60 protein-coding genes and 1 riboswitch (2 of these 61 only partly in view) are annotated in these 55929 nt (G+C 54.7%); of the genes, 26 read left to right on the forward strand and 34 right to left on the reverse strand.

Annotated elements, in window-relative coordinates; translation table 11 throughout:
• Window positions 1-1179, forward strand: the 3' portion of a protein-coding gene (locus ACTUJZ_RS05875) for a hypothetical protein (protein ID WP_463635357.1). The gene continues 108 nt to the left of window position 1, outside the view; 1179 of the gene's 1287 nt are visible here — the last part of the coding sequence; its start codon lies off the left edge, out of view; its stop codon occupies window positions 1177-1179.
• Between the two features lie 4 nt (window positions 1180-1183).
• Here the strand turns inward: ACTUJZ_RS05875 and ACTUJZ_RS05880 are convergent, their stop codons facing one another.
• The gene (locus ACTUJZ_RS05880) at window positions 1184-1492 is read right to left on the reverse strand and encodes a hypothetical protein (protein WP_463635358.1); all 309 of its coding nucleotides are present in this window, start codon (window positions 1490-1492) and stop codon (window positions 1184-1186) included.
• A 103-nt stretch (window positions 1493-1595) separates the two neighbouring features.
• Here ACTUJZ_RS05880 and ACTUJZ_RS05885 point away from each other — a divergent pair, with 103 nt between their 5' ends.
• Window positions 1596-1793, forward strand: coding sequence for a hypothetical protein (locus ACTUJZ_RS05885; RefSeq protein WP_463635359.1), 198 nt, complete (start codon window positions 1596-1598; stop codon window positions 1791-1793).
• Here the strand turns inward: ACTUJZ_RS05885 and epmB are convergent.
• Window positions 1784-2821, reverse strand: a complete 1038-nt coding sequence (gene epmB, locus ACTUJZ_RS05890) for an EF-P beta-lysylation protein EpmB (protein WP_463635360.1) — start codon at window positions 2819-2821, stop codon at window positions 1784-1786. The genes ACTUJZ_RS05885 and epmB overlap by 10 nt on opposite strands.
• 36 nt (window positions 2822-2857) lie before the next feature.
• Here epmB and efp point away from each other — a divergent pair, with 36 nt between their 5' ends.
• Both efp and epmA read left to right on the forward strand, forming a co-directional pair.
• A complete protein-coding gene (gene efp / locus ACTUJZ_RS05895; RefSeq protein ID WP_463635361.1) occupies window positions 2858-3427 on the forward strand; it encodes an elongation factor P in 570 nt (189 codons plus the stop codon).
• Window positions 3428-3507: 80 nt separating this feature from the next.
• Window positions 3508-4482 carry an elongation factor P--(R)-beta-lysine ligase gene (gene epmA, locus ACTUJZ_RS05900; RefSeq protein ID WP_463635362.1) on the forward strand — a complete coding sequence of 325 codons (975 nt, stop codon included), beginning with the start codon at window positions 3508-3510 and terminating at the stop codon, window positions 4480-4482.
• Between the two features lie 16 nt (window positions 4483-4498).
• Here the strand turns inward: epmA and ACTUJZ_RS05905 are convergent, their stop codons facing one another.
• Window positions 4499-5191: a GGDEF domain-containing protein gene (locus ACTUJZ_RS05905; protein ID WP_463635363.1), complete on the reverse strand. Its 693-nt coding sequence runs from the start codon at window positions 5189-5191 to the stop codon at window positions 4499-4501.
• A 230-nt stretch (window positions 5192-5421) separates the two neighbouring features.
• On the opposite strand from ACTUJZ_RS05905, the gene ACTUJZ_RS05910 reads away from it, so the two are divergent.
• The 3 genes from ACTUJZ_RS05910 to ACTUJZ_RS05920 all read left to right on the forward strand — a co-directional run bounded on the left by ACTUJZ_RS05910 (window position 5422) and on the right by ACTUJZ_RS05920 (window position 9182).
• Window positions 5422-7944: a TonB-dependent receptor gene (locus ACTUJZ_RS05910; protein ID WP_463635364.1), complete on the forward strand. Its 2523-nt coding sequence runs from the start codon at window positions 5422-5424 to the stop codon at window positions 7942-7944.
• A gap of 91 nt (window positions 7945-8035) precedes the next feature.
• On the forward strand, window positions 8036-8671 hold the full coding sequence (locus ACTUJZ_RS05915) for a gamma-glutamylcyclotransferase (protein ID WP_463635365.1): 636 nt from the start codon (window positions 8036-8038) through the stop codon (window positions 8669-8671).
• Complete coding sequence (locus tag ACTUJZ_RS05920; RefSeq protein WP_463635366.1) at window positions 8664-9182, forward strand: GNAT family N-acetyltransferase; 519 nt, start codon at window positions 8664-8666, stop codon at window positions 9180-9182. Before ACTUJZ_RS05915 ends, ACTUJZ_RS05920 begins: the two co-directional genes overlap by 8 nt.
• Here ACTUJZ_RS05920 and ACTUJZ_RS05925 read toward each other — a convergent pair.
• Window positions 9179-9793 carry a peptidylprolyl isomerase gene (locus tag ACTUJZ_RS05925; RefSeq protein ID WP_463635367.1) on the reverse strand — a complete coding sequence of 205 codons (615 nt, stop codon included), beginning with the start codon at window positions 9791-9793 and terminating at the stop codon, window positions 9179-9181. The two genes, ACTUJZ_RS05920 and ACTUJZ_RS05925, sit on opposite strands and share 4 nt — an antisense overlap.
• 9 nt (window positions 9794-9802) lie before the next feature.
• Window positions 9803-11011, reverse strand: a complete 1209-nt coding sequence (locus ACTUJZ_RS05930) for a methyltransferase (RefSeq protein ID WP_463635368.1) — start codon at window positions 11009-11011, stop codon at window positions 9803-9805.
• A gap of 32 nt (window positions 11012-11043) precedes the next feature.
• Between ACTUJZ_RS05930 and ACTUJZ_RS05935 the strand changes: the two genes are divergently transcribed.
• Together ACTUJZ_RS05935 and ACTUJZ_RS05940 are read left to right on the forward strand one after the other, a co-directional pair.
• Window positions 11044-11688, forward strand: coding sequence for an alpha-ketoglutarate-dependent dioxygenase AlkB family protein (locus ACTUJZ_RS05935; RefSeq protein ID WP_463635369.1), 645 nt, complete (start codon window positions 11044-11046; stop codon window positions 11686-11688).
• Window positions 11689-11697: 9 nt separating this feature from the next.
• A complete protein-coding gene (locus ACTUJZ_RS05940) occupies window positions 11698-12015 on the forward strand; it encodes a BolA family protein (RefSeq protein WP_463635371.1) in 318 nt (105 codons plus the stop codon).
• Between the two features lie 6 nt (window positions 12016-12021).
• On the opposite strand, the gene ACTUJZ_RS05945 is transcribed toward ACTUJZ_RS05940, so the two are convergent.
• Entirely contained in the window at window positions 12022-12954 is a 933-nt protein-coding gene (locus ACTUJZ_RS05945) for an AEC family transporter (protein WP_463635372.1), read from the reverse strand.
• Between the two features lie 116 nt (window positions 12955-13070).
• Here ACTUJZ_RS05945 and ACTUJZ_RS05950 point away from each other — a divergent pair, with 116 nt between their 5' ends.
• Complete coding sequence (locus ACTUJZ_RS05950) at window positions 13071-13742, forward strand: phosphatase PAP2 family protein (RefSeq protein WP_463635373.1); 672 nt, start codon at window positions 13071-13073, stop codon at window positions 13740-13742.
• 8 nt (window positions 13743-13750) lie between these two features.
• On the opposite strand, the gene ACTUJZ_RS05955 is transcribed toward ACTUJZ_RS05950, so the two are convergent.
• Window positions 13751-14044: a hypothetical protein gene (locus ACTUJZ_RS05955; protein ID WP_463635374.1), complete on the reverse strand. Its 294-nt coding sequence runs from the start codon at window positions 14042-14044 to the stop codon at window positions 13751-13753.
• 201 nt (window positions 14045-14245) lie between these two features.
• Between ACTUJZ_RS05955 and ACTUJZ_RS05960 the strand changes: the two genes are divergently transcribed.
• From ACTUJZ_RS05960 to ACTUJZ_RS05970, 3 genes are all read left to right on the forward strand, one after another.
• Window positions 14246-15811, forward strand: a complete 1566-nt coding sequence (locus ACTUJZ_RS05960; protein WP_463635375.1) for a SulP family inorganic anion transporter — start codon at window positions 14246-14248, stop codon at window positions 15809-15811.
• A gap of 110 nt (window positions 15812-15921) precedes the next feature.
• Window positions 15922-16929 carry a glycosyl transferase family protein gene (locus ACTUJZ_RS05965; protein ID WP_463635376.1) on the forward strand — a complete coding sequence of 336 codons (1008 nt, stop codon included), beginning with the start codon at window positions 15922-15924 and terminating at the stop codon, window positions 16927-16929.
• 89 nt (window positions 16930-17018) lie between these two features.
• Window positions 17019-17900 carry an aldo/keto reductase gene (locus tag ACTUJZ_RS05970; RefSeq protein ID WP_463635377.1) on the forward strand — a complete coding sequence of 294 codons (882 nt, stop codon included), beginning with the start codon at window positions 17019-17021 and terminating at the stop codon, window positions 17898-17900.
• 51 nt (window positions 17901-17951) lie between these two features.
• Here the strand turns inward: ACTUJZ_RS05970 and ACTUJZ_RS05975 are convergent, their stop codons facing one another.
• From ACTUJZ_RS05975 to ccoG, 9 genes are all read right to left on the reverse strand, one after another.
• Window positions 17952-18548 carry an HD domain-containing protein gene (locus ACTUJZ_RS05975; RefSeq protein WP_463635378.1) on the reverse strand — a complete coding sequence of 199 codons (597 nt, stop codon included), beginning with the start codon at window positions 18546-18548 and terminating at the stop codon, window positions 17952-17954.
• A gap of 64 nt (window positions 18549-18612) precedes the next feature.
• Window positions 18613-19239, reverse strand: a complete 627-nt coding sequence (locus tag ACTUJZ_RS05980) for a thiol:disulfide interchange protein DsbA/DsbL (protein WP_463635379.1) — start codon at window positions 19237-19239, stop codon at window positions 18613-18615.
• 154 nt (window positions 19240-19393) lie between these two features.
• Window positions 19394-20407 (reverse strand): LLM class flavin-dependent oxidoreductase, encoded by a 1014-nt coding sequence (locus ACTUJZ_RS05985; RefSeq protein ID WP_463635380.1) that lies wholly within the window; start codon window positions 20405-20407, stop codon window positions 19394-19396.
• Window positions 20408-20517: 110 nt separating this feature from the next.
• Entirely contained in the window at window positions 20518-20895 is a 378-nt protein-coding gene (locus tag ACTUJZ_RS05990; protein ID WP_463635381.1) for a hypothetical protein, read from the reverse strand.
• A gap of 276 nt (window positions 20896-21171) precedes the next feature.
• Window positions 21172-22668: a sensor domain-containing diguanylate cyclase gene (locus ACTUJZ_RS05995; RefSeq protein ID WP_463635382.1), complete on the reverse strand. Its 1497-nt coding sequence runs from the start codon at window positions 22666-22668 to the stop codon at window positions 21172-21174.
• Window positions 22669-22777: 109 nt separating this feature from the next.
• Window positions 22778-24682 carry a TonB-dependent receptor plug domain-containing protein gene (locus ACTUJZ_RS06000; protein WP_463635383.1) on the reverse strand — a complete coding sequence of 635 codons (1905 nt, stop codon included), beginning with the start codon at window positions 24680-24682 and terminating at the stop codon, window positions 22778-22780.
• Window positions 24683-24736: 54 nt separating this feature from the next.
• A riboswitch (cobalamin riboswitch) is annotated at window positions 24737-24954 on the reverse strand.
• Window positions 24955-24983: 29 nt separating this feature from the next.
• A complete protein-coding gene (locus tag ACTUJZ_RS06005; protein ID WP_463635384.1) occupies window positions 24984-25412 on the reverse strand; it encodes a YqaA family protein in 429 nt (142 codons plus the stop codon).
• Window positions 25412-26383: a serine/threonine protein kinase gene (locus tag ACTUJZ_RS06010; RefSeq protein ID WP_463635385.1), complete on the reverse strand. Its 972-nt coding sequence runs from the start codon at window positions 26381-26383 to the stop codon at window positions 25412-25414. Before ACTUJZ_RS06010 ends, ACTUJZ_RS06005 begins: the two co-directional genes overlap by 1 nt.
• A gap of 8 nt (window positions 26384-26391) precedes the next feature.
• Window positions 26392-27822: a cytochrome c oxidase accessory protein CcoG gene (gene ccoG / locus ACTUJZ_RS06015; protein ID WP_463635386.1), complete on the reverse strand. Its 1431-nt coding sequence runs from the start codon at window positions 27820-27822 to the stop codon at window positions 26392-26394.
• Window positions 27823-27964: 142 nt separating this feature from the next.
• Here ccoG and ACTUJZ_RS06020 point away from each other — a divergent pair, with 142 nt between their 5' ends.
• The 3 genes from ACTUJZ_RS06020 to ACTUJZ_RS06030 all read left to right on the forward strand — a co-directional run bounded on the left by ACTUJZ_RS06020 (window position 27965) and on the right by ACTUJZ_RS06030 (window position 31190).
• On the forward strand, window positions 27965-28330 hold the full coding sequence (locus ACTUJZ_RS06020; protein ID WP_463635387.1) for a hypothetical protein: 366 nt from the start codon (window positions 27965-27967) through the stop codon (window positions 28328-28330).
• A gap of 119 nt (window positions 28331-28449) precedes the next feature.
• Window positions 28450-28989 carry a DUF3016 domain-containing protein gene (locus ACTUJZ_RS06025; RefSeq protein ID WP_463635388.1) on the forward strand — a complete coding sequence of 180 codons (540 nt, stop codon included), beginning with the start codon at window positions 28450-28452 and terminating at the stop codon, window positions 28987-28989.
• Window positions 28990-29132: 143 nt separating this feature from the next.
• Complete coding sequence (locus ACTUJZ_RS06030; RefSeq protein ID WP_463635389.1) at window positions 29133-31190, forward strand: glycoside hydrolase family 97 protein; 2058 nt, start codon at window positions 29133-29135, stop codon at window positions 31188-31190.
• Window positions 31191-31255: 65 nt separating this feature from the next.
• Here the strand turns inward: ACTUJZ_RS06030 and ACTUJZ_RS06035 are convergent, their stop codons facing one another.
• Window positions 31256-33016 (reverse strand): acyl-CoA dehydrogenase family protein, encoded by a 1761-nt coding sequence (locus ACTUJZ_RS06035; protein WP_463635390.1) that lies wholly within the window; start codon window positions 33014-33016, stop codon window positions 31256-31258.
• Window positions 33017-33218: 202 nt separating this feature from the next.
• On the opposite strand from ACTUJZ_RS06035, the gene ACTUJZ_RS06040 reads away from it, so the two are divergent.
• From ACTUJZ_RS06040 to ACTUJZ_RS06050, 3 genes are all read left to right on the forward strand, one after another.
• The gene (locus ACTUJZ_RS06040) at window positions 33219-33968 is read left to right on the forward strand and encodes an SDR family NAD(P)-dependent oxidoreductase (protein ID WP_463635391.1); all 750 of its coding nucleotides are present in this window, start codon (window positions 33219-33221) and stop codon (window positions 33966-33968) included.
• Entirely contained in the window at window positions 33968-34831 is an 864-nt protein-coding gene (locus ACTUJZ_RS06045) for an amidohydrolase family protein (protein WP_463635392.1), read from the forward strand. The genes ACTUJZ_RS06040 and ACTUJZ_RS06045 overlap by 1 nt, the downstream gene beginning before the upstream one ends.
• Before the next feature lie 81 nt (window positions 34832-34912).
• A complete protein-coding gene (locus tag ACTUJZ_RS06050) occupies window positions 34913-35446 on the forward strand; it encodes a DUF3750 domain-containing protein (protein ID WP_463635393.1) in 534 nt (177 codons plus the stop codon).
• A gap of 13 nt (window positions 35447-35459) precedes the next feature.
• Here the strand turns inward: ACTUJZ_RS06050 and ACTUJZ_RS06055 are convergent, their stop codons facing one another.
• The 8 genes from ACTUJZ_RS06055 to ACTUJZ_RS06090 form a co-directional block, all read right to left on the reverse strand.
• Window positions 35460-36644: a mandelate racemase/muconate lactonizing enzyme family protein gene (locus ACTUJZ_RS06055; RefSeq protein WP_463635394.1), complete on the reverse strand. Its 1185-nt coding sequence runs from the start codon at window positions 36642-36644 to the stop codon at window positions 35460-35462.
• A gap of 18 nt (window positions 36645-36662) precedes the next feature.
• A complete protein-coding gene (locus tag ACTUJZ_RS06060; protein ID WP_463635395.1) occupies window positions 36663-37430 on the reverse strand; it encodes a class II aldolase/adducin family protein in 768 nt (255 codons plus the stop codon).
• Window positions 37431-37533: 103 nt separating this feature from the next.
• Window positions 37534-37989, reverse strand: a complete 456-nt coding sequence (locus ACTUJZ_RS06065) for an NUDIX hydrolase (RefSeq protein ID WP_463635396.1) — start codon at window positions 37987-37989, stop codon at window positions 37534-37536.
• 43 nt (window positions 37990-38032) lie between these two features.
• A complete protein-coding gene (locus ACTUJZ_RS06070) occupies window positions 38033-38614 on the reverse strand; it encodes a YceI family protein (RefSeq protein WP_463635397.1) in 582 nt (193 codons plus the stop codon).
• 110 nt (window positions 38615-38724) lie between these two features.
• Window positions 38725-39378 (reverse strand): thiopurine S-methyltransferase, encoded by a 654-nt coding sequence (gene tmpT, locus ACTUJZ_RS06075; RefSeq protein ID WP_463635398.1) that lies wholly within the window; start codon window positions 39376-39378, stop codon window positions 38725-38727.
• 59 nt (window positions 39379-39437) lie between these two features.
• A complete protein-coding gene (locus ACTUJZ_RS06080) occupies window positions 39438-40019 on the reverse strand; it encodes a DUF1989 domain-containing protein (protein ID WP_463635399.1) in 582 nt (193 codons plus the stop codon).
• A 3-nt stretch (window positions 40020-40022) separates the two neighbouring features.
• A complete protein-coding gene (gene gntA, locus ACTUJZ_RS06085) occupies window positions 40023-40691 on the reverse strand; it encodes a guanitoxin biosynthesis heme-dependent pre-guanitoxin N-hydroxylase GntA (protein ID WP_463635400.1) in 669 nt (222 codons plus the stop codon).
• Window positions 40691-41533 carry a glycosyltransferase family 2 protein gene (locus ACTUJZ_RS06090; protein ID WP_463635401.1) on the reverse strand — a complete coding sequence of 281 codons (843 nt, stop codon included), beginning with the start codon at window positions 41531-41533 and terminating at the stop codon, window positions 40691-40693. Before ACTUJZ_RS06090 ends, gntA begins: the two co-directional genes overlap by 1 nt.
• A 553-nt stretch (window positions 41534-42086) precedes the next feature.
• On the opposite strand from ACTUJZ_RS06090, the gene ACTUJZ_RS06095 reads away from it, so the two are divergent.
• The gene (locus tag ACTUJZ_RS06095) at window positions 42087-43043 is read left to right on the forward strand and encodes a PEP-CTERM sorting domain-containing protein (protein ID WP_463635402.1); all 957 of its coding nucleotides are present in this window, start codon (window positions 42087-42089) and stop codon (window positions 43041-43043) included.
• A 216-nt stretch (window positions 43044-43259) separates the two neighbouring features.
• A complete protein-coding gene (locus ACTUJZ_RS06100; RefSeq protein WP_463635403.1) occupies window positions 43260-43592 on the forward strand; it encodes a DUF6488 family protein in 333 nt (110 codons plus the stop codon).
• Between the two features lie 45 nt (window positions 43593-43637).
• Here the strand turns inward: ACTUJZ_RS06100 and dgcA are convergent, their stop codons facing one another.
• The 7 genes from dgcA to rpsU form a co-directional block, all read right to left on the reverse strand.
• A complete protein-coding gene (dgcA, locus tag ACTUJZ_RS06105; protein ID WP_463635405.1) occupies window positions 43638-44636 on the reverse strand; it encodes an N-acetyl-D-Glu racemase DgcA in 999 nt (332 codons plus the stop codon).
• On the reverse strand, window positions 44627-45628 hold the full coding sequence (gene dgcN, locus ACTUJZ_RS06110; protein WP_463635932.1) for an N-acetyltransferase DgcN: 1002 nt from the start codon (window positions 45626-45628) through the stop codon (window positions 44627-44629). The genes dgcA and dgcN overlap by 10 nt, the downstream gene beginning before the upstream one ends.
• Before the next feature lie 90 nt (window positions 45629-45718).
• On the reverse strand, window positions 45719-46162 hold the full coding sequence (locus ACTUJZ_RS06115; protein WP_463635406.1) for a GNAT family N-acetyltransferase: 444 nt from the start codon (window positions 46160-46162) through the stop codon (window positions 45719-45721).
• Window positions 46163-46294: 132 nt separating this feature from the next.
• Window positions 46295-48133, reverse strand: a complete 1839-nt coding sequence (gene rpoD, locus ACTUJZ_RS06120) for an RNA polymerase sigma factor RpoD (RefSeq protein ID WP_463635407.1) — start codon at window positions 48131-48133, stop codon at window positions 46295-46297.
• Between the two features lie 247 nt (window positions 48134-48380).
• On the reverse strand, window positions 48381-50171 hold the full coding sequence (gene dnaG, locus ACTUJZ_RS06125; protein ID WP_463635408.1) for a DNA primase: 1791 nt from the start codon (window positions 50169-50171) through the stop codon (window positions 48381-48383).
• Window positions 50172-50267: 96 nt separating this feature from the next.
• A complete protein-coding gene (locus ACTUJZ_RS06130) occupies window positions 50268-50714 on the reverse strand; it encodes a GatB/YqeY domain-containing protein (protein WP_463635409.1) in 447 nt (148 codons plus the stop codon).
• 78 nt (window positions 50715-50792) lie between these two features.
• Window positions 50793-51008, reverse strand: a complete 216-nt coding sequence (gene rpsU / locus ACTUJZ_RS06135; protein WP_012517258.1) for a 30S ribosomal protein S21 — start codon at window positions 51006-51008, stop codon at window positions 50793-50795.
• 225 nt (window positions 51009-51233) lie between these two features.
• On the opposite strand from rpsU, the gene tsaD reads away from it, so the two are divergent.
• Window positions 51234-52247, forward strand: coding sequence for a tRNA (adenosine(37)-N6)-threonylcarbamoyltransferase complex transferase subunit TsaD (tsaD, locus tag ACTUJZ_RS06140; RefSeq protein WP_463635410.1), 1014 nt, complete (start codon window positions 51234-51236; stop codon window positions 52245-52247).
• Window positions 52248-52265: 18 nt separating this feature from the next.
• On the opposite strand, the gene plsY is transcribed toward tsaD, so the two are convergent.
• Window positions 52266-52877, reverse strand: coding sequence for a glycerol-3-phosphate 1-O-acyltransferase PlsY (plsY, locus tag ACTUJZ_RS06145; protein ID WP_463635411.1), 612 nt, complete (start codon window positions 52875-52877; stop codon window positions 52266-52268).
• Window positions 52878-53002: 125 nt separating this feature from the next.
• Between plsY and folB the strand changes: the two genes are divergently transcribed.
• Genes folB through ACTUJZ_RS06165 form a run of 4 tightly spaced genes read left to right on the forward strand, consistent with a single transcriptional unit; the run spans window position 53003 to window position 55054 of the window.
• Complete coding sequence (gene folB, locus ACTUJZ_RS06150; protein WP_463635412.1) at window positions 53003-53365, forward strand: dihydroneopterin aldolase; 363 nt, start codon at window positions 53003-53005, stop codon at window positions 53363-53365.
• On the forward strand, window positions 53358-53852 hold the full coding sequence (gene folK, locus ACTUJZ_RS06155; protein WP_463635413.1) for a 2-amino-4-hydroxy-6-hydroxymethyldihydropteridine diphosphokinase: 495 nt from the start codon (window positions 53358-53360) through the stop codon (window positions 53850-53852). Before folB ends, folK begins: the two co-directional genes overlap by 8 nt.
• 2 nt (window positions 53853-53854) lie before the next feature.
• On the forward strand, window positions 53855-54655 hold the full coding sequence (locus ACTUJZ_RS06160; protein WP_463635414.1) for an undecaprenyl-diphosphate phosphatase: 801 nt from the start codon (window positions 53855-53857) through the stop codon (window positions 54653-54655).
• Window positions 54656-54685: 30 nt separating this feature from the next.
• Window positions 54686-55054: a histidine triad nucleotide-binding protein gene (locus tag ACTUJZ_RS06165; RefSeq protein ID WP_463635415.1), complete on the forward strand. Its 369-nt coding sequence runs from the start codon at window positions 54686-54688 to the stop codon at window positions 55052-55054.
• 56 nt (window positions 55055-55110) lie between these two features.
• Here ACTUJZ_RS06165 and ACTUJZ_RS06170 read toward each other — a convergent pair whose 3' ends face one another.
• Window positions 55111-55929, reverse strand: partial view of a dipeptidyl-peptidase 3 family protein gene (locus ACTUJZ_RS06170; RefSeq protein ID WP_463635416.1) — the 3' end only. 882 nt of this gene lie beyond the right edge of the window; only the last 819 of its 1701 coding nucleotides appear in the window; its start codon lies off the right edge, out of view; the stop codon is at window positions 55111-55113.

The following is a 55929-nucleotide window of genomic DNA, read 5'->3' on the forward strand; positions in this document are numbered from 1 at the left end:
TCGCAGCAAATCAGCGATGCCGATACGGTCAAAAAACTGTTGCAACAGGTGCGCGTCAGTATTGAAGAGCGCCATGAATCGCATGTGATTGTGGTCAGCCAACAGCAGGTGCAAAGTCTTATCGGTTTTGTGCAGCGCGCCACGCCACATATTCACGGCGATGTGCAAATCAGTGATGATGACGGTCGGGTGGCGGCCAGTATCGCCTTACCCAGCAATCTGGGCACCGCGTACCTGAACCTGGCGGTGCGCATCTTACCGGCCGACAAACTGGTGGTGGACTATGTGCAGATAGGCAGTCTCACCCTGCCCGGTAACTGGGCGGTATATCTGGCCAAAACCGCGCTCAATATCTATACCGACAGCCATATTGGCAGCCAGGCAGTGCATCAGGTGGCCGGGGTGGCCATGCACAATCAGCAGGTGGCGGTAAAAATTCGTCCCATGCACAGCTTTTTAGAGCAGCTCAACCTGATCCGCGCGGGCCTGGACACCCAGGACCCGGACGCGCTGACCCAGCATACCGCCTATTACTTACGTTACATCGCCGGGCGCGACATTGCCTTAAAAAAGCGCCCGCAGCCTTTTCATCGGTATCTGAATTTGATTATGGCCCGGGCCCGAGAACAAAGCACCCCGGATAATGCCGTACTGCATAACAAAGCTGCGGTGCTGGCGCTGGCGATCTTTTTAGGTCATCACCGCATCGCCAATCTGGTAGGCGATGTGCAGCCTGATACTGAGCACGCCTTAAAACCGGCGGCACCGGCGCTGCTGCGTGGCCGCAATGATTTGGCCCGGCATTTTATTATCTCGGCAGCACTGCAAATGCTCAGTGAGCAAAATGTGTCGGTGGCGGTGGGCGAATTTAAGGAATTGATGGACCGTGCTATGGGCGGCTCGGGTTACAGTTTTGTGGATCTCACCGCTGATTTGGCCGGGGTGGAGCTGGGTCGGGTATTAGGTGACGCGGCGACCGCACTAGAAGCGCAGGATATGCTGGCCCGGGCTGCTGACGAAGCGCTGTATATGCCTACTATCGATGGGTTGACCGAAGGCTTAAGTAAGCAGGAATTTGTGCAGCGCTTTGATAAGGTCGACAGCCAGGCCTATCTGGACGAAGTGGCGCGTATTCGCCAGCGTCTGGCTGCGTTGCCTCTGTATCAGCTATCGCCCTAGCAGGTTATTTTAATGACTGCTGAAACTGGGTAATGGTTTCCAGCGCCTGCTGTAACTTGGCGACCAAGAGCGGCAGGGCTTCTTTGGCCGTGTCTTCGTCCATATCTTTTAGCTGTTGCCAGTCTTCAGCAATTTCCTGCACATACGGGGTAAACCGTTTGGATTGCGTGCGAAAGCCGCTGTCCTGAGCAAAGATAGCGCTGAACTTACCCTGTTGCGCCTGTTGGAGCTGGTCCAGTTTATTGTCGGCATCCACCGCTTTTCGATACAGCGCCTGGATGGTTTCCTGCAGCTGGGCATGAACCGCTTGCATGTACACCTCATTATCTAAAGTTTGGTTCAATCTGGCCGATAACCAGAAGAAGCGGGCAATTTTGCCTGCTTTTGACTGATGTCACAAGCAGCACAAGGAGACGATGATGGATCTGCAAGGCGCAAGTGGCGCAGCCAGTACCAGCGCCGCGTTGGAACTGGCGTCACTCAAGCTGGCCAAAAACCAGCAGGAGCAGGAAGGGCAAGCGGCCCTGGGGCTGTTAGCCTCGGCAGCAGAAGTGGCCCCGCCGGCCTCCTCGGCCAACCCCGCACTAGGTGGTCAGATAGACACCTACGCCTGAGCGGCGGCGGGCAGCTGTAAATCCACCGGGGTTTTGCCCGGCTGCCCGCCAATTTCCCGTGCCAGCCGCGGCACCAAAAAGCCGGGCAACTGGCTAATCACCTCATGCATCATACTGCGCGCGTCTTCTTCGGCGACCTCAAAATGGGCGGCGCCCTGTACCTTATCCAGCAAAAACAGATAATACGGCAGAATGCCAGCGGCAAATAAGGCTTCACTCAGTGCCACCTGAGCAGTCGCGCTATCATTAATCCCTTTCAGCAGTACCGCCTGATTCAAAATGGTCACACCGGCGTCGCGCAAAGGCTTGAGCCGCGCGGCCAGCTCGGCGCTGACTTCATTGGCATGATTGATATGCAGCACCAGAATGGGTTTGACCCGGGTGGTGGTGATCCACTCGATAAAGGCATTATCGATCCGCTCAGGCAGTACCACCGGCAAGCGGCTGTGGATCCGTAAGCGGGTAAGCTGAGGCAGGGCATCAAGCTGGCTGGTCAGCCAGGCCAAAAAGTCATCTTTGGCCATCAGCGGGTCTCCGCCCGAATAAATCACTTCATTGACCTGCGGGTGCGCGGCAATATAATCCAGCGCATCCTGCCACTGACGGCGACTGACCGCATTGTCAGCATAGGGAAAATGGCGGCGAAAACAATAGCGACAATTTACCGCACAGCCGCCGCGCACAATCAGCAACACCCGACTTTGGTATTTATGCAGCAAGCCTTTGCCGGCGGTTTCATGTTCGGCCAGCGGGTCGGCACTAAAGCCCGGCGCTTCGGTAAATTCGTCGGTATGCGGCATCACCTGGCGCAACAAGGGATCGTCCCAGTTGCCTTTTTCCATCAGGCTGGCGAAATGCCGCGGAACCCGCATACTGAATAGCCGCCGGGCAGTCCCATGGTGGGCCAGGCTGGCAGTATCCAGCTGCAGGTATTCGAGTAATTTGACCGGGTCTGTAAAACTGCTGGCCAACTCTTTTTGCCAGTTATGCTCTACAGTCAACCGATTTTTAGGTATTATTTGGGCCACTTTGTGTTTCACACCTTATGTTTTAGCAGAGGACTTATGGCTAATTACAGCACGAACGAGTTTAAAGGTGGCCTGAAAATCATGTTGGACGGCGAACCTTGTAACATCATGGAAAACGAATATGTTAAGCCAGGCAAAGGCCAGGCCTTTAACCGGGTTAAGATTCGTAAACTGATTTCTGGCAAAGTGCTGGAAAAAACCTTCCGCTCTGGTGAATCTGTTGAGGCAGCAGATGTTCTGGATACAGAACTGGCCTACCTGTACACCGATGGCGAATTCTACCACTTTATGAACAACGAAACATTCGAACAAATCGCGGCGGATGAAAAAGCGGTTGGCGAGAATAAAAAATGGTTGGTAGAAAACGATGTGTGCACCATCACATTGTGGAATGGCGCGCCCATCACGGTGACCCCGCCTAACTTTGTTGAGCTGGAAATCACCGAAACTGATCCGGGTCTCAAAGGCGATACTGCTGGCACCGGCGGTAAACCTGCCACCCTAAGCACAGGCGCGGTGGTCCGTGTCCCACTGTTTGTGCAAACCGGTGAAGTAATCAAAGTCGACACCCGCTCCGGCGAGTATGTGTCGCGGGTGCAAAAATAAGCTGCACTGCCAGCTAGCTCAGGCAATGCGGCCGCGTTGCCTGACGCTTTTCTCTCTTCGCTTTTACCGGTATCCCCACTATGCCATCAGCACTTTGGCAGCCTTGTGCCAATCAGGCCGCACGGCAGGCCCGCGCTACCTTACTGCGCACCATCCGAGAATTTTTTTACAAGCGCGAGGTGCTGGAAGTTGAGACGCCGGCGCTTAGCCATGCCACGGTCACCGATGTGCATCTGGATCCGTTGATCGCGCCCTTTGATCCTGACCATCGCGGCCAGGCCAGCCCATTGTATCTGCAAACATCCCCTGAATATGCCATGAAGCGCCTGTTGTGCGCCCACAGCGGGCCCATTTATCAAATAAGTAAGGCGTTTCGGCATGAGCCAGAAGGGCGCTGGCATAATCCTGAATTTACCATGCTGGAATGGTACCGCCCTGGCTTTAGCCATGTGGAGCTCATGAGCGAGGTCGACAGCCTGTTGCAGGCCGCTCTGAAAACTGGCCCGTCCCGCATGCTTAGTTACCAGCAGGCGCTGCAGCAGTATACAGGGCTGGATGCGTTGAGCACCTCGGATGCTGACTTGATAGCCGCATTGCCGGCCCATGGCATTGATATTGATGCCCCCGAGACCTTAAGTCGCGATGCCTTGTTGCAGTTATTGTTCAGCCAGGCGGTAGAGCCGGCCATAGGACAGGATGTACCTTGTTTTATTCACAGCTTTCCGGCCAGCCAGGCGGCACTGGCGCGGATCAACCAGGTCGACCCGCGGGTGGCTGACCGGTTTGAGGTGTATTATCGCGGCATTGAGCTGGCCAATGGGTTTTACGAGCTGGCCGATGCGGATGAACAGCGCCAGCGCTTTGTGGCGGATAATCAGCAGCGTCGTGCACAGGGCCTGCCCGAGCGGCCGGTGGATGAGCACCTGTTGGCGGCGCTACACAGCGGCCTGCCAGACTGTGCCGGCGTGGCATTGGGTATCGATCGCCTATTGATGCTCAAACTGGATGCGGCGCACATTCACGAGGTACTGAATTTTCCGGTTAGCCGGGCCTGACCCGCTGTAAGCTTGATCAGGCTGGATAGGCGGTGGCTGTTTGCGGGATTTGCCGTGCAGAAACCAACTGTTTGTGGCCGCGTGTCTGGGCCTGGGCGAGCAGGCTGTGGCATTGCTGCAAAATTTCCTGCAGTGGCGCTTTGTGATGCACATGCACCAAGCCGGCGGAAAAACTGATACCCTGAATGCCCGGACAGTGAGGCAGATGCAAGGCCAGCGCCTGACGCAACACATCGTTTAACACCAGGTTGGCCAGGCTCGGCGAGGTACCCGGCATGCCCAAAATAAATACCTCGCCACCGTGCCGGCCAAAGATATCTGTTTTGCGGATGCGTTCACTGACCTGACGGCAAAAGGTCTGCAGCACTTCATCGCCAACCCGGTAACCGTATTCGTGGTTAATTTGTTTGAAAAAATCCAGATCAATCAGGGCAACGGATAAGGCGGTTTGATAACGGGCGACCCGCTCAATTTCGCTTTCCAGTAACAACAAGGCGCTGCTGCGATTTAATATACCGGTGAGGCTGTCATGACGGGTCAGGCGCTGGATCTCCGCCCGATAGCGACTATTGCGCCAGGCCAACAGCCCGCACGCACTTCCCAGTACGCCACTAAGCGCGGCGGCCACCAGCCAGCCAATACCCATGCCTTGCTCGGTGCCGGCCACCCCTGCACTTTGCATCCCGGCCAGCACTACATCAAACATCATAGTTTACTTCCAGTTACGGCAGCGTTGAACATGGCTCACTGCCGCTCATTCCACCCCCTAATTCTTCATAAAATACTAGCATGGCTGGTTTTTTATGCAATTTAATCTATATCATCAAAACGTCTAATAGCCGCCTCGCAAGGTTAAACAACCGTTGACATTCCACCGGCAACACGCAAAAATGTTATAACATCACATAGATAGTTATTTTACAGGGTAAAACGCGCATTATGTTTAAGCAATCGTTACTGGCCGCCAGCATGCTGGCAGCAGCTTCTTCAACCGCCTGGGCCAATACCGTCACTGGTACTGTAACCGATGAACAGGGGCGGCCGGTTGCCGGCGCCACGGTGTCGGTGGAAGGCTCGCGTAAAACAGTGACTACCGACGAAAATGGCCGCTATACCCTGACCAATGTGTCAGCTGCTGATGTGCATATTCATGTGGCCTCGGAAGCCTATTTGCATGGTAATAAAGATCTGGGGCCCATCACCGGCAACCCGCAAGTCGATTTTGTGCTGACCCCAGCTTCAGTGGAAAATATTTTGGTTACCGCGACCGCCATGCAGGCTTCCGTCCTTGAGTCCGTCACGCCGGTGTCGGTGTTAGGGGCTGATGCGTTGCGCAAAGCGCAGGCGCCCACCTTGGGTGAAACGTTAAAAAACACCCCCGGGGTGCACAGTACCTATTTTGGCCCGGTGGCCAGTAGTCCGGTGATCCGGGGTAACGACGGTCCGCGGGTCAAGATTGTCCAAAATGGCCTGGATGTCTCGGATGTCTCACGGGTGGGGCCGGATCACAACGTGGCGGCCAGCGCTGCCACTGCTACCCAGATTGAAGTACTGCGTGGCCCGGCCACCTTACTGTACGGTAGTGGTGCTATTGGCGGGGTGGTCAATGTGGTGGACCAGCGCATTCCCAAGCAGGTGCCGCGACAGCTAGAAGGTGAAGCCGAAGTACGCTATTCCACAGTGGATAATGGCAAATTTGGTAAGCTGGATGTCACCGGCGGCCAGGGTCCGTGGGCGTATCATGTAGATGGCTTTGCCCGCGATACCCAGGATGTGGATATTCCCGGCTTTGCCTCAGCTCAGCCGGATGAGGATGAGCCGTACGGCACGCTGGAAAACAGCGACATGGAAACCACCAATTTTACGGCCGGCTTGAGCTATGTGCAAGATGAAGGCTTTTTGGGCTTCTCGGTGGAAAAACTGGATAACACCTATGGGGTAGCCGGCCACCATCATCATGACAGCCACGCCGGGCACGATGAAGACCACGACGAACACGATACGCATGACGAAGAACACGACGAGCATGAGGCGCACGAAGCCGTAGGCGACGCCGATACCCGTATCGATGTAGATATGACTCGTTTTCAGCTGGCCGGTGAGCTGCATTCGCCGCTGCCGGGTCTTAACAATATCAAGCTGGGCCTGGCCCATACCGATTATGAGCATGTGGAGCTGGAAGGCGAGGCCGTCGGCACCCGGTTTAGTAACCAGTCCACCAATATGCGGCTGACTGCCAACCATATCAAAGTGGCTGGCTGGCACGGCGTGATTGGTTTTCAGGGCAGCACCAGTGATTATCAGGCGATAGGCGCCGAAGCCTTTACCCCGAGTACTGAAAGTGACTCGGCGGCATTGTTCATCGTTGAGCAAAAGCAGTTTGATGAGGTGACCGTGGAGCTGGGTGGCCGGGTGGAACACACCCAGCATAATCCAGCCAGCACAGTATTGAACCTGGAAACCGGTGCACATCATGAGGAAGGTCACCATGAAGAAGGTCATCACGAAGAAGACCCTCACGCAGACAATCATGATGATGAAGAGCTGCAACGCTTCGACTTTGACGCCTATGATTTTACCGCGGTGTCGCTGTCAGCCGGCGCTAACTGGGAATACCAGCCAGGATATTCGATGGCCATCGCCGCGTCGCGCAATGAGCGCGCGCCCAGCTTGCAGGAACTGTTTGCCGGCGGTCAACACCTGGCCACCCAGACTTACGAAGTAGGCTTGGTATTTGACCTGGACGAGGACGGCGAGCTGGCCGACACCCTGGGCGGAGTAAGCAAAGAAGTCAGCAACAACCTGGATCTAACCTTTCGCAAATTTACCGGTGACTGGGGTTACACGGTCTCGTTTTTCTACAATCAGGTGGACAACTACATCTTCCAGCGTGACAGCGGCCTGATGGCCCTGGAAGGCGAGCATGAAGAGCATGAAGAACACGATGAGCATGCCTCGCACAACGAGCATGATGAGCACGACATGCACGAAGAGCATGAAGGCGAAGAAGAAGGCTTACCGGTGTTAGTCTTTCAGCAAGCCGATGCCGATATCTACGGCGTGGAAGCGCAGGCCTACGTCAATTTAGACAGCCACTGGCGGGTTGATGTTTTTGGTGATGTGATCCGCGCTCAGCTGGAAAATCAGGATTTACCACGCACGCCACCGCTGCGGGTGGGGGCAACCCTATCGTACCAGGCAGATCAGCTAAGCGGTGAGTTCGGCGCGACCTATTACGACAACCAGGACCTGATCGCGCCGTTTGAAACCGCCACCGACAGCTATACCCTGGTCAACGCCAAAGTGGAGTATGAGCTGGCTGGTCCGGGTGGGCGCTGGGTGGTCTTTGCCCACGGCGATAATCTGTTTGATCAGGAAGCCCGCGTTCACACCTCATTTTTAAAAGACCGTGCCCCGCTGCCGGGTCGTAATCTTACCGTCGGCGCCCGCTTACTGTTTTAATCTCCATTCCCGGCTCCACCTGACAGGATGAGCCGGGCTTTTTGCTCTGGTATACTCAGGCGCAAGTTATTGCCGACCAAAGGAGCAAACTGTGACCCTGACCCAGCTACAGCATTGGTTTTCATCATTTGATTATGAGCATCTGATTGTCGGCTATGGCAGCCTGATGAATGCTGACAGCCGCCTGCGCTTTTCGCATATTGAGCATCAGGGCGTTATGGTGACAGTGCAAGGCTTTCACCGCGGCTGGATCACCCGTAGTGAACAAGAACAGCAAACCTATGTGGGCGCGGTGGCCGAAGCTGGCAGTCAGCTCAATGCCCAGCTTATTCCTACAGCCATGAGCCCGGCGCTGGCTGAACGGGAAAAAGACTACCGTTTTGTGCAGGTTTCCCCGCAGGCGCTGCAAACCCAGTTAAGCACCCCGGTGCACAAGTATCTGCAGGCCCGGCTGGCCGACTATGCCCTATGGATCTGCCAGACGCTCACCGAATACCCAGCCAACCAAGCGTATCCGGTGTCACAAACCTACATCGATACCTGCCTGGCGGGCTGTCTGGAATACGGGGGCGTCGACCAGGCCCGCCAGTTTATTGAATCCACCTCGCACTGGCCGACCCATGTTCGGGCCGACCGGCAACAGCCGGTTTATCCCCGGCCCGGCCGGGTCAGCCCGGCGCAACATCAACAAATTGATGCGCTGCTGCGTGAGGCCGGTCATGGCTAAGTACCAGTTTACCTCGCCGCGCTTAGGTCTGCGTTCGGCTCACGAGCAGGATGCCGCCTGGCTCTATGCACTTAACAACGATCCGATCTGGGTGAAATACATTGGTAATCGCAATGTGCACAGCATGGCCGACGCGCGCCGTTATATCAGACATATTCGCGGCCATCTGGACCAGTGGGGCTATGGCTTATGGGTGGTGGAGCGCCAGGACAGCGGCACCCCCTTGGGGCTGTGTGGTTTGCTGACTCGCGGAGTGTTCAGCGCGCCGGATCTGGGTTTTGGCTTTTTAGCCGAGCATCGTGGTAAGGGGCTGGCCCAGGAAGCCTGTAAAACCGTGCTTAAGGCTGCCCGCCAGCATTATCGGTTTGCCTATGTGACCGCCATGACCCATCCGGAAAATCAGGCTTCGCAGCGATTGCTGGGGCGGTTGGGTTTTGCCAGCCGGGGCCAGTTGTTTATGCCTGGGCTGCCGCGCCAGCGACTCTACTGGCGCCATCTGAACCAAGATTAAAAAGAGGCCGGCAGCACGCTGGCTTGTTCTAAAATGATAGGTTCCACCGGGCTATTGGGTTCGCGCAGACGCATCTGATACTCGGTTTCCACTTCCATCATTTTGTCTACCACATCCTCGCCTTCGACAATCATACCAAACACGGCATACCCCCAGTCTTTGCCCGGGTCCAGGCTGGGGTTGTCGTTCACATTAAAAAAGAACTGGCGGGTGGCCGAGTGGGGCTCGTTCTGGCGCGCCATGGCTACGGTATACAGGGTGTTTTTCATACCATTGCCCGACTCATTAAAAATCGCCGGGTATGCCGGTTTTTCATCAAACTCCTGGTTGTAGCCACCCCCTTGCACCACAAAGCCGGGGACCACCCGGTGAAACAGGGTGCCGTTGTAACCATTTTTGGTCACATAGCGCAAAAAGTTGTTGGCGGTGATAGGCGCGCGGCGCCGATCCAACTCCACCACGATGGTACCCATACTGGTTTCCAGCTTCACCCGTGGATAGTAGTTGTCCGGCTGTACCTGGGTGCCGGCATGATTTTCTTCGGTGGCGGCTGCCGCGGTAAACGCCACAGCAGGCAATAGCGCCAGTAACAAAGCAAATGTGCGTAACATAGTCAGTCCTTATCGTTTGGCTGCACTCAAAATAACGAATTTTCGATTACTTGCAAGTACCTTAACGCCGCCAAACAAACGCTTCAGGCGGGTGTGATATTGCAGGTGGCGGTTGGCCACCACCAGCAGGTGGCCGCCGCGGCGCAGCAGCGCCTTGCTGTCATGAAACATCTGCCAGGCAATATGATCAGTAATGGCATTTTGCTGGTGAAAGGGTGGATTACATAAAATCTTGTCGGCTTCATACAGACCCGGATCGGCCAGTAACTGTTCCAGACAATTACTGGCCACAAAGCGGCATTGCGCCAGCGCCGAAGCAAAATTGTGCTGCACATTGTCTTTCGCACTGGCCAGGGCCATAAAGGACTCATCCACAAAGGTCACCTGCGCCTGCGGCGCCTGAGCCAGGGCATTGAGGCCTAAAATGCCATTGCCGCAGCCTAAATCAATCACCCGTTCGTGATTGGTCACATGCATATGTTCCAGCATCAACCGCGCACCAATATCCACCGACTGGCGTGAAAACACATTGGCATGATTGGCGATAGTCAGTGGTTGCCCATTGCTGGCAGGGTGCTGCCAGATCGTGGGATAGGGGGAGCGGGCTGGCTGAGCCAGCACCGCCGCATCCGGCGTACAAAATATCAGGCGCGATTTTTTTTGGGCCAACGAGGTGCTGGTGGGCCCCAGGTAGCGCTCGAATAAGCCTAACACCGAACGGGTGATGGTTTTGACCTTGCCAGCGGCTATCACTTTAGTAGCCGGGGTCACCACTTGCCCCAGGGCATTCAGTTGTTCTTCAAGCAGAGCCAGCGTGCGGGGGATCTTGATCAGCACCTGAGCCGGCGCATCGGGTAATGCGGCCAGGTCACTGACAGCCTGCACCGGGCTGGTCACGAGTCCATCAAGGTGAGTGCTAACAGGCATATCGTTAGCCTGTAAGTTCGCTGCTAGCGACTTGTGCGCAATCCACGAATCGCTGTACCAGATGGGGGCTGTGTCGGCATACCACACGCCCAGCGCGCCAAAGTCATCATTGAGTATGATAGACTGAGCAGCATCCGCCGGCGCGGTATTGTTGGCCTTCTGATCCGCTGCCAACTGGCTGATTAGCAACTCATCGGCGCTGTCCCAGGCCTGTAAACTTTTGTGCTGATGGTCAGCCGGATAGCGGGCCAGCTCCAGCTGACGGTCCAAAAGGCAAAAGGTGGTATTCATAAACCTTATCTATTGTTGAAAGGGGTAACTACATGCAGCCGGATTTATTTGATGTAGCCAATCAGGCCCGCGGGCAGAGACTGCCGTTGCCGGATGCCACAGTGACCTATTATCCGGGCTGGTTGCCGGCCGCCGAGGCTGATGCCATCCAGACGCAGTTACACACCGAATTAAGCTGGCAGCAGGATACCATTAAACTGTTTGGCAAGCTGGTAAAAATTCCCCGTCTGCAGGCCTGGCACGGTGATCCGGGCACCGCCTACACCTACACCGGTCTGACCATGACGCCAAAGCCCTGGACACCCACTCTGGCCGGTTTGCGCGACCGCCTGGCTCAGCATTGCCAGCAGCCGTTTAACAGTGTGCTGGCCAACTGGTATCGCGATGGCAATGACAGCATGGGCATGCATGCCGACAATGAACCCGAGCTGGGCCCTCAGCCGGTGATAGGCTCTGTGACCCTGGGCCAGGCGCGCGGCTTTATTTTTCGCCATATTCACACTGGTTTGCGGCATAAACTATTATTGGAACATGGCAGTTTGCTGGTGATGGCCGGGACGACCCAGCAATTTTATCAGCACGGGATCAACAAGACGAAACAGGTGGTGAATGATAGAATAAACCTGACATTTCGCCACATTATGCCACCGGGCAAAGCGCCGGGTGTTACCGGGTAAGGAGCCTGTATGCAAGTAGACGCGTTTATCACACAGCAGCTTGAGTCTGCCTTGGCCCCTGAGTATTTAGAGGTGGTCAATGAAAGTCATATGCACAATGTGCCGGCGGATGCGCAAACCCATTTTAAGGTTACCGTAGTAAGTTCTCACTTCGAAGGTAGCCGGCTGCTGGCCAGGCACCGTAAGGTCAATGAGCTATTAGCCGAGGCGCTGGCCGGGCCGGTGCATGCGCTCGCCTTGCACACTTTTACTCCACAGGAATGGCAGACCCGTGGCCAGGCTGCGCAGGTGTCACCCCAATGTCGAGGCGGCTCAGCCGAACAATAGCCGCGCTTAAACCAGCCCGGCTGCTCGTACGCTGGCAAATGCCGCGGCGGTCACCGGCAACGACAACAGGGTGGTTAGCGCAATAATGCTGGCCGCCAGGCGCGGATCACCGCCTAGCTGGCGTGCCATGATATAACTGGCAGCCGCGGTGGGCGCGATACTCATCAACAGCACGATGCCCAGCTCCATCTCCCGAAATCCCATCATATAGGCTGTGCCAGTTAGAGTTAGTGGATAAAGTAAGCATTTACTCACCGTGGCGATGGTGAGATTGCGCCAGTCACTGGAAAAGGCCCGAAACTGCAAGGTGGCGCCGGTACAAATCAGTGCCAGGGGCAGCGTCAGCTGAGCAAAATAGTCCCCGGTGGCCAGCACAAAGGTGGGCAGGGCCAATTCAAAGTAGGACACCGGTAAGGCCAGTAAGATAGCGATAATCAGTGGGTTTCTGGCCATGCCGGTCAGATGCTGAAACCAGGAACGCTGGCTGTCGAGATAAAAATTCAGTACAAACACCGACAATATATTAAACAACACCGTCACCCCGCCCAGATACACCGAGGCCACGGCCAGTCCTTCCTGGCCGTAGGTGTTGGCACAGTAGGCCAGCCCGATGATTCCCATATTGGCGCGAAAGCCGCCCTGAACCACCACCCCACGGGCATTGTTGGGCGTTACCCATACATGGCAAAACGCCATCAGCAGCAGAAAAAAGCCAAAGGTGGCCACCACGCCGGTGGCAATCAGGGTAGGGTTGGCAGCGCGGCTAAAGTCGGCTTCAGCAATTGCCACAAACAACAATGCCGGTAGCGCCAGATTGAACACCAGCCGCGAGCCGGTTTCGATAAAGCTGTCGTTGAGCACCCCACGCCGGTACAGCACATAGCCAATTATCAGCAAGACCAGCACCGGGCCTAACGTATTGGTGATAAATCCGTACATGCACTGTCCTGCTAAAAAAAAACGCTAGTGTAGCAACAAATCTGCTGGTGCGCCGGGCTAAACTCTATCGCAGTTCGCGCAGTACCAATGAATATTCATCTTGGAGGCAGCAAAGCATGTATTTACGCAAACCAAGCGGACGCCAGCTGGTGGTTCTCGGGCTGTGTTTTTTGGGGTTGTTCATACTGACCGCAGTGTGGGTAACGCTGGATGCCACGCCAGCTCTGGATACCGCCATCATCACCGGGCTGCGTCATGCTGACGATGTGACGAACCCCTTAGGGCCATTGTGGCTGGAAGAAGGCATGCGCGATATTACTGCCATGGGCTCAAACTGGGTGTTGCTGTATTTAAGCGGCTTGGGCGCAGGGCTCTTGTATCTGCGCGGCTATACCCGGCTGGCCGGCTATACGGTGCTAAGCATTCTGCTGGCGCTGGCGGTGACTTTTGCGCTCAAATATGGCTTTACCCGGCCTCGCCCGGATCTGGTGGAACATGGTACCAAAACTTTTACCAGCAGTTTTCCGTCGGCCCATGCCATGATGTCGGCCATTTGCTATTTTACCCTGGCGGCCACCAGTATGCCGGTGTCAGGGCTGGCCCGGATACGCTGGCTGTTTTTTATTGCCGCCGGGGTGACTACCGTGCTGGTGGGCTTTAGCCGCGTGTATTTAGGCGTGCACTGGCCCACCGATATTCTGGCCGGCTGGTTCGCCGGCGCCATGTGGGTATTGTTGTGGTATGTGCTGGTGATCCACCAACGCCGCGGACCGGAACAGCCGCAGTGATGTTTTGATTACTTTTTATGCCGGACCGTGCGTAAAAACCAGCCTACAAAGATGGAGATCAAAAAGCCAAAAAAGGCCATCAGGGCGGTAACAGTCAGTAACGACTGTGAAATGTCGGCGGTCTGGCCGGTTTTGTCACTGACCAGCATGCCGGCCGCCTGAAAAATAAATAATGCGGCCACAGACAGCAATAAAATGGTGGCGGTGGAGGTTAATGTTGCCCGCCAGAAGGCACGCGGGGCATGCCAGTGAATAACGCCGGCTACCAATACAGACAAGCCGGTAAGTAAATAAGGAACCACGCTCCTTCTCCTGTGTTGCAATGAATATATGCCGCTAAGGGCTGCTACAGCCCCTAGTGTGCCTGCTCCGGGCGCGCCATGCAATGGCAGGGCCAGTCAGCCGCTACCCAATCGAGTTTTTACATTCTGTTAAAGGACTTTAAGCTGTTTTGGTGATAGAATCGCCGCCCGAATTTTAACCACTCAATTTGATGGAAATGCATGTTTGATCTCATCAATACCAAAGACAGCAATATAAAAAATGATGTGCTGTCCGGCACCACGGTCGCCTTAGCGCTGGTGCCCGAGGCGGTGGCGTTTGCCTTTGTGGCGGGCGTCGAGCCAATGATTGGCCTGTACGCAGCCTTTATGATGGGCCTGATTACCTCTGCCATCGGCGGCCGGCCCGGCATGATCTCTGGTGCTACCGGCGCCATGGCGGTTGTGACCGTGGCCCTGGTGGCTGAACACGGTGTGCAATATCTGTTTGCCGCGGTGATTTTAGCCGGGGTGTTACAGATATTGTGCGGGGTGTTTAAACTGGGCAAGTTTATTCGCCTGGTGCCGTACCCGGTCATGCTGGGCTTTGTAAATGGCCTGGCCATTGTGATCTTTCTTGCTCAGCTGGGCCAGTTCAAGGTGCAAAATGCTGTGGGCGAATGGCAATGGATGGAAGGCACCATGCTGTACTGGATGGTGGGCCTGGTGGCCCTGACCATGGCCATTATTTATTTGCTGCCCAAGCTGACCAAAGCGGTTCCGGCTTCCCTGGTGGCGATTATTGTGGTCACTGTCCTGGTCCATTCACTGGGCTTAGAAGCCCGCACTGTGCTGGATTTTGTCCGCGATCTGTTACCGGCTGACCAAAAAGCCACCGCCACCCTGGCCGGTGAGCTGCCCAGCTTTGCCATCCCGATGGTGCCGCTGAATTTGGAAACTCTGTATATCGTGCTGCCAACCTCCATCATTTTATGTCTGGTGGGCCTGATTGAGTCGTTGCTGACTCTATCGTTGATCGACGAGATGACCGACACCCGCGGCCGTGGTAACCGCGAATGTGTGGGGCAGGGCGTGGCCAACAGTGTGAATGGTTTCTTTGGCGGCATGGGCGGTTGTGCCATGATTGGCCAGAGTATGATCAACATCAACTCTGGCGGCCGTGGGCGCTTGTCAGGCATTACCGCGGCGCTGGTATTGCTGGGCTTCATCCTGTTTGCCGCCCCGCTGATTGAAATGGTGCCGCTGGCGGCACTGGTTGGGGTGATGTTTGTGGTGGTTATCGCCACCTTCGAATGGGCTTCGTTCAGAATTATTCGCGGAGTAAACAAAGAAGATGCCTTTGTGCTATTCCTGGTGACTGCGGTCACTGTGATTGCCGATCTGGCTGTGGCGGTGGTCGTGGGTGTGATTGTATCGGCCCTGGTGTTTGCCTGGAAGCACGCCCGGCATATCGCAGTACAAAGCCACATTGATAATGACGGCTGGAAAGTGTATGAACTGGATGGCCCGCTGTTCTTTGGCTCCATCAGCCACTTTAAAGATCTGTTTGATATTCAAAACGATCCGCAAGATGTGGTGATTGATTTTCAAAATAGCCGCATCTGGGATTCATCCGGTATTGATGCGTTGGATACCCTGGCGGACAAATATGAAAAGCAGGGCAAAAAACTGCACATCCGCCATATCAGTCAGGATTGCCGCGGCTTGCTGAAAAAAGCCAACAAGTTTGTTGAAATCAACGTGCAGGAAGATCCGCGTTACAAAGTGGCCTCAGACCAGCTGGGCTAGTCACTTAATAACAAACAGCAAAAAACCCATATCCGGCGGCCCCGGATATGGGTTTTTTTATGCCCGGCTGCTACAGTGCGCGGTATCAAAGAAAAAATGTGATTAGCCCCATGTCCCACCCATTCAGCCAGTACATCAAGATCATCGGCAAAGGCAATAAAGGCAGCCGCAGCCTGACCCGCGAAGAAGCCTTTGAAGCCATGAAGATGGTGCTGGCCGGCGATGTTACCGGCGAACAGCGCGGCGCATTTTTGATGCTACTGCGCACCCGCGAGGAAACTCCGGATGAAATCTGTGGCTTTTTGGATGCCTGCCGCCTGTTGCTCACCCCTCAGGTGGCCAGCCTGCCCAGCGATCTGGACATCGGCTGTTATGCCGGCAAACGCCGCCAGCTGCCCTGGTATTTGCTGGCAGTGGCCTGTTTGGCCCAGGCCGGCTATCGGATCTTTCTACATGGTGCCCATGAGCCTGGCTCAGGCCGTCTGTACGCCAGCCAGGTGTTGCCGGCCTTAGGGCTGGAGCTGGCGCAGGATACCGTGCAGGCCGAGCAGCAGCTCACCGCTTATGGAGTGACCTATCTGGATTTAGGCGTGGTGCTGCCAGCACTAGATGCCATCATAAAGCTGCGTGAGGTACTTGGCCTGCGCTCGTGCGCTAATACCTTAGGTCGCTTGCTTAATCCCAGTGCCAGCCCGTTTTCGGTGCAGGGCGTCTTTCACAGCGGGCTGGATATCAAACATGCCCGGGTCAATGAGGCCTTTTTGACCACCCAGGCATTGTGCTACCGCGGCGATGGCGGCGACCCGGAAATTAACAGTGAGCGACCCACCGAGCTGTACCTGACCCGGCGCGGCCAGACCGACTGTGTCACACTGCCGGCCCACAGTGAGCAGTGGGCCCTAAAGCAGCGGGATATGAGCGCTGCGCCCATGCTGGCAGTGTGGCGCGAAGAACTGCAGCATGGCTATGCCAGTCAGGCTATTCAGGGCACCTTAACCAGCTGGTTGATGTTGCTGGAAAACCTGCCGGTTGACGAGGCACAGGGCCGGGCGCGCACAGTGTGGCAGCAGCGCCGGGGGCAGGAGCTGCCGTTTGGGGCGCTAAGCGCAAACCGGTGATCTGATCCGCCTCGGTCAACCTATCAATCCGGCGGGCCTGTTGCTGTTGCCAGGAGCCGCGGGTTGAATCAAAGATGAGGATCCGAGCGATGCAAAATATTCAGTTAAATGATGGCCGAAGCATTCCTCAAATCGGCTTTGGCACCGCTGCCATCGGCGCCATGCATCAGGATGATGGCTATGTCAAAGAAGTGATTTCAAAAGCCATCGATGCGGGCTACCGGCACATCGATACTGCTTCATTTTATGGCAACGAGCGCAGTGTGGGCCAGGCGGTGGCCGAATCAGGCTTACCCCGTGACCAGTTTTTTATCACCACCAAGGTGTGGGACACCCAGCAAGGCTACCAGTCGACCCTAACCGCCATGGAGCAAAGCCTGGCCAGATTAGGGATGGACTATGTCGATTTGTATTTGGTGCACTGGCCGTACCCGGAAAAAACCCGGCCCACCTGGCAAGCGCTGGAAAAACTGCATCATGAAGGGCTGGCCAAATCATTAGGGCTGTCGAACTTTCGTAAAACCGATATCCAACAACTGCTGGAGTTTGCTGAAATTCAGCCGGTTTATAATCAGCTGGAACTGCACCCGTACTTCACTCAGAAAACATTGACCGAATACTGCGAAAGCAAGGGGATCGTGGTGTCATGTTGGTCGCCGCTGGGCTCGGGTTCCTGGAGTGATGTGAAAGCCGAAGATAAGCCGGTCAATGCGTCAGTGATTAAGCAGTTGGCTGAAAAATATGAAGTGTCGGCTGGGCAAATAATCTTACAATGGGATGTGCAGCAGGGCCGCATCGTGATCCCCAAATCCGAAAGTGATAAACACATTGCGGCCAATCTGGCGCTGGATGGTTTTTCCCTGACCGACGATGAGCTGTCGTCAATCGATGCGTTGAACACCGATACGCGGTTTGGCGGGGATCCGGATACTGCCTGGCAGGATAACCTTAATAATCCGGTGCCGGACTAACCAGCATCTTTTGCTGTGCAGCCCGGCGTATGTCGCGCCGGGCCTCTTTGCTTATTCGTCAGCCGGCAGCCAGCCCTGTTGCTGGGCCAGGGTAAGCTGGTCATTGACATAATCCCATAACACTGGCGCGCAGTCTTTAAGCAGCACATTGCGGGCCAGGATCTGCTGTTTGGTAACCCCGTGCCGGGCCCAGCTGCCCCCTTTATTCTGCATATTCTGAAACACCGGCAGCACCCGGTCCATAGCCTTGGCAAAGCGCGCATCGGCGGTTTCGGCAGCTTCAAACTCCAGCCACAGCTCCAGATAATCCTGAGCCTGCGCATCTGGCAGCAAACCAAAAATGCGCTTGGCGGCCGCCAGCTCTTTGAGCGCCTGCTCGGCATGATCTTGATCTTGGGCAAAGGCAAACATATCGCCGGCATCAATCTCCACCAGATCATGCAACAAAATCATCATAATCACCCTGTCTATGGCAATCTTCTCGGCAGCATAATCCTTTAACATCATGGCACTGGCAGCCACATGCCAGCTATGTTCGGCACTGTTTTCCTGGCGATCATCATCTTCAGGCAGGCGTAACTGGCGCCGAATGGCTTTAAGCTTATCCAGTTCTTTGATAAAGCCCGCTTGGGGTAATGCTGTTGTCATGCGATATCCTTCAAACAAAAAACGCGCCGGTGGGCGCGTTTTATCTTCGCTGAACCAGGCGTGTTTAGCCTTGTTTGGTCAGCCATACAATTAAATCGATCATCTCTTGTTCAGACATGTCTCTGGTAAACTGAGCCTGATAACGACCATTGACAATAAAATTCGGCACACCGCGCACATAGCTGCGGTACTGGTCCATCTGTTTGTCATTGCGCTTCATCATGTTGTTCACGCCAAAGCTGTTGGCCAGCTTATCAAACTCGGCTTTGTCGACACCGTTAACCACAAACACATTGCGCAGGTCGTCCAGGCCGGTAACACTGGCGCGTTGTTTATGGATGTAATCAAAAATAGCGCCGTTTAACTCTTCTGAACGCTTTACCGCACGGCCAATCATCATGGCGCGCGTGGCAGCATCCTGCACTTCCTTAGAAGTAAAGCCCATGAAGTTGACATGAATTTTGGTAAATTCGGTGTCGTCACTTACCTTACTTTTGATTTTTTCTACCAGCGGCTCAAACTTGTAGCAGTGCGGGCACCAAAAAGAGAAAAATTCCATAATTTCAGGTTGCTTAGTGGCAGGCTCGTCTAACACTTTATAGTGTTTTCCTTCTTCCCACTTGGCATCAGCCGCGCATGCCTGCAGCGGCAAAAGCACAGCCATCACCAGTAACAGTGCGATTTTTTTCATGCAATAGTTCCTTAAAAACGGTACAGACCGGAGGCGACTGGCCAGCGCCACACACGGTGGGGCTATCAGGCAAGCCGCTTTTTTTCGTTAATTGAATGCATCCTACCTTAGGTAGCAGACACACCAAGGCGCTAAACATAGCACCTTCGGCGCGTTATGTCAGCCAGCTTGGCGCAGCCTTGATGTCAGACATCCCGCCCACGTGGCGGATCGCCGCATGGCTGGCGGCCGGATCGTGGATGGGAAACGACAACATCAGCTCATCTATCCCGGTGTGGGCAACAAACTTCTGCAACTGCTGCTGTACCTGCTCCGGTGTGCCCACAGCGGCATAACGCAAGGTCTGGTCGATAGCCTGCACTTCAGCTTTACTCAGGAGCTGATAAATATCATCCACCGGCGCCGGCATGGGCGCATTGGCGCCGCGTCGTAACAGGCCAAACTGCTGTTGCACCGATGTATACAGGCGCAGCGCTTCAGCCTGGCTATCGGCAACTACCGTCATTACCCCGGCACCCACATAGGGCTGCGTGCACTGGGCTGACGGCCGAAAATTGATGCGATAGATCTTGATGGCATCCAGCAAGGCCTCAGGGGCAAAATGCGAGGCAAAGAAAAATGGCAGGCCCAGCTTGCCGGCCAGTTGCGCCGAGTACAGACTGGAGCCGAGTAAATACAGCGGGACCTTAGTGCCGGCGCCGGGGATGGCCAGCACATCCATGCCGGCACTGTCATCATCCAGATAATCTTGTAATAAAGCGATGTCATCCGGATAGGTTTCCACCTTGCTGTGTAAATCGCGGCGCAGGGCGCGGGCTGTGGCTGGGTCGGTACCTGGCGCTCGGCCCAGTCCCAGATCGATACGGTCCGGGTAGAGTGAGGCCAGGGTGCCAAACTGCTCGGCCACCATCAAAGGCGAATGATTGGGCAGCATAATACCGCCGGAGCCCAGTCGGATCTGTTGGGTGTGCGCGCCGATATGGGACAACAATGTGGCGGTGGCGGCACTGGCGACCCCGCGCATGCCATGATGCTCGGCCAGCCATAGGCGCTCAAAGCCATGCTGTTCGGCTAGCTGTGCGGTAGCACGGGTATGCTGCAAAGCGTCGGCAACACCTTGGCCTTCCCCAATGTGGGCCAGGTCTAAAATGGAAACGGGAACAGCCATACGGTTCCTTAAACAAGTCTGGTTAATTCTCCATTCAGGGTGGGGATCAATTTTGACCAGACAAGGGGGCTGGCTGATTGTGCTTAAAAGCGTCGGCAGGCGTTAAGTGGCTAGCCCGCCAGTGCGCGCGGGTGCAACGGGCGAGGCGCCAGACTGCAATCGTCCGGGGTCAGTGTGCCGGCGATTTCATATGATTGATGGCTGATAAACTGCCAGCGATCCTGCTCTTGACGAAAAGTATGGACTACCAGTTGGGTTGAGGTTTCCAGTTCAATTAAAACATCGCCATCCAGATCCATATAACAATAGCCATTGGTACCGCTGTCCAGCCGCACTTTGAGGTAGCCTTCATCGGAAATGGTCAGGATCTCTTCCACCCGTCGGTCAAAGCGTTGGCAAAACACGGACAATACGGTGGTGACTTCGCGGTGCAATAGCACCGGGCTGGAGGCGGTTTGTTTTTCGATACAGGCCAGTAAGCGTTTCATCACATATCCTACGATAATTAGAAATCCATAGCCGAAAAAATCCGGCCAGAAAGAGCATACAGGCGCGTGCAAGAGTGCTAAAAAAGCACGAGAGAATATATGTTTTCAACAGAAATAAGCATAGCATAAATGCGTATGACACGCAGTAGCTGTTTAGCAGCAAAGCGCGCAAATGACGCACAAACTACGCTTTATTGCAGCCGCACAATAGCTGTCAGGCCTGCGGTGGCAGTGGCTACACAAAATTGTGAGAGCGAGGTTATTTTTTTGTGACAGTCAGGCCGGTGATGAGTGAGCCTGACGTGGACATTGGAACACTACCACCTGATTGCGACCCTGCAACTTGGCCTGATACAACGCTTGGTCAGCATAGGCAACCAACTGGCCACTGGTGTCAGCATCCTGATTCGTGGCCAGGCCGATGCTGACGGTGACATAGTTTTCTGCCAACGGTGAATGAAAGGTAATCGACAGTGCGCGCACCGCGCTCATGATCGCCTGAGCGACCTGGCTGGCATGGTGGCGGTGACTGTGCGGCAAAATCACAGCAAATTCTTCACCGCCATACCGCGCTGCGGTGCCCTGGTACAAGGTGGCGATATCATCAATGGCCTGAGCAATGCGTTTGAGGGTGATGTCACCGGCCTGATGGCCATGGCTGTCGTTGTAGCGTTTAAAATAATCCACGTCCAGCATCAGCAGACTTAACTGACCGCCGTCAGTACGCACACTGTGCCAGGCCCGGCTGAGCGCTTCATCAAAATGCCGGCGGTTGGCTATCTGGGTCAGGCCGTCGAGGTTGACCAGCACTTCCAGGGTTTGATTGGCGCGCAGCAATTCTTGTTGCAGGCGATGCAATGAACAGCGGGTTTTCACACTCTGTAAGGTTTCGCTGACCATTTCGCCAATCAGTTTCAAGTGCTGAATTTCGTACTGGGTCCAGCGGTGCGCAACAGCCAGAATATCGCAGCCGATAAAGCCAAATAAATCATCGTTAAGCACCACTGCCACACAGAGCACCGCGCCGATATCTTCACGCTCAAATTCGGCTTTTTCCAGGCAGGCCTCGGCCGGTAGCAGGCTGACATCATCCACCACAAACACCTGCTTCTGCTGGATGATTCGGGCAAAATAAGGCAGGGCGGTGAGCGGAACCTGCTGCAATTCCTGCTTAAACGGTGCTACTCCCGGTGCCACCCATTCGTGGGTGTTGTCCATGTAGTGTTTATCTTTTGAAAAACTAAACAGATAGCAACGGTGAGCCTGTAAAAAGTTACCAAAGGAGGCCAGACTGTCTTCAATCAGACGGTCAACATCGTCTTCATGGGCATTAATCAGACGGGTAGACAAAGAAGACAATAACATACTGAAATTTACATGCTCTGCCAGTGAAGAGGCCACAGGCCCAGCGACGCTGGGATCTGTGGCACTATGCACCGCGACCCGGATCACCAGCCAGTCTTGCCCGTCAGCGTGGGTTACCTTGCTGTGTAACACACAGTAGCAACGCATTGCGGCCACCGCCACGATACAGCGCTGGCACAATTCGCCGCTTTGCTCAGCCAGCTGCACGGGGTGCTGGTCACCGGACAGCAGGGTCAGGTTGTCGGTGGCATAAAAGCGCCAGTCTGAAAGACGGTGGCTAACCTGGCCTGGCTGAGTATTGAATTGGCAGGCCAATGCCGGGCTGATAAAAAAACTTTCATCCCCGCGCGGTTTTACCAAGAGTGCGGTGGGCAATTCAAACAATGTGTCGAGGTACGGGCTGGGCATGGGCCTTCTCATCCATGGGCTGCCAAACTGCCGCGCACAGCAATGACCTGTGCACAGCATGTTGACTATAGCCAGCCTGCCGGATTTTTACCAGCAGGCTTGCTGGCAGCTACAGCTGATAATCTATCGACAGCAACCAGCGCCGGGCAGGAGCGCGAAAGCCGACGATATCCTGATAGCGTTCATCCAGCGCATTATCCAGCCGCAAAGCCAGTTGCCAGTGGGCTGAGAGCTGATATTGCAGATTAATATCCAGCAGAGTATAAGCGTCTAAGCCGACCCGCTGCGGCATGGCCGCCGGCGGAAAAAACTGGTCGTCACGCGACCCGGTGTAGGCGGCTTTGGTATACAGATGCAGATTGGGCACCGGCAGGGCGGTGAGCATGCTCACCGAGGCCTGATGACGGGCTACCCGCAGCTCCGCAGTGTCAGCCTGTTCAGCATCCACATAGCTGTAGGTAGCGCGCCACGTAGCGGGCCCCTGACGCCATTCCAGCTGGGCCTCAGCGCCGCGGCGCTGGCTGGTACCCGTGCGATTAACCGCAGTGCCGATAAAGGTGTCAGGCACAAAGGCAAAACCGTCGATTTCATCTTCCAGACGAGTATCAAATACGCTAATCTGACCATGCAGCGCCTGCTGCAACTGCCAGCGGGCACCGACTTCCCACTGCCGGCTTTGCTCTGGCTGCAGGTCGGGGTTGCCCTGGAAGGTTTGCGGAAAATAACCAAAGCGTTCGGTAAATGACGGGGTTTTCACCGCCTGGCTATGACTGGCAAACACACTGTACGCATCGCTTATCGCCCAGCTCAATGCTGCCCGGTAGCTCACCGCATCGTCATATTCGGTATTGTCATCATAGCGTCCGGACAGCGCCAGAGTCAGGTCATCCGCTAAGTCACGGCTGACCTCAGCAAATACGCTGGTGGTGTGATCTTGCTGGCGCTGGTTGGGATCGCCGAAGGTCAGTGGGCCACGCTGGCGAAACTGGCGCGCCAGATATTCCAGGCCGCCTGCCAGTTGCCACTGCGCCACAGCATAACGGTTGAGCCAGGTCAGCTGGTAGCGGGTGCCGGTGGTGCCGCCATCGGCACGGCCGCCGGCCACATTGTCGTTGCTGTCCTGGCGATACTGCGCGGTGAGCGTGCTGGCATAGGCTGTGTCAGCCGGGGTGTAATGCCAACTGGCCAGGCCGCTGTATTGTTTGCCATCGGTCACATTGGCCGCATCTACCGGCAAGCCGGTACTCACATAATCGATAGCATCATAATCGGTGGCATAATCCACCAGCCGGGCGGTGGCGGTAAACTGATGCGCCGGGTCGGCCTGCCAGCGTAAGGTCGCGCCGGTGCTGATATTGCGATAGCCATCTTCCTCGGCACCGGATAAGGCAATATTCTGACCGCTTGCTTCCAGGTAGTTGGCATAGCTACTGAGTTTTACCTTGCCGGCCTGGCCGCGGGCGGTGACACCGCCTTGTACGGTGCCCTGATTCCCCAGCCCGGCCGTGGCACTGATCTGGTTGCCACCCAGCCGGGCGGCTTTGGTGGTGATGCTGAGCACCCCGGCCACCGCGCCGCTACCCCAGATGGCACTTTGCGCGCCGCGCAGCAGTTCGATGCGGGCAATATTGCTGGCCTGCAGGTGCGATAAATCAATGGTACTGCCCTGGCCGATATCATTGGCCACCACGCCATCAATCAGCACTAGCAAATGATTGGTTTCACTGCCACGCAGACGGATTTCCGTAAAGGTGCCCAGGCCGCCGGACTGGGTCAGGGTGACCCCCGGCAATGCGCGCAGCAGATCAGTTAACTGCACCGCGCCGGACAGGGCGATTTCTTGTGCGCCCAATACGGTCGAGGCGACACCCAGTTGCGCGGTAGACAATCCCAGCCGGGAGCCGGTGACGGTGAGGGTTTCAATATCAGAATTGGCCATTGCTGTTGGGCAATAGCTTGCGCTCAGCAGTAAGGCTGCTGGCAGGCCATAAGAAAAAACAGATTGAGAGAACATAACGATTCCAGCCAGGCACTCCACCCGAGTGCTGCTTTAAAGACACCGGCCTTACAGCCGATCGCGTATCAGGCCGGTCTCCGGGCTGGTTCGCCTGACAAAAGTCAGGTTTTTCACGTCTTCCCATGGCATTCGCCACAGTGACTTAACCGCCGTCAGGCGGGGTGAAAAAAAGCAATGCTTGAACTTACCGTTGCGGGGGCAGCGTTAGCTTTTCACTAACTTCCCGTTTAATCTGCGAAAAAACAGGCACCTGAATAGTTTGGCAGTATACCCGAGGCGATCAGAAAGACAAGGGTTGCTAGACCAGCGTGATCACCAGGGCATAGCGGCCAGCTTTGCCTAAAGCCACCAGCAGCAAAAACCAACCCAACGGTACCCGCAGCAAGCCGGCAATCAAGGTCAGCGGGTCGCCTATCACCGGCACCCAAGCCAGTAATAGGGTGACCTTGCCCCAACGGGCAAAGCGTTCATCGGCGCGTGCCAGGGCGGTATCAGAGACACCAAACACCCGCTGGATCCCGGGCCGACCCCAATAATAACCGATGGCATAGTTCACCCACGAACCGGCCACATTGCCACTGCTGGCCACCAGCCATACACTGGCCGGGCTAAACCCGTTCAGCACCAGGGTGACCACCAGCCATTCGGCGCCTAAGGGCAGCAAGGTAGCGGCTAAAAAGGCGGCCAGCCACAGCCCGGGCAGGCCCAGGCTGGTCAGCAGCTCCATTATAAACCTAGTGAGAGCGGGGGTTCCTGCAGCGCTGCGTATTGTTCTTTTAGCGCCAGAATCTGGCCTTCCCAATATTTGTCTTCAGCAAACCAGGGAAACGCTCGGGGAAAAGCTGGGTCCTGCCAGCGGCGTGACAGCCAGGCCATGTAGTGGATCATGCGCATGGCCCGTAACGGTTCAATCAGGGCCAGCTCACGGCGGTCCAGTGGCTGAAATTCCTCGTAGGCTTCCACCATCACATCCAGCTGCAACAACTGCTGGGAGCGGTCGCCATTTAGCATCATCCACAAATCCTGAATAGCCGGGCCGCTGCGACAATCGTCCAAGTCCACAAACATGGGGCCATCGCGCCATAAAATATTGCCCGGGTGGCAGTCGCCATGCAGGCGAATGTGGCTGGTGGGGCTATAGCGGGCATCGGCCAGCTTAACCAGCGGCTCGGCAATAGCAAAAAACGCGGTTCTGAGCCCTGACGGTAACAGCTCGCTATGTTCCAGCTGTTGATACGAAGCATGCAAAAAGCTGGCGCTGTCCACCGCCGGGCGATGGGCAAACTGTCCGGCCTGGGCTACCCGATGCATGCGGCCGATAAAACGGCCCATCCATTCCAGCTGGTCCAGGTTGTCGATTTCGAACTGACGGCCGCCCACTGATGGAAACACCGCAAAGCGAAAGCCATGGCTGTGGTGCAGGGTGGCGCCGTTAATTACCAGCGGAGCGACCAGCGGGATATCAGCGCCATTGATCTCCAGGGCAAAATCATGCTCTTCCTGGATTTGCGCATCGCTCCAGCGATCCGGGCGGTAAAATTTTACCACCATGCGCTGGCCATCGTCCGCGCGAAACTGGTAAACGCGATTTTCATAACTATTGAGCGCCAGCAAACCGGATTCGGGATAGATCCCGCAGGCTTCCAGGGCATCCAGCACCGAGTCCGGCGTCAGGCCGGTGAAGGTAAAATCAGACATAAGATCCTTTAACGGTATAAAAATTTACTCGGTTCGGTGACGCTCACCGGCGCCTCGGCCGGGCTTTCACTGGTCACGGTGAAGCGAATATCGGTGACCGCATCTTGCAGATTATAGGCATCGGTGGCAACCGATATCGGCAAGGTGGCCACCGTACCAGCGGCCACAGTGAGCTGGGCGTCGCCAATAATCTCATAGCTAGGCAGGCCTTCCACCTTGATGCGATAGGTATACTGCTGCTGCGATTTGTTAAGCACTTTCAGCGTATACACATTTTCAATCAGGCCCTGATTGGTCTCGCGGTACAAGGCATTGCGGTCGCGGATAATGTCCACCTCCAGCGGCACCCGATTGACCACCGCCAGCACCAGCACACTGACCATTACCACCAGCACCACAAAATAGCCAATCAGCTTGGGCCGTAAAACCTTGACCGGTTTGCCGGCCAGCGCCGACTCCGAGGTAAAGCGGATCAGGCCCTTGGGATAACGCATTTTTTCCATCACGCCATTACAGGCATCTACACAGGCGCCGCAGTTGATGCATTCGTATTGCAGGCCGTTGCGGATATCAATGCCAGTGGGGCAGACCTGTACGCACAGATGACAGTCGATGCAGTCGCCCATGCCCTGCTCAGCCAGTTCGCTGCGTGCTTGCTTGCGCGGACGTGGGCCGCGCTGTTCACCACGCTGGGCGTCATAGGCCACGGTGATGGTATCGCGGTCAAACATGGCGGACTGAAAACGCGCATAGGGGCAGATATGGGTGCACATGATCTCGCGCATATATCCGGCATTGCCATAAGTACACAGGGCAAAAAACAACACAAAAAAGCCAGCCCAGAAGCTAACCTCAAAAGTGAAAAAGTCGATAAACAGGCTGCGCACCGGCGTGAAATAGCCCACAAATAATAGCCCGGTGAGGATCGCCACTGCCCACCAGCATACCTGTTTGGCGGTTTTGCGCCAGAATTTGCCAAAGTCCATGGGCCGTTCATCCAGCTTCATACGCTGGTGGCGGTTACCTTCCAGTTTTTCTTCCAGCCAGGTAAACAGGTACACCCAGGTGGTTTGCGGGCACATAAAGCCACACCACACCCGGCCGGCAAAGGTGGTAACAAAAAACAGCGCAAACGCAGAAATGATAAACAGATAAGCCAGCAGGGTCAGATCCTGCGGCCATAGGGTCAGGGCAAACAGGGTGAAGCGCTGCTCGCCGATATCCAGCAAGATGGCCTGGCGGTCGTTATAAGTCAGCCAGGGCAGCAGGGCAAACAAGCCTAAAAAAAACAGCCCAAAGAAGCGTCGGAAGGTTTCCAGCGGGCCCTTTACCGCCCGCACATAAATGCGGCTACGCGCACGATGACGCTTCGTCGGTGTGGCCGCCGGCGGATGCACCCTCACCGAGGTGTCGGTTTTTACCGGGATCCGTTCATTCATAACCGCCTCGCTGTGTTGAGCCGCGCTTAGGCTGTGCCGGCCATGGTCTGCTTGTGCATTATTAGGTATAAATAAACCGGTTTTTTGCCCGCGTGCAATGGGCTAGGCTTAGTGCAGTATTTTCTACCATGCTGTGTTCAGAATGCGCCGAGCCCTGATTTTACTGGCTGAAATTGCCCTGTTAATAGTAATTCTGCGCCTGTCGTTTGTACAGGATGTATTGACGCATGCCCAGCAGCGGGTCAGCAGCTGGATTGGCTATGTGGATGCCTTGCCGGAACAGCGCGCCCTGAGCCAGCTAAGAAACAACATCGATACCCTATACGTCACCTTGCGCCCTTACCAGCAGCATTATCTGGATGAACTGCTCAGTTCGCGCCATCAGGTGCAGCATTTTTACACTACTTACTGTCACAGCGACGATAAAAATCCCTTTTTATTTGGAGCGTCGCGCGCGTTTATGTGTACCGAGATAGAAAAATCCGACCTGCTGGAAAATAAGACCTAATTCAGCTCCAATATTCTTTTGCTGCTTTTTGCCAGCCAATGGAACTTGCCTGCCACAGGCGCCTCTAACCAGTATCAATCCGTTTGTTGCCTCAGGCAACATGGTGTGAGGTAGTCACAATGATAAAGTATTCCTGTTTGCTGATGGGCCTGCTGGGGCTGTGCAGTGTGCCGGCACAGGCGGCCGCAGAGGTGAAAATTACCTGGCAGGATCCCGATTCCTACCGGGATATACAGCCGTCTAATCAGTCACGCATCTCCTTTCGCGACCGGGTATTTGCAGATATCGAAGAATTTTTGGCTGAACTGGCCGAAGATCTGCCTGATGGCCAGGTGTTGTCGCTGACTGTGACCGACATGGATCTGGCGGGTGAAGTCTGGCCGGCCAGCTTTTTTGGTGGCATGGGTGGCGCCGATATCCGGCTGGTGAAACCCTTGTATATTCCGCGTATGCAATTTAGCTATACCTTGCAGGGAGCAGATGGCGCCACCTTGCAAAGCGCCGATGTGAAACTTAAAGACATGGCATTTATGGATCGGGGCACCCGCCTGCGCAGCCGCTATCAAAACCTTAGTTATGAAAAAAACATGCTCAAAGACTGGTTTGAAAAAACCATTGAGCAAACCGCGGCCACCTATCAGCAATCCAGCTTGAAATAAGTCGTGTCGCGTCAGCGGCCTGCTCTGACCAGCCTGTCATCTGCGATTAGCACTAGCTTAATCGATTAAGTCTGTTATTGTTTTGTTACAAATTCTGTGCTTGTGCGTAAGCGTAAGGCACACTTGGAAACATAAGGACTTATATGCGTACTCTTGGCCTTGCCATGGGGCTGCTGACAGCCTCCTCTTATGCCGCCACCGTGTCAGTGTCGTCCCCGGATGGCGCGCTGACCTTGCAATTCAGCGATGACGATGCCCTGGCGCAATACAGTTTACAGCGCAACGGCCAGGCGGTGATCCTGCCCAGCAAACTTGGCTTTACCTTTGAAAAAGCGGCACCCATGTACCGTGATTTTACGGTCAAAGAAGTCAGCCGCGACAGTCATCAGAGCCAGTGGGAACAACCCTGGGGCGAGCAGCGCCTGATCACTAACCACTATAATGAAGTGGTGGTGCGCTTTACCCACACCGATGACAAAGACCGCCAGTTTGTGGTGCGAGCGCGGGTATTTGATGATGGTATCGGTTTTCGCTATGAAGTGAGCGGGCAGGGCGAGGTGGCCATCACTCGCGAACTGACCCAGTTTAATCTGGCCCGCCCGCAGTCTGCCACAGCGTACTGGATCCCCGGTCAGGGCTTTGAGCGCTACGAGTATGTGTATCGCGAAACCAAACTGGAGCAGGTGGATGTGGCTCACACCCCTCTTACTGTCACCTATGACGACGGCCTGCACGTAGCCATTCACGAAGCTGCACTGGTGGATTATGCCGGCATGAGCCTGCAGCGCCTGCGTGGCGGACGTCTGGAGGCTGACCTGGCTCCGCGCGCCGATGGCACCGCGGTACTCAAAGAAGGTGATTTCACTACGCCCTGGCGCACCATTACGGTGGGCGATAAAGCGGTGGACTTAATCAACTCCTACCTTACCCTGAACCTCAATGAGCCCAATAAGCTGGGCGAGGTGGACTGGGTAAACCCGGGCAAATACATCGGTATCTGGTGGGGCATGCACATCGGCAAGTACACCTGGGGCACAGATGGCACCCACGGGGCGACCACCGAACGCACCAAAGAGTACATGGATTTTGCAGCCAAATACGGCTTTGACGGCGTGCTGGTGGAAGGCTGGAACACCGGCTGGGATGGCAACTGGATTGAAAACTCGCAGTTGTTCAGCTTTACCAAAAGTTACCCGGACTTTGATATCGAAGCCGTGACTAAGTATGGCGATAAGCAGGGCGTTAAGTTAATTGGCCATCACGAAACCTCTGGCGGGATCACCAACTATGAAGAACAGATGGAAGACGGCTTCAAGCTGTATCAGGACCTGGGCGTCGAGCAAATCAAAACCGGCTATGTGGCTTTTGGTCAGAACCTGAAACGGCTGGATGATGATGGCATCATGCGTTATGAATACACCGATAGCCAGCCGGTGGTGAATCACTTTTTAAATAATGTGCGCACCGCCGCCAAGTATGAGCTGTCCATCAACACCCATGAGTCGGTCAAGGACACCGGCCTGCGTCGCACCTATCCGAACTGGATCTCGCGCGAAAGTGCCCGCGGCCAGGAGTACAATTCCGGGGTGGGCGCACCTAACCCGGCAGACCATATCCCCACCCTGGTCTTTACCCGTATGCTGGCCGGGCCGATGGATTTTACCCCCGGTATCTTTGATTTTGACTACCAGCGCCCGGATGTACCGGAAAATGACACCGTGGATTTTGTACGCCGACCCATGTCGACCCTGACCCGCCAGCTGGCCCAGTATGTGGTGCTGTACAGCCCTATTCAGATGGCGGCAGACTTGCCAGAAAACTACCTGAAGCACCCGCAGGCCTTTCAGTTTATTCAGGATGTGCCCACCGACTGGGAAGCTACCGAAGCGCTACAAGGCGAAGTGGGTAAATTTATTGTGATTGCCCGCCAGGAAAAAGCGCACCGGGACTATTCGGGCAAAGACTGGTATTTAGGCGCCATCACCGATGATAAAGCGCGCAAGGTCACCGTCAAACTGGACTTTCTGGCTGACGGCCAGACCTATGAAGCACAGATTTATCAGGACAGCGACAAGACCGACTGGCAGGATAATCCTTATGCCATGGACTATGTTACCAAGCAGGTGACAGCCAAAGACAGCCTGACCTTGTCGATGGCAGCCATTGGCGGAGTGGCAGTGCGCTTCAAAGCTCTCGACTAGACTTGTACACCGCGCATAAAAAAACGGGAGCCAGTGGGCTCCCGTTTTTGGTTGATTAGGTTGGGTTACAGATAATCAAACTCAGCGCCCTGGGTGGCCAGCACACTGTCTGCGCCGGCCCGCAACGCTACCTTGTGGGCATCACGACGTGGCAGGATCCGCGCCTGATAAAAGTTGCTGGCTTTTTGCTTGGCAGTGGCCAATGTTGTGTTGGCACTGTGTTTCGCCGCATCGGCCTGGCTATACCACAGTACACCAATCAGTGAGTAAGCGGTGTAGGCCAGATAATCGCAGGCTGCACTGGCCACATCCGCAGCATCCATAGCCAGGCAGTCAGCAGAGGTGGCGCGCCAGTCATCCAGCAGTGACTGGGCCTGCGAGCGGGCCTCGGCATCACCGATGGTGTCCACCAATGCGGTTAGTTCGGTGTAGGTGGTTTCCATCATGCGGCCCTTATCCCGGGTCAGCTTGCGACCAATCAGGTCCAGCGCCTGAATACCATTGGTGCCTTCATACAGCTGGGCAATACGCACATCCCGCATCAGCTGTTCCATGCCCCATTCACGTATATAGCCGTGGCCCCCAAATACCTGCACACCCAGGCTGGTGGTCTCTAACCCCATGTCGGTCATAAAGGCTTTGCACACCGGGGTTAAAAAGGCCAGTACCTGCGCCGCGGTTTGTTTGCCGGTGTCATCGCCCAACCGTTCGATATCCATGTATTTGGCATACCACACCGCCAGTGCCCGGCACCCTTCGGTGAGGGTTTTCTGGGTCATCAGCATACGTGCCACATCCGGTTGAAATACAATCGGATCGGCTTTGCCATCAGGGTTTTGCACCCCTTGCGGCGCACGCGACTGGACCCGCTCACGGGCATAAGCCAGGGCGCCCTGATAAGAAGCTTCGGCCGCGCCCAATCCTTCCAGACCCACCTGAAAACGCGCATCGTTCATCATGGTGAACATGCAGACCAGCCCCTGGTGCGGTTCGCCCACCAGGTAGCCGGTGGCGCCGTCATAATTCATCACACAGGTGGGGCTGCCTTTGATACCCATCTTGTGCTCGATGCTGCCCACCGACACCGCATTGGGCTGACCGGGCTGATTATTTTCATCCAGCAGATATTTTGGTACCAAAAACAGGCTGATGCCTTTGACCCCAGCAGGCGCGTCGGGCAAGCGTGCCAGTACCATGTGCACAATGTTACTGGTCCAGTCATGATCGCCGCCGGTGATAAAAATTTTGTTACCGGTGATGCTGTAACTACCGTCATCCTGTGGCTCGGCTTTGGTGGTCAGCAAAGCCAGATCGGTACCGGCCTGCGGCTCGGTCAGGTTCATGGTGCCGGTCCACTCACCGCTTATAAGCTTTTCCAGATACTGGTCTTTCAGGGTGTCGCTGGCATGGCGGGAAACAGCCAGTACCGCACTTTCGGTGAGCATGCTGGTGAGCCGCCAGCTTAGGTTGGCTGAATGCAACATTTCATGCACCGGCACCGCCATAGTGTAGGGCAGGCCCTGACCGCCGTAGGCTTCGTCGCCCAACATGCTGTTCCAACCGTTGGCGATATAATCCTGGTAAGCCTGGGCAAAGCCTTCGGGGGTGGTCACCTGGCCGCCTTCTAAGCGGCAACCCTGCTCATCACCACTGCGGTTTAGCGGCGCAATCACATCTTCAGCAAACTTGGCGCCCTGAGCAATGATTTCATTGGCCAGATCGCTATCAAAATCGGTCACGCCCAGTTGCTGATAGTGGCTATCCAAGCCCAGCCATTCTTTGAGCAAAAATTGATAATCGGCCATTGGTGCCTGATAGTGCGGCATAACCCACTCCTTTACTTTTAAACGGGTGTTTGAATTTTAATTATACCCACAAAACACGCACCGCCAAGCCTCTGTAATCATTTTGTAAAAAAATTAATTCACGCAACGCATTCGCACCGGCGATTAGCGCATTGTGATTGCATTTTTGGTGCCCTCTGGTCATGCTAGAGCCCTTTAAATCTCAATGAAGGCGGAGTACAGCATGAGCTATGAATCACCGGTGTGTGTGGTAACCGGCGGCAGCCAGGGCATAGGCCTGGCAGTGGCAGAAAAATTTGCCGCCAAAGGTTACCGGGTATTTAACCTGGATATGTGCGACTTTGCCCGGCCGGTGGAAAATGCCCAGTGGCTGGAATGCAATGTAGCGTATACCTCGCAGGTGGCTGCCTGTGTGGATAAGGTGCTGACCCAGACCAACCGCATCGATGTACTGGTGTCCAACGCAGGGATCCACTTCTCCGGTACCATCGAGCAAACCAGCGAAGCCGAACTGGATCAGGTCTTTGCCACCAATGTGAAAGGCGCCTACGCCGCTATCAAAGCCGTGCTGCCCACCATGCGTGCCCAGCAGCGCGGCGCCATCATTTTAATGGGCTCGGATCAGAGCCTGGTGGGCAAGCCATCCTCGTTTGCCTACAACTTAAGCAAAGCCGCGCTGGCGTCAATGACCAAAACCACCGCGCTGGATTATGCCGCTGACAATATTCGGGTGAATGCTGTATGCCCGGGCACTATCGAAACACCGTTGTATCACAAGGCGATTAATCGTTATGTCGAGGCCAGTGGCGCTGATAAAGCCCAGGTGCATGCCGAGGAAGCTGCTGCGCAACCCCTGGGGCGCTTAGGCCAGCCCGAAGAAGTGGCCGAGCTGGTGTTGTTTTTAGCCGGCGATAAGGCCACCTTTATCACCGGCAGCCTACAGGTGATTGATGGCGGCTATACCGCACGCTGATGCAACTAATCGACAGCCACCTGCATTTTTTTGCCCCGCAAGACGGCGACTATCACTGGCTGCAGCCGGATAAGCCGCCTCACTGGCCGGATAAAGCCCAGCTATATCAGGCATTCGATGAAGCTGCGTTGAACTCGGCGGGGCCGTGTGAATTGCGCGGCCTGGTGCATATCGAAGCCGGCTTTGATAATGCCAGACCCTGGCGCGAGGTGGCCTGGTGGCAGAGCCGGGTACAGCAGCCGCTGCGCTGTGTGGCCGGCATTGATTTGCTGGGTAAGGCGTGCACCGCCACCCTGACGCGACTGGCGGACTATGTTTCGGTAGTGGGCGTGCGCCATATTCTGGACAACGAGGCTGTGGCAATTCTCAGCCAGCCGCAGGTGCGGGCAGCCTTCGCTGCGCTGGCAGCTCGTGACTGGCATTTTGAAGCCCAGTATCCGGTGGCCGATGACACCGCCACCGACTTATTGCTGGAGCATGTGGCCGCCACCGGAGTGCGCTGTGTGATCAATCATGCTGGCTGGGCGCCGCAAGATGCCAAGGGGCAGGGTGCCTGGCAAGCCAATCTGGCGCGCCTGGCTGCCTGCCCGCATATTGCCATTAAAGCCTCGGGCTGGGAGATGCTCGGTTCGCAACGCCAATGGTCAGAGGCCTGGGCCCAAACTTGCTGGCAGCAGGTGCTTAGCGCTTTTGGTCCGCAGCGGGTAATGGCGGCCAGTAATTTTCCTTTGTGCCGGCTGGCTTGTTCCTACGCAGAGTTTTGGCGGCGTACCCTGACGCTGCTTAACGCGCTGGCGCTGGATGCAGAGCAGCAACAGGCGGTGCTTCACGACAACGCCGCCCGCTGGTACCAGTTTGACTGAGATTCAACAAGAACGGTAGATGACAAAGCTGTAACAACCGGGCTTGCGGGTGGGGCGTATATAACGCCAAAGGAGACAACTATGCGTTTAATCATAAGTATCGTGGCTGCTTTTGCTCTGCTGGGCAGCGGCTGCAGTAGCCAGGACTGGCAAACCGCCAGCCGTGAACCAGCCGGCATCGCGCCGGCGCCGGAATCCACCGAACAGGCGGTGATTGAAGTGTATGCGGCTGATGCCTTTGGCTGGCGCGGCTGGGTTGCGGTGCATACCTGGCTGGCAATCAAACCTGCACAGGCTAACGATTACACCGTATACGAAGTGGTGGGCTGGCGCACCGAAGATGGCTTGCCGGCGCTGGATGCCTATCGCACCACCACGCCGGATCGCTATTGGTATGGCGCGCGGCCGGAGAAATTGCTTTCATTGCAGGGCGACAAAGCCGCCCGGCTTATCCCACAGCTGCGTGCGGCCATTGCGCGTTATCCGTACGCAGACCGTTACCAGGTGTTTCCCGGCCCTAACAGCAACACCTTTCCAGCCTGGGTGGCCAAAGAAGTGCCCGAGCTAGAGCTGGAGCTGCCATTTCGCGCCATCGGCAGTGGCTATGCCGATTAAAATAACTTCTGGCTTATTTGAGCGCCGTCACCGTCATATGCGGTGAGCGGTAAACAATCTCATCATTAAGCTCAATGCCAATCCCAGGCGCTTCAGACACTTCGATGTAGCCATTTTTGGGCTGCGGATCCTGAATACACAGCTCGCGGTTCCATGACTTGGTGGCATAGGTGTGATGTTCGTGGATTAAAAAGTTAGGAATAGCGGTTTCCAGGTGCAGGCTGGCTGCGGTGGCCACCGGGCCGCCACACACATGGGCCTGAATGCGTACATCGTACACATCAGCATAATCACAGACTTTTTTGGTTTCAGTAAAACCGCCGCACAGGCCAATATCCGGTTGCAGCACATCGATGGACTGATCTTCTAAATACGGGCGGATATCCCAGCGATGGTATAAGCGCTCGCCGCCGGCGATGGGGACATTGACCCGCTGGGCCACTTTGTCATGCAGCTTAGAATTTAAATAATTCACCGGCTCTTCATAATAATAACAGCCAATTTCTTCGACCATTTCACCAAGCTGGATGGCAGTGGATGCGCCCAGTAAGCTATGACATTCAAAAATGATATCGCCTTCATCGCCCATGGCATCGCGAATAGCCTGCAAGCGGGCTTTAAATAATTTCATTTCAGCGCGGCTAAACAATTTGGTGCGATCAAAATGCGTGACGCCGTCTTTGTCGTACACAATGGGATCGACCTTGACCGCAGTGTAGCCGTCAGCCATGGCTTTTTCGGCAGCGCGGCCATAGTCGGCCGGGGCATTGAGTTTGGTGATCTGGTCATCCCAGTCAAACTGCAGCTGGCTGGCATAACAACGTAATTTGTCATTGGTTTTGCCACCCAGTAACTGATACACAGGCACGCCCAGGGCTTTACCGCGAATATCCCACAGCGCAGTATCAATAGCGCTCATGGCGGCATAGATCACCGGGCCGCCACCCAGTCCCCAAAAGCTTTCGCGTAGCATCCGGCTCCACAGGTGCTCAGTATTAAACGGATTCCAGCCAATCAACATGGCCTCGGCAATTTCTTTGATCATATGGGCCGCTGCGCTGTGACCCAAATCATAGGCCAGCCCGGCTTCGCCCACCCCGGTGATCCCCTCATCGGTATACACCCGCACAAATACCGGGTTCCATGGTGGACGCTCCGGGCATTCAATATCAAAAATTTCAACTTTGGTCACTTTCATGGCAGTTCCTGTATATGGTTATTCGCAAAAACCGGGGTCGAGTCGATAGGCTTTTCGTAGCATGGCGGGCCAGGCTTTCTGGCCGCCGGTCTGGCCGGCATGCACGGTATTGGCCTGCTGGTAAATGCCGGCCACAATATCATCGGGAATGGCAATGACCTCGCGCCCTGAATTCATCAGTTCCAGCTGAATTTCGCAGGCTCGTTGCAGATCGTAAAAACGCATAAAGGCATCGCCCACGGTGGGGCCTAAGGTCAGCCCGCCATGGTTGGGCAACAGCATATGATTGGTTTGCCCCAGATTTTGCTGCAAGCGAGCACGTTCATCATCGTTTACCGCCAGCCCTTCATAATCGTGATAGCTCAGCGACGGCAGCGAAAACAACGAATACTGGCTCCAGGGCTGAAGACCGCCTTTTACTGAGGCGACTGTGATAGTGGCCTTAGTATGCAGATGTACAATGCTCATGGCATCGCTGCGCGCTTCATGAATGGCACTGTGAATGGTAAAGCCGGCCGGATTGATGGTGTCGTCGGTGTCATCCAGAATATTGCCGTGCAAATCCACCTTGACCAGATTGGAGGCAGTGACCTCCTCGAAGGTCAGGCCGAAGGCATTGACCAGATAATGGCGGGTGCCGGGCACTTTTGCCGAAATGTGGGTATAGATTAAATCGCCCCAGCCCATATCGGCCACCAGACGGTAGCAGGCCGCCAGGTCGACCCGGGTTTGCCATTCAGCTGCGCTGACCTGGCCTTTCTTACTGGAATATTGCAGTTCAAACACAGTGACTGTCTCTTGCTTGTAATTGATGGATGCAGTAGAACCATTAAAGCTAACAGACGTCTAGACGGTTAACAACATTCGTTTAGTAAACTCTGTTTGCAGATTACCGGGTCGGCTGTGTAGCCTGCACAAATCCATCGCGCAATGGCACCAGGTGATCCGGGTAGGTCAGGTCGCGGTGCGACAGCTGATAGATATCGGCTTTTTTCATCTTCTGATCATTGTAAGTGAAAGATTGCGGCAAACGTGCAATGCCCGCGTCACTGGTACAGTGATACAGCATGGTGGTGGGGGTGAGCCAGCCTAACTGTTGGGTGACCTTCCCATTGATCCCGGTAGCCTGCCAGGTGGCCCGATGGGCAGCACAGGCCGAGGTTTCCAGCGCACCGGCTTCGGCCTGGGGTAGCTGCCAGCGGCCGTTATCATCGGCAACCAGTAACACCTGTTGGTTGGCAACAATCAAACAGGCGCCATGGGCGGCGGTGACCGCCACCACAGCCTCTGAGCGGCACTCAGGTGCAGCCAGTTCAGCCGGGCCACAGCCTGTCAGACTGACCAACCCAGCCAGACTGGCAAACCAGGCGGTGGCGACGCGCCGAGGATTATTTTGCCTGGGCTTCGGTGGTAATTTGCAGCACAATTTTATCAGACACATCCGGTACATATTTATCCAGGCCAAAGTCAGAGCGCATCACCGTCGTGGTGGCATTAAAGCCGATGGCCGGTTTTTCGGTCATGGGGTGTTTGGCCTGTTTGTTTAAGGTGGCATCAAAGGTGACCTGACGGGTGGTGCCCTTAATGGTCAGATCGCCTGTCACTGACAATTGATTGTCGCCGTTGGCCGTGACCTTAGTGCTTTTAAAGGTGGCTTGCGGATATTCATCCACATAAAAATATTCTTCGCCTAAAAATTCTTCATTTAGTTTGTCTGAATAGCTGTCGACCGTTTCCACATCAATGGACACCTCAATGCTCGACGCACTGACATTGTCATTATCATAGGTCAGTGAACCCTGGGCCCCGCTAAAGGTGGCGGTGGGGTAGGAAAACCCAAAATGACTCCAGGATACAATTACATTGGTGTGTTCCGGATCGATACTGTAGGTCATAGGCTCGGCCATGACCGGGGCAGACAGAGCAGAACAAAGTGCGGTAGTGGCAACAGCAGCAGAAAGTCGACGCATAACATTTTCCTGTTTGGTTGGTGGCAAAAGTGCCTTCATCGCTGTTTGTAATCGCGGTATTGGTAAACGGTTCATCTTCATTGCCGTGGTTATGCGAATCAGTTGTGTGATTACTTCGAACCTTGCGGACAGGGCAGCAGTTGCCACACCTGCACGTGAGCCGGGCAGCGGCCTTTAAGCCCGCCTTTAACCGGCGAGTCCTGCAACAACAATGGCTGATAGGCCGATGCATAGGCGGTATGTACCCACTGGGCCGGCACTGAAAATGGCGGGCCGGGCATGGCATGCTGATCATAGTCAAAGGTGATCAGCAGCTGCGGGGCCTGTTCGGTCAGGCTAGTCAGATGGCGAGTATACTGAAGGCGCATAGTGTCAGGTAATGCCACCAGCGCAGCGCGATCATAGATGCCGGCCACCGGTCCCAGCGTGGCTGGCGTCAGGGCAAAAATATCGCCTACTAAGACGGTAATGTTGCCGACCTGATAGCATTGGTGTACACCCGCGTTGCTCACGGACGGCGTCAGCCCGGCTTCAGAAAAAAACTGTTCTACCGCCAGGGTGCTCAGTTCAACGCCCACCACCTCATAGCCCTGCTCGGCCAGCCACAGCATATCCTGGCTTTTACCGCACAGCGGCACCAGGATCCGGCTGCCGGGGGCCAGGCCTAGCCGGGCAAAATGCCGGGACAGTGCCGGGTTAGTGGTCTGTTCGTGAAAGCCAATATCATTGGCTTGCCATTTTTGATGCCAAAAGTGAGCGTCCATGGGTAAAGTCCGGCAAGAAGAAAAGTCTACCTTACCTGCAAAGCCGCCCGTCGCAAAGCTTACGCCGATAAAATCTCGTACTCGATGGGCTTATAGGAAAAGTTATTGGATTCACCGGCAGAACAGGCAGTTAGCCCCACAATCATATCCATCTTGGCTTCGAAGACCGTGTAGTCGCCGGCTTTACTTTTGGGCGGTAGCACCGCCAGTTTGCCCGTGCTGTCTACCGCTACATTCATAAAGGTATTGAAGGTGGTGGCAATCAAGTGTTCGGGTATACCGTATTTGGCAAAGGCTGCAGCCAGGTTGCCATGGCAACCTGGCACCGGCTCTTCATCCGGGTAAAAATGGCGAAAGGTGGCCTTGCTGCAGGGGGTCAGTAAAAAATCATGGTCTTCCACTGTATCTTCAATGATTTCAAACATCTCATGACTTTCGTTGGAATACAGCTTAGAGCCGGTTTTAAAGGTCAGGCTTTCGTTGTAATCCAATGAGCGGCCGGATGACAAATATTCGTGATGATTCTGGGCATTAAATGCGTACAGGTCGGCGACCTGTTCACCTTGGGGATCGATCACTTTTAAACGTTGGCCTTGTTGCAGTTCAAAGGCGGTACCGCTGCGCGGAGCAATAGTATGCACGGGTTAAGTTTCCTTATTGACGTGAAAGGGGCACTGCCAGTCTTCTTCCAACAGCCGCCCGCTGTATTGTTTGGCTTCTGAGTCTGTACCATGATTTTGCAGCATTGGATTAGCTTCGCCGTTAAAAGCATCATCCCGCTTGCGGATATGATCGCGAAATTGTTCAAATCGACCCTGCTCACGCAGATGCTCAAATTGCTGGTGCAGATTAAACACGATGGCCGGACTTTCGAAGCGCCGACTCTTGCGGCGACTGGCCGGGTTTAAACAAATGATAAAAAACGCCTGGCCGCCGAGGCTGTAACTAAAGTCGGCGGCTTCGGGGTCCTGGCTGACCGACTTGTCCCAGGGGTGCAGGCGGGCATCAATCTCATGCAGCTGCTGCAGTTTTTGCCATAGCAGATATTCATACTGGCGCTCGGTGTAACCGTAAGGGCCATCAAATGCGCACACGAAGGATGAAAACATATGTTGGCGCAGATCAAAGCCGTCGATAAAGTCGTACAGGTCGCTCAGAATATCTACATTGAGCTGTTCATCGTCCAGACTATCGTATTCATGGCAATGCACCTGCTGTTTAGACAAGGCGGTTTTGGCCCCCACACAGGGAAACGCTTTTTGGCCGATAAACTGCTGCAACTGTTCATCCAGCTGGCGCAAATGGGTTCGCATCAGCCATCTCCTTCTTCAGCATTGGTATGCGTGGCGGCCAGGCGTGCTGTTTTGCGCTCGTCATCGGTCGGCAGGCGCGCTACATGGAGACCATTTTCTTCATAATCTGAATTGATACAGCCTTGCTGGGCGTATTGTTCTAACACTGCTTTATTCGGATACACGCCCCATTTGTCATGATAAATCTGGGCATTGCGGGTGAAGTCGAGCACATGATTAAGCGGGCAGCGGTAGTTGGCGCGTTCCTGGCGAAAAGTCACGCTATCAGCCACGGCAAAGGCTAAGCCTAGCGTGCGGCAGTTGGTGAGAAAATCCTCATCATTGATGCCAAAGCCATCGTAGCGGTCATCGAACCCGCCGGTGCGGCTGAAATCTTTTTTATGAATAAAAAACAGTGCAGCGCGATCATTATCGCACACAGAGTTTCCATAGTTTTCTCGCTGTGTTTGTGATTGTAAAAATGCATATCCCTGATACAGGTCGCCTTCGGCTACCCCGGGGTAGGCCTGGCTAACCACCACCGTGCCCTTGGTTAACAAGGCTGTGTGCTGAGCAATAAAGTCAGGCGCCGGCAATACATCCACTGCCATGTAGCACAGGGCGTTGTTACGTGCTTCCAGCAAACCTTTATTGCGCGCTCGGGCGATGGGCAGAGCTTCGGTTGTGACAAATTTATGCGTGATAGTAAAAGCCTCAGAGCGAACCAGTGAGTGCGGTGATGGCGAGGTCATCCACACCACCACCAACTCATCGGGCAGTGGGTCACACTGCTCCAGATGCGCAATTAAATTGCGCAACTGCTTAGTGCGATTTTTAACAATGGTGACCAGACTGGTTTTCATCTTTACCTCTTACTTACTCTTATCTGGAGAGGTAATAAGCAAACATTTTGCCAGTCTGGTTCAGTGTTTAAGGTTATGATTTTCTGAAGTTTTAAATAAAGAATTTTGCAATTTTTCGCATGTCTTCTGCTTTTGGCTGCAATCTCTGCAGGCCGCTATGAAGCATTTTCTGGTACAAAAGCGTGAGCACAGCCACAGCGTTCTAACCTGCCTGTTAACTCGTTTTGAACGTCCACGGGTGAGGAAGGTGTCGGCCACATTGACAGCTGCGATGGGTGGTAACAGGCGGGGTTTAGTCGAATTGGGAGGTTAGTCAAACTTCTCCGATTTTTGGCATAACATTATTAATTTCAATGGTTTATAAACTTTTAAGGCAATTAGTCCAGTTGTCCGAGTTCTTTACAGGCTAGGATCACTGAATAGATAAATTTAATCCTTAAAAATACGAAAGTTTGTTTTGTATCAATACCTTAAAAAACATGGCACACCTTAAGCAATAGTTCTCATGCAAGTTAATGAGTGGAATACAAAATACTACAAAGAGGTGATAGCGATGATGTTCTTAACTGCAAAATCAACCATGAGAAATATTGTTGCCCCGGCCGCCCTGGTGTTATCAATGAGCCTGAGTGCTTTTTCTGCCCATGCCAAAGTTATTGCCGGCAGCAGTGAAGGCCATGCGATCAGTGTCGATTTGATGATGGATGGCCGTAGCGTGGATTTTAACCTGCCTGTGCGCACCCATGGTGAAGCGCCGGATCCATATCGTATTACACGCATTCTGGGCGGACCGGGTTCGCCTCTGGCCACGCCAATGCGCGATCCGTTGGGCGGCCCCATCGCTGGGTTACTGCGTCAATTCACCTTAGGCGGGCATGCCATGTCTAATGTGGATGGTGGCTTGGGCAATCGCCGGGCTCGGGGCGCCTCCGGCATTATCGGCCCGATGCCGGATCGCGATATCGGGCCTATGCCGAATGGTGATATACGTCCGGAACGAATGATTCCTGACAGCTTTTTTGATATTCCTTTTGATGTGTTTTCGCTGTCGCGCATTTCGGGTGATTATGGGGACTGGAATATGCGTGGCGGCTCTTTTATTAGCCCGCGGCTGATGCGTTTGCTAGCCAGCATTGGTGGTGGACCCAGACTTGCTCTTGATGGCCTGCGACCCGAAAATGGCATGATGCGCCTGCCTTCCTTTACCTGGGAGAATTTTGCTGGCGTGAGCGGACTGACCTTGTTTGTGAATGAACAATGGCGCCGGTGCGTGGCCTCTGAATGTGGTATGTGGGTAAATGCGTTACGCTTTAACTTTGATGGTGTGATGCTGCCCAACGGTAACGATATTCGCACGCTGGATGATGATGAACGCGGTCTGAATGGCGACATCATCCTGGGCCGCTCTGCTGCCCGCCTGGTAGCAGTGCCAGCACCAGCGACGCTGGGGCTGTTTGGTCTTGTACTGATGGGTGTGACCCTGTTACGCAAACGTCGTATTCATCAGTAATCCATATCTCATTACCAAAAAGGCCCGAAAGGGCCTTTTTTATTGGGATAATTTTGACCCACTGTGGGTGACTTTGGCCGCGCCACCCATTAGTTTAAGGTTACTTCTGTACCAATCATATCGGTGTATCAATGCTCTGAATACCACCGAACTGCAACCCGAATCAGAAAAACTACCGTAATAGGAGCACACTATTAAATCCACTCTGGAGCATCTATGATTAAGTGGCGTCACAGCCTGCTGGCCGCAGCCATCACCATCAGCGGGTTGGTTTCCGCTGCCGACAGCATCAGTCGCGAGCAGGCGCTTAGTACCGCACAGACCACCGCCCGCACCATGGCGTTTAAAGATGCTGGCTTTGAGGCCGGTAAATTGCATAAGAGCTGGAAGTATCTGGCGGCTGACAATTTTAGTGTGGTAGAAGCCGGCGATCAGGGGGTTGTGATCAAAGCGCGCAACACTGAGTTTGACCGGGTGTTGTATTTTTCCATCGCCGCCAATGGCGAAGTCATCGCGGTGTCGGCCACCAACCCGGTCACTGTGCAATAAGCATCTGCACTGAGCTTATCAGCGCAGTCCTTAGGGCTAGCCTGCTTAACGTGGCTGGCCGGTACCCCAAAGCAGATTAGACGGGCGCCGCAAAATACCATTTTCAATGGTAAAGCCGTTTGGCCGGTCTTGTTTCACCAGCACCGGGCCATCCAAGTCCACAAAGCTGGCGTGCTCGGTCAGCAAGTAAGCCGGCGCCATCGCCAGCGAAGAGGCCACCATACAGCCCACCATAATATCCAGCTGATGATGACGGGCCGCACGCAGCAGCGACATGGCTTCAGTCAATCCGCCGGTTTTGTCCAGCTTGATATTGATGGCCTGATACCGGCCCACCAGCGCCGACAGTGATGCAGTCGTATGGCAGGATTCATCGGCGCACAGTGGCACTGGGCATTGATAATCGGCCAGGGCATCATCTTCACCGGCCGGCAGAGGCTGTTCAATCAGCGCAACATTGAGGCGGGCTAACTGTGGTGCCACCTGTTTAAGTAAATCCAGGCTCCAGCCTTCATTGGCATCTACGATAAAACGGCTGGTGGGGGTAACTGCATGAATAGCCGCAATCTTATCCACCACATCCTCAGGATCCAGTTTGATTTTGAGTAATTCAGCGCCAGCCAGTGCCCTGGCATCCTCCTGCATGCCGGCCAGGGTGCCGACACTGATGGTTTGAGCTGTGACACACGAGGCTGGCTCGGTCAGCCCGGTAAGTTGGGCCACCGGCTGCTGTTGTTGCTGGGCACGCAAATCCCACAGCGCGCAGTCTAAGGCATTGCGGGCCGCGCCGGCCGGCAGGGTGGCATTCAAGCGAACATGATCATCCACACAGGCAATCGATTGCCCAATCCGGTTGAGGCTGGCCAGAGTGCCCTCGAGGGTTTCATCATAGCGCGCATAGGGAACGGCTTCGCCCCAGCCAGTGTGAGTACCGTCTGATACTTTGACGACCACCACATCGGCGTGGGTCTTAGCGCCCCGCGAGATCCGAAATTCTCGGGCCAAAGGCAGCTGTTCATGCGACGCTTCGATAGTTAATCGCATAAGCGGGCCACCAGAGAATCGACGCCATGGCGTACTGGGTCTACACAGGGCAAACCCAGTTGTTCGGCGGTTTGTTTACACCAGCGGCGCGCTTCTTCATCGTCCACCGCCGAGGTGTTCACTGCAATGCCAATCACCCGAGCCTTTGGATTGGTCAGTTGCGCGGCCTGCAGATTTAGGTCGATGGTTTGCTGTAAGGTTGGCTGGGGCACATGAGGCAGCCCGCGCATATGATCGCGGTTTAGCGCATGGCAAATCACCAGCGCATCAGGCTGTGAGCCATGCAGCAGGCCCAGGCTGACGCCCGCAAAGGCCGGATGTGAAAGTGAGCCCTGGCCTTCGATAATATCCCAGTGGTTATCATTATTATCCGGGCTTAACGACTCGGCGGCGCCGGAGATAAAATCCGCCACCACACAATCCAGCGGCACGCCTTCGCCAGCCACCAGGATCCCGCTTTGGCCGGTGGCTCTGAACGTGGCGTTCACACCTTGCTCCTGTAGGGCGCGGGTCAGACACAGCGAGGTATACATTTTACCCACCGAACAGTCCGTGCCCACGGTCAGCAGGCGCTTACCGCTACGCTTTTGGCCGCGGCCGGTGGTAAAGCGGGCTTGCGGATGGCGGATATCAATCAGGCGCACATTGTAGCGGCGCGCGGCATCCACCAGTTCGGCGTAGTCGGTAAGCTTATCGTGCAGGCCACTGACAATGTCCAGGCCGGCTTCAATGGCCTGGTGCACGTGGGTCAGATAGCGTTCATCCAAATGGCCGCCGCTATTGGCAAAGCCCAGAATAAAGCTTTTGGCGCCGCGCTCCACTGCCTGATCGATAGATAATTCCGGGCAGCCGGTGCTGACTTCACAACCAGGCAGGCGTAGCTCGCCCACACATTTTTCGGCCCGCCAGTCTGCAACACTGCGGGCCATCTTAATACTTAACGGATCGGTGGCATCACCGATAAATAATAAATAGGGGGCTTGGATCACAATCGGGTCCCTTGGTAGCCGCGGATGGTTGTCACACAGATAACATACGCGCTCGCCAAAGGATAGATTAGTCTCACATGGTTTTGCATTAAGCTATTCATTCTTAAGCATTTCAATGTGCGGGATGCCATCTTCATCATAGCCTTCACCGACGCACACAAAGCCAAAGCTCTGGTAAAAGGGCACCAGATATTGTTGTGCCGAGATGCGCATATCAGCCCGGCCAAATTGGGTATGGCTGCGCGTGAGCGCTTCACCGACCAACTCTTTGCCCAGTTGCTGGCGACGCAAGGCCGGCGCGGTGACAACGCGGCCCATGGCAGGTTCGGCATATTTGTCGCCCGGCGCCAGGACCCGCGCATAAGCAGCCAGTTGATCATCTTGCCAGCCCAGCAAATGCCAGGCGGTCAGGTCCAGCGCATCGATATCCGGGTAGAGGCAGGTTTGCTCCAACACAAACACCTGCTGGCGCAGGCCAAACAACGCGTGGGCGTCAGTAGCGGTAAGTTCGTTGAGGGGGGCCCATTGCCATTGCATAGAGGAGCTCCGTGGTGTGGCCTGGTCACAGGTGATTGCTAACCAGGGGCGGTTAAAAAATCAAAGTATACCGTGCTACAACAAAAAAGCCCGCCAAAAGGCGGGCTTGTATCTGTTGCACAGGGTGCAACATTATTCGTCTAAGAAGCTACGCAGTTGCTCTGAGCGGCTGGGATGGCGCAGCTTGCGCAGCGCCTTGGCTTCAATTTGACGGATCCGCTCGCGGGTCACGTCGAACTGTTTGCCCACTTCTTCCAGCGTGTGGTCGGTGTTCATATCGATACCAAAACGCATCCGCAAGACTTTGGCTTCACGCGCAGTCAAACCGGCTAGCACTTCCTGGGTGGCATTTTTCAGGCTTCCGCCGGTAGCCGAGTCCAGGGGCTGGATAATAGTGCTGTCTTCGATAAAGTCGCCCAGATGCGAATCTTCATCATCACCAATGGGCGTTTCCATTGAGATAGGCTCTTTGGCGATCTTCAGCACCTTGCGGATCTTGTCTTCAGGCATCGACATGCGCTCAGACAATTCTTCCGGGCTTGGCTCGCGGCCCATTTCCTGCAGCATCTGCCGCGAGATCCGGTTGAGCTTGTTGATGGTTTCAATCATGTGCACCGGGATCCGAATGGTCCGCGCCTGGTCCGCAATTGAACGGGTAATCGCCTGACGGATCCACCAGGTAGCATAAGTTGAAAACTTATAGCCCCGACGGTATTCAAATTTATCTACCGCTTTCATCAGGCCGATATTCCCTTCCTGGATCAGGTCAAGAAATTGCAGACCGCGATTGGTGTACTTTTTGGCAATCGAGATAACCAGACGCAGGTTGGCTTCGACCATCTCTTTTTTGGCCCGACGTGCCTTGGCTTCACCAATAGACATACGGCGGTTGATATCTTTGATGTCAGCGATGATCAGGCCGGTTTCCTGCTCAACCTGCAGCATCTTCGACACACTGCGCTCGATGTCTTCTTTATGCTGGGCCAGCGCGTCGCTGTACCCGTGGCCGGCTTTGATCGCTTCATGCAGCCACTGGGTTGAGGTTTCGTTGCCAGCAAAGGCCTTGATAAAGTCTTTTTTCGGCATCTTGGCATTGATGACTGCGTACTTCATCACCAGGCGTTCCTGGATGCGTACCTTGTCCATCATGCCACGCATGTTTTTCACCATGCGATCAAATTGCTTGGGCACCAGGCGGAATTCTTTGAAGATTTCGCTCAGTGCAGCAATTTCTTTGCGTGCTTTTTCGTGCGCCCGGCCTTGAGTTTCAATCACATCACGGGTTTTGATGTACTGCTCGCGCAGCTCAGCAAATTTTTCCCGGGCCTGCTCAGGATCAACGCCGCTTTCATCATCATCCGAATCATCATCGTCGTCATCTTCATCGTCGTCTTCGTCTTCCAATTCTTCTTCCGACAATTCTGAACCGATGTGCGTCGCGGTGGGAGCCAGGTCACGCTCATCATCTGGATCCACAAACCCAGAGATAATATCGCTAAGGCGAATTTCTTCGGCTTCGTACAGATCCCACTGCTCTAACAAATAGGTGATCGCTTCGGGGTATTCGGCAACCGAACACTGAACCTGATTGATGCCGTCTTCGATACGCTTGGCGATTTCGATCTCACCTTCACGGGTCAGCAGTTCAACAGTCCCCATTTCACGCATATACATGCGCACAGGATCGGTGGTGCGGCCAATTTCACTTTCTACGGTCGCCAGCGCCTGCGCGGCGGCTTCTGCCGCATCTTCGTCAGCCGTGGTTTCCTGCATGAGCAGTTCATCAGAATCAGGTGCCGATTCGGAAACCTGGATGCCCATGTCATTAATCATGCGGATGATATCTTCGATTTGATCAGAATCGACTATGTCTTGCGGCAGGTGGTCGTTTACTTCTGCAAAAGTTAAGTAACCTTGCTCTTTACCTTTGGCAATCAGGAGTTTAATCTGAGATTGCTTGCTTTGCGCCATAGAACCTACACTTCTCACATTTAAAATTAAGCAATAAAGCACGCCAGAGGGCAGGGGGAGACCTGCATATAGCCTGCTTGCTGTTGTCTTGTTACCGCACCAGTCAAGGGCTGAAACCCTGTTTTAGCGATTGATATGTGCTCCGCAGCTTTCTACGTAAGCTTGCAGCGAATTGACCAGTATAACAGAAAAACAGCCCGACTTACCAGATTAGGGGCATGTTTTTTAACCAAAAACAGTTCCTGACTCAATGCATCGATTGACGTTCTTTCATCAACATATTGAGCTCGGCCTTTTCTTCTCGGCTCAGTGCCTGCACCCGCGACCGTGACAGTAAGGTTTCAATCCGACTGTCAAAATGCCAGTCGAGTAAGCGGGCAAAACTGTCGGTATACACCCGCTCTTCATCCTGTTCGCTGACCAGATGTTCCTGTTGCAGTAACTTGGCAATGCTCAGAGAATGGGGATGATCGCGGAAGTTTTCAATAAGCTGGGCAGTGCTGGCCTGTGGCTGGGCACTGGCGTATTGATAAATATCCTGCAGCAACTGCATGCCGGCAATGCCGCTGTTGGCCAACACCGCAGGCACCACATCCGGGCAGCGCTGGGCCAGCGACGGGCTGTCGATGAGCAACCGCACCAGTGTGCGGACCGGAGAAAGCCGGGTTTTCTGGCGGTTAAACCGCTGCTCGGTGCCACCGGGGCGCTCGGCGCGCTGGTTAGCCTGTTGAATATCATGTTGCAGGCGAAAGCGATCATATTCACCGGTATGCTTGGCCAGCTCTTCCTGAAGCATAATCTTTTGCTGTTCGCCGGCCACCCCGTCAATCAATGGCTGCGCAGCGGCTTTGATTGCCTGTTTGCCTTCCGGGGTACCCACTTCATGCTGTTTAAGCAAGGCATCAAAAAAGAACCGCGATAAGGGCAACGCCTGCTCCTGGCACATTGTCAGAAAAGCCTCGCGGCCAACCTGGCGCACCATGGTGTCGGGATCTTCGCCGTCCGGCAGAAACAAAAAGGTCAATTTGACGCCATCTTTTAATACCGGCAGGGCATTTTCCAGTGCACGCCAGGCGGCCTGACGGCCGGCGGCATCACCGTCATAACAGCAAATAATATGGCCACACGAGCGCATTAGCAGGCTCAGATGATCCGGGGTGGTGGCGGTGCCTAACGCGGCGGTGGCATGGCGGATATCAAACTGGCTGAGTGCTACCACATCCATATAGCCTTCCACCACCATCACACTGTCGAGCTGACGATGATGCTGACGCGCTTCATAAAAGCCGAACAGCTCCTGGCCTTTGTGAAAGATGCGGGTTTCTGGCGAGTTTAAATATTTCGGGCCACTGTCATTATCTAGCACCCGACCACCAAAGCCCACCACACGGCCGCGTCGATCGCGGATCGGAAACATGATCCGATGGCGGAAAAAATCATATTGTTTGCCACTGTCATTCTGGCTGATAAGCTTAAGATCCAGCAGCTGTTTGCGTCGTTCGGCACTGGTGCCAAAGGTGCGCAAGACACCATCCCATTGATTGGGCGCATAGCCAATTTGCCATTGCTTGACCACCTCGCCGGACAGCCCGCGACCTTTTAAGTACTCGATGGCCTGGGTGCTATTGGTATGGCTGCGCAACTGGTGGGCAAAATACCGTGCTACCTGTTCCATTAGCTGGTAGTCATCCTGTTGCTGTTGCTTCACCGCCTGGCTCACTGGCGCCGGGCCGCCTTGTTCGCGGGGCACTTCTAGACCATGTAGTTTGGCCAGCTCTTCTATCGCCTCGACAAACTCCAGGCGATCAAAGTCCATCAAGAAGGAAATGGCATTGCCATGGGCACCACAGCCAAAACAGTGAAAAAATTGTTTTTCCTGACTGACGGTGAAAGAGGGGGTTTTTTCGTTATGGAACGGGCAACACGCCGAATAGTTTTTGCCGGCTTTTTTGAGTTTTACCCGGCTATCGACAATGTCGACCACATCGGTGCGGGCTAGCAAATCATCTATAAACTCGCGGGGGATCTTTCCGGCCATGAAACTGCGCTAATGCAAAAAAGAATTACTGTATCAGGTTGGTAAGTCAGCGCAAGCCAAGGCGGCTTGCGCTGGAGCAATCAAGCAGGCAGCGCCCTAGGCGTTAAGGCGTTGTTTGATCTTATCACTCAGTGCGCCCATGTCGGTGCGGCCCTGGACTTTAGGCTTCAACTGGCCCATCACCTTACCCATGTCCTGCATGCCGCTGGCACTGGTATCGGCCATGGCCTGGTCAATCAATGCATCCAGCTCGGCATCGCTAAGCGGTTGCGGCAGAAATGTTTCGATCACTTCAATCTCTGCCCGCTCGGTGGCTGCCAGTTCCGGGCGCTCGGCCTGGTCGTACTGCTGGGCGGCATCCTGACGCTGTTTTACCATTTTGGTTAAAATCGCCAGAATGTCGGCATCGGTCAGGGTGATCTGATCATCGATCTCGCGCTGCCGGATCGCCGCCAGGGCCATCCGGATGGTACCCAGACGCACCTTATCTTTTGCGCGCATGGCTTCTTTTTGCGCGCTTTTTAATTCTTCAATCAACGCCATGGTAGCTGTCCTGCAAAAAATACTGCCGTAGAAACAACAAAGGTGCCGTAGAAGGCACCTTTGAGCATAAACACTATCTTAGTAGAGTTTTACGCGACGTGCGTTTTCGCGAGCCAGCTTCTTCAGATGACGTTTCTTAGCAGCAGCTTTCTTGCGTTTACGTTCCCAGGTCGGCTTTTCGAAGAATTCACGACGACGAACTTCAGACAGAACGCCTGCTTTTTCACAAGAACGCTTGAAACGACGAAGCGCAACATCAAACGGCTCGTTTTCTCTAACTTTAACGATAGGCATTAAGTACTCACCTCAAAATTATCACGGTTGAACCGGGCAAATTCATCAAACGGAAATGGCACCCGGGTTAAAAATGGTGCGAAATTCTAATCATTCACGGATCAAAAGTAAAGACAGAATTGTTAAAAAATAAACAATTTGTGCCAAAAGCGCCAGGCCATGATTCACTGTTAGGCCAATAACCGGTAAACTCTGCGCCTCTTTTTTGGCAGGCGGGATTTAACAATGCGCATTTTGGGAATCGAAACATCCTGTGATGAAACCGGCGTGGCCGTGTATGACGACCAGCAGGGCTTATTATCTCATGAATTGTACAGCCAGGTAAAATTGCATGCCGATTATGGCGGTGTGGTACCGGAGCTGGCCTCGCGCGATCATGTGCGCAAGATCCTGCCACTGATCGATAAAGCGTTAGCCGATGCCAACACCACGCCCAAGGATCTGGATGGCATCGCCTTTACCCAGGGGCCGGGCCTGGTGGGTGCGCTGCTGGTTGGCTCGTCAGTCGGTCGCGCGCTGGCGTTTGCCTGGGGGATCCCGGCGGTGGGGGTTCACCATATGGAAGGCCACCTGCTGGCACCCATGTTAGAAGATAACACCCCGGAATTCCCGTTTGTGGCATTGCTGGTTTCCGGCGGCCATTCAATGCTGGTAAAGGTAGAAGGCATTGGCCGTTACGAAGTGCTGGGTGAATCCATTGACGATGCCGCCGGTGAAGCCTTTGATAAAACTGCCAAGCTGCTAGGCCTGGATTATCCGGGCGGGCCCTTGCTGGCCAAGCTGGCCGAGCAGGGCGAAACCGGCCATTATCAGTTCCCGCGGCCGATGACCGATCGCCCGGGGCTGGATTTTAGCTTCAGTGGTTTAAAAACCTTTGCCGCCAACACCATTCGCAGCGAACAAGATGATCCGCAAACCAAAGCCAATATTGCCCGCGCGTTTGAAGAAGCAGTGGTGGATACCTTGATGATCAAATGCCGCCGCGCGCTCAAACAAACCGGCCTGAAGCGGCTGGTGATCGCCGGCGGGGTCAGTGCCAATAAGCGCCTGCGCGCGTCCATGGCCAGCATGATGCAAAAGCAAAAAGGCGAGGTGTTTTATCCCAGCCTGGCGCTGTGTACCGATAATGGCGCCATGATTGCCTATGCTGGGATGCAGCGGCTTAAAGCCGGCCAGACTGTGGGGCTGGATGCTTCGGCCCAGCCTCGCTGGCCGTTGGACAGCCTTGCGCCGGTTTAGATTGGGGATTGCCCGCAACTAGTGCGGGCGTTTCAGCTTGCCCTGTTTATCCCATACCTTGGGTTCGGTGCCACGAACCAGGCGCACAATATTGGGCTTATGACGGGCGATGATCAGCAGCGACAACATGGCCACCGGCAGGGTATAGACAGGTTTTAAAAACCAGGTGTACAGCGGGGCCAGCGCCACTGCCACCATGGCCGCCAGCGATGAATAGCCCCAGATGAACAAGGCCACTCCCCAGGTTAGGATCAGCAAACCGCCCAACGGCAGACCAATGGGGAGCATGGCCCCGAAGGCGGTGGCCACCGCTTTGCCGCCACGAAAGCCAAAATACAGCGGAAAGATATGGCCCAGACAAGCCGCGATGCCAATTACTCCCAGCGCTACCGGCTCAATGCCCATCCAGTAACTGACATAGACCGGTAAGGTGCCTTTTAAAATATCCATCGCAAGTACCAGTACCGCCGGGATCCGGCCGCCTAAGCGATACACATTGGTCGCACCAGGATTTTGCGAGCCGGCCTGACGCGGATCCGGCAACTGGTATACCCGGCATATCACCACCGCACTGGATAGTGAGCCGCACAGGTACGCCACACAGACCATCAAAATTATCATTGCAATCATGTTATACCGGATCGGTTCGGGTTACACTGCCCACACACTACACAAATCCGGCGAACAGCGCCAGCTGCTTGATCTGCAAAGATAACTGGCAGGGCCAGTGGCGCCGGTTAACAGGCATATACATTATGGATGTAATTCGGATTCAGGGGCTGCAGGTGGCTGCGTTGATTGGCGTATATGACTGGGAGCGCACCCAGACTACTACCCTATTGATGGATATCGAGGTGACCGCGGATCTAAGCCGCGCCCGGCACAGTGACCAGGTCTGCGACACCATCGACTACGCGGCACTGGCCAGTTTTATTCAGCAGCAGGCTGCGACCACCAGTTTTGAATTGCTCGAAGCACTGGGCCACTGTTTATGCCAGGCGGTGCTGCAGTCATACCCGGTGGCCAGCGTGCAGCTGGCCATTACCAAACCAGCCATTTTGCCGGATGCCAGGGCGGTCACTGTGATCATCCGCTCAACCCGGGAAAGCCATGAATAAATGTTTAATCAGTATTGGCTCGAACATTGACCGAACCCACCATATCCGCGCGGCCGTGCGCGCCTTGGGCCAGCAGTTTGCACACCTGTGCTGCTCGCCGGTGTATGAAACTGAGGCGGTGGGTTTTGACGGTGAGGCCTTTTATAATTTGGTGGTGTGTGGCTACACCGAGGCCACGGTGGCGCAGGTTAATGACACATTGAAACACATCGAACAGCAAAATGGTCGGCGCCCCAGTAACGAAAAATTTTGCCCGCGCACCCTGGATTTAGACCTTTTGACGTTCAATGACGTAGTGAGCACGCAACCTGTGGTGTTGCCGCGGGAAGAAATCTTGCATAACGCCTTTGTTTTACAGCCGCTTGCCGATCTGGTGCCCGATGATGTGCACCCGGTAACCGGGTTAACCTATCAGCAATTGTGGCACGCTTTTGATGCCAGCAAACAGCGCCTGTGGCCTGTAGCGTTTAACTGGAGTGAAGTATAAGCATGACGCTTTTTGAAATTATTGTGCTGGCGATTATCCAGGGGATCACCGAATTTTTGCCCATTAGCAGTTCGGCACATCTGATTTTACCCGCCGCGTTATTAGGCTGGACCGAGCAGGGCCTGGCGTTTGATGTGGCGGTTCACGTAGGCAGCTTGTTAGCTGTAATCATCTATTTTCGCCACGATGTGTGGCACATGGCCGGCGACTGGCTGCGTACCGGCTTTAGCCGCGCGCCTAGCCCGCAGGGCAAATTGGCTTGGTGTGTCATCATCGGCACCTTGCCGGCGGTGCTGATTGGCTTTTTACTCAAAGACGCCATCGAAGTGTATGCCCGCAACGCATTGATTATTGCCTGTACCACTATCGTGTTTGGCTTATTGTTATGGTATGCCGATAAAGCTGCTCGCCACACCAAGGAGCTTACGGTGATGCGCTGGCCGGCGGCCTTAATGATAGGGCTAGCTCAGGCGATTGCGCTTATTCCTGGCACCTCGCGCTCGGGTATCACCATGACTGCCGCCTTATTGCTGGGCTTTAACCGTGAAAGTGCGGCGCGCTTTTCGTTTTTGCTGTCCATTCCGGTGATTTTAGGCGCTGGCACCCTGGCCACCTATGAACTGGTTGAAACCAAAACCGCCGTCGACTGGAGCGCCTTGTTATACGGTGCAGGCTTTTCGTTTGTCAGCGCCTATTTGTGTATTTATTTGTTTTTGAGCTGGATCTCACGCATCGGCATGCTACCGTTTGTGCTGTACCGGCTGGCGCTGGGCGCAGTACTGCTGTGGTTTGTGTTTGCCTGATATCCCGTTTACCCACACAAGGAATTTGCTATGGCTGAAACCATTTTTACCAAAATCATCAACCGCGAAATTGATGCAGACATTGTTTATGAAGATGACCTGGTGCTGGCGTTTAATGACATTAACCCGCAGGCGCCGGTGCATTTTTTGGTGATCCCCAAACAGCCCATCGCCACCATCAATGATATCAGCGAAGCTGACCGGGAAGTGGTGGGGCACCTGTCACTGGTGGCCGCCAAAGTGGCCAAAGAAATGGGCATCGACCAGGAAGGCTATCGCACGGTCATGAACTGTAACGAATTTGGCGGGCAAAGTGTGTATCACATCCATCTGCATGTCCTCGGAGGCAAGCTGCTAGGCTGGCCGCCGTACACCGACAAGCCAAAAAATCTTGAATAAACCTGATTAAAAAAGGGAAGCCGCGGCTTCCCTTTTTTATTGGCAATCCCGTGAGCTTATAGGCCCAATACGTCTTTGCCTTGTTCAAAATGGATGTCTACCGGGATCTCGGCTCTTTCCAACCGGGCCAGATCATTGGCCAGTTGCGGCTTGATCACACCCATCTTTTCCACCAGCTGGCTAACTCCTTGATAGTCGCCGTCGCCCTGGTAGGTCAGGATCATCTGCGACAGGGCTTTGATGGCATCGCCCATCTTTTCCATATTAACCCGATACAGACCGGCGTCAGTTTTTTCAAAAGCGCCTTCCTGAGCAAAAAAGTTAAACCGGATCATATTGGCTTTGCCGTGGGCACTGGAGGCGCCAAAGCGTACCGAGCGAAAGATACCTGCCATAAAGGTGACATAATAATCTTCCAGTGTACCTTCGCTGATTTCACCCTGTTCCAGCAAGCTTTGCACCATGTAAAGGCCCAGAATGTCGGCTTTGCCTTCTTCCAGCGCAGAAGCATGCTCTTTGAGCGCAGCGCGTACTGTGCCGCTACCATCCAGGGTGTTTTTAATGCCCAGGCCGTGGGCCACTTCATGGAACATGGTATTAGCAAAAAACGCATCAAAGGTAATATGCTGGCGCTGCTCTGGCACAATCAGCTGCTCGGCGATAGGCAGCAGGATCTGGTCAAACTTGGCACGCATGGCATTTTTTAGCTGCAGGCGGCGGGTGCCTTTTTCCAGCTGAACCCGCTCATCGTTGGGCAGGTTGATGGCAATGGTTTTACTGCCGGCATTAGAATGCCCGGCGTAATACACCACATCATAGGCGCCCAGGTCGGCATCCGAGCCTGGCATCTCGGCTTTATATTCTGCCGGTACCGG

This window comes from Alteromonas sp. WD8-37 (assembly GCF_055326825.1).

Coding starts and splice junctions, on each gene's coding strand:
- ACTUJZ_RS05880 (WP_463635358.1), bottom strand. CDS start 1,492: ATGCAAGCGGTTCATGCCCAGCTGCAGGAAACCATCCAGGCGCTGTAT.
- ACTUJZ_RS05885 (WP_463635359.1), top strand. CDS start 1,596: ATGATGGATCTGCAAGGCGCAAGTGGCGCAGCCAGTACCAGCGCCGCG.
- efp (WP_463635361.1), top strand. CDS start 2,858: ATGGCTAATTACAGCACGAACGAGTTTAAAGGTGGCCTGAAAATCATG.
- epmA (WP_463635362.1), top strand. CDS start 3,508: ATGCCATCAGCACTTTGGCAGCCTTGTGCCAATCAGGCCGCACGGCAG.
- ACTUJZ_RS05905 (WP_463635363.1), bottom strand. CDS start 5,191: ATGATGTTTGATGTAGTGCTGGCCGGGATGCAAAGTGCAGGGGTGGCC.
- ACTUJZ_RS05910 (WP_463635364.1), top strand. CDS start 5,422: ATGTTTAAGCAATCGTTACTGGCCGCCAGCATGCTGGCAGCAGCTTCT.
- ACTUJZ_RS05920 (WP_463635366.1), top strand. CDS start 8,664: ATGGCTAAGTACCAGTTTACCTCGCCGCGCTTAGGTCTGCGTTCGGCT.
- ACTUJZ_RS05925 (WP_463635367.1), bottom strand. CDS start 9,793: ATGTTACGCACATTTGCTTTGTTACTGGCGCTATTGCCTGCTGTGGCG.
- ACTUJZ_RS05930 (WP_463635368.1), bottom strand. CDS start 11,011: ATGAATACCACCTTTTGCCTTTTGGACCGTCAGCTGGAGCTGGCCCGC.
- ACTUJZ_RS05935 (WP_463635369.1), top strand. CDS start 11,044: ATGCAGCCGGATTTATTTGATGTAGCCAATCAGGCCCGCGGGCAGAGA.
- ACTUJZ_RS05940 (WP_463635371.1), top strand. CDS start 11,698: ATGCAAGTAGACGCGTTTATCACACAGCAGCTTGAGTCTGCCTTGGCC.
- ACTUJZ_RS05945 (WP_463635372.1), bottom strand. CDS start 12,954: ATGTACGGATTTATCACCAATACGTTAGGCCCGGTGCTGGTCTTGCTG.
- ACTUJZ_RS05950 (WP_463635373.1), top strand. CDS start 13,071: ATGTATTTACGCAAACCAAGCGGACGCCAGCTGGTGGTTCTCGGGCTG.
- ACTUJZ_RS05960 (WP_463635375.1), top strand. CDS start 14,246: ATGTTTGATCTCATCAATACCAAAGACAGCAATATAAAAAATGATGTG.
- ACTUJZ_RS05965 (WP_463635376.1), top strand. CDS start 15,922: ATGTCCCACCCATTCAGCCAGTACATCAAGATCATCGGCAAAGGCAAT.
- ACTUJZ_RS05970 (WP_463635377.1), top strand. CDS start 17,019: ATGCAAAATATTCAGTTAAATGATGGCCGAAGCATTCCTCAAATCGGC.
- ACTUJZ_RS05975 (WP_463635378.1), bottom strand. CDS start 18,548: ATGACAACAGCATTACCCCAAGCGGGCTTTATCAAAGAACTGGATAAG.
- ACTUJZ_RS05980 (WP_463635379.1), bottom strand. CDS start 19,239: ATGAAAAAAATCGCACTGTTACTGGTGATGGCTGTGCTTTTGCCGCTG.
- ACTUJZ_RS05985 (WP_463635380.1), bottom strand. CDS start 20,407: ATGGCTGTTCCCGTTTCCATTTTAGACCTGGCCCACATTGGGGAAGGC.
- ACTUJZ_RS05990 (WP_463635381.1), bottom strand. CDS start 20,895: ATGAAACGCTTACTGGCCTGTATCGAAAAACAAACCGCCTCCAGCCCG.
- ACTUJZ_RS05995 (WP_463635382.1), bottom strand. CDS start 22,668: ATGCCCAGCCCGTACCTCGACACATTGTTTGAATTGCCCACCGCACTC.
- ACTUJZ_RS06000 (WP_463635383.1), bottom strand. CDS start 24,682: ATGTTCTCTCAATCTGTTTTTTCTTATGGCCTGCCAGCAGCCTTACTG.
- ACTUJZ_RS06005 (WP_463635384.1), bottom strand. CDS start 25,412: ATGGAGCTGCTGACCAGCCTGGGCCTGCCCGGGCTGTGGCTGGCCGCC.
- ACTUJZ_RS06010 (WP_463635385.1), bottom strand. CDS start 26,383: ATGTCTGATTTTACCTTCACCGGCCTGACGCCGGACTCGGTGCTGGAT.
- ccoG (WP_463635386.1), bottom strand. CDS start 27,822: ATGAATGAACGGATCCCGGTAAAAACCGACACCTCGGTGAGGGTGCAT.
- ACTUJZ_RS06020 (WP_463635387.1), top strand. CDS start 27,965: ATGCGCCGAGCCCTGATTTTACTGGCTGAAATTGCCCTGTTAATAGTA.
- ACTUJZ_RS06025 (WP_463635388.1), top strand. CDS start 28,450: ATGATAAAGTATTCCTGTTTGCTGATGGGCCTGCTGGGGCTGTGCAGT.
- ACTUJZ_RS06030 (WP_463635389.1), top strand. CDS start 29,133: ATGCGTACTCTTGGCCTTGCCATGGGGCTGCTGACAGCCTCCTCTTAT.
- ACTUJZ_RS06035 (WP_463635390.1), bottom strand. CDS start 33,016: ATGCCGCACTATCAGGCACCAATGGCCGATTATCAATTTTTGCTCAAA.
- ACTUJZ_RS06040 (WP_463635391.1), top strand. CDS start 33,219: ATGAGCTATGAATCACCGGTGTGTGTGGTAACCGGCGGCAGCCAGGGC.
- ACTUJZ_RS06045 (WP_463635392.1), top strand. CDS start 33,968: ATGCAACTAATCGACAGCCACCTGCATTTTTTTGCCCCGCAAGACGGC.
- ACTUJZ_RS06050 (WP_463635393.1), top strand. CDS start 34,913: ATGCGTTTAATCATAAGTATCGTGGCTGCTTTTGCTCTGCTGGGCAGC.
- ACTUJZ_RS06055 (WP_463635394.1), bottom strand. CDS start 36,644: ATGAAAGTGACCAAAGTTGAAATTTTTGATATTGAATGCCCGGAGCGT.
- ACTUJZ_RS06070 (WP_463635397.1), bottom strand. CDS start 38,614: ATGCGTCGACTTTCTGCTGCTGTTGCCACTACCGCACTTTGTTCTGCT.
- tmpT (WP_463635398.1), bottom strand. CDS start 39,378: ATGGACGCTCACTTTTGGCATCAAAAATGGCAAGCCAATGATATTGGC.
- gntA (WP_463635400.1), bottom strand. CDS start 40,691: ATGCGAACCCATTTGCGCCAGCTGGATGAACAGTTGCAGCAGTTTATC.
- ACTUJZ_RS06090 (WP_463635401.1), bottom strand. CDS start 41,533: ATGAAAACCAGTCTGGTCACCATTGTTAAAAATCGCACTAAGCAGTTG.
- ACTUJZ_RS06095 (WP_463635402.1), top strand. CDS start 42,087: ATGATGTTCTTAACTGCAAAATCAACCATGAGAAATATTGTTGCCCCG.
- ACTUJZ_RS06100 (WP_463635403.1), top strand. CDS start 43,260: ATGATTAAGTGGCGTCACAGCCTGCTGGCCGCAGCCATCACCATCAGC.
- dgcA (WP_463635405.1), bottom strand. CDS start 44,636: ATGCGATTAACTATCGAAGCGTCGCATGAACAGCTGCCTTTGGCCCGA.
- ACTUJZ_RS06115 (WP_463635406.1), bottom strand. CDS start 46,162: ATGCAATGGCAATGGGCCCCCCTCAACGAACTTACCGCTACTGACGCC.
- rpoD (WP_463635407.1), bottom strand. CDS start 48,133: ATGGCGCAAAGCAAGCAATCTCAGATTAAACTCCTGATTGCCAAAGGT.
- dnaG (WP_463635408.1), bottom strand. CDS start 50,171: ATGGCCGGAAAGATCCCCCGCGAGTTTATAGATGATTTGCTAGCCCGC.
- ACTUJZ_RS06130 (WP_463635409.1), bottom strand. CDS start 50,714: ATGGCGTTGATTGAAGAATTAAAAAGCGCGCAAAAAGAAGCCATGCGC.
- rpsU (WP_012517258.1), bottom strand. CDS start 51,008: ATGCCTATCGTTAAAGTTAGAGAAAACGAGCCGTTTGATGTTGCGCTT.
- tsaD (WP_463635410.1), top strand. CDS start 51,234: ATGCGCATTTTGGGAATCGAAACATCCTGTGATGAAACCGGCGTGGCC.
- plsY (WP_463635411.1), bottom strand. CDS start 52,877: ATGATTGCAATGATAATTTTGATGGTCTGTGTGGCGTACCTGTGCGGC.
- folB (WP_463635412.1), top strand. CDS start 53,003: ATGGATGTAATTCGGATTCAGGGGCTGCAGGTGGCTGCGTTGATTGGC.
- folK (WP_463635413.1), top strand. CDS start 53,358: ATGAATAAATGTTTAATCAGTATTGGCTCGAACATTGACCGAACCCAC.
- ACTUJZ_RS06160 (WP_463635414.1), top strand. CDS start 53,855: ATGACGCTTTTTGAAATTATTGTGCTGGCGATTATCCAGGGGATCACC.
- ACTUJZ_RS06165 (WP_463635415.1), top strand. CDS start 54,686: ATGGCTGAAACCATTTTTACCAAAATCATCAACCGCGAAATTGATGCA.